Below are 42,113 nucleotides of genomic sequence, written 5' to 3' on the forward strand. Positions count from 1 at the left end.
TCAATCGGGGGGTTTCTTTCCGCCCCCCCCCCACCCTTTCGGGGTCGTTTTGGGGTTGGTTGTTTTTTTTGTTCCCCCACACCCCTTGTTCGCCCCGCGACAGGTCGGCTCCCGGGACGCACGAAACACGAAAGAGGGCCGACCCCGGTGGGGTCGGCCCTCTTCCAGTACTACTGCTTACGCTTCTGCGTCGTCCTCGAGGAGGTTACGCGTGCGGTTCGGGTCCACGGGGATTCCCGGTCCGGTTGTCGTCGAGACCGTGATCTTCTTGACGTAGCGGCCCTTTGCGGAGGACGGCTTCGCACGGAGGATCTCGTCGAGTGCTGCACCGTAGTTCTCCACCAGCTTGGCGTTGTCGAACGATGCCTTGCCGATGACGAAGTGCAGGTTGGCCTGCTTGTCGACGCGGAAGTTGATCTTTCCGCCCTTGATGTCGTTGACGGCCTTGGTCACGTCGTTCGTGACGGTGCCCGTCTTCGGGTTCGGCATGAGGCCACGCGGTCCGAGGACGCGGGCGATGCGGCCGACCTTGGCCATCTGGTCCGGGGTGGCGATCGCGGCGTCGAAGTCCAGGAAGCCGCCCTGGATGCGCTCGATCAGATCCTCTGCGCCGACGACGTCGGCTCCTGCTGCCTCTGCTTCTGCAGCCTTCTCACCAGCGGCGAAAACGATGACCCGAGCGGTCTTGCCGGTGCCGTGGGGAAGGTTGACGGTGCCGCGCACCATCTGGTCGGCCTTACGAGGGTCGACGCCGAGACGAACGGCGACCTCGACGGTGGCGTCGAACTTGCTCGACGCCGTGTCCTTGGCCAACTGTGCTGCCTGAAGCGGCGAGTACAGGTTGTCTGCATTCACCTTTGCGGCCTGCTCGAGGTAGGCCTTGCTGCGCTTTGCCATTTCTTACTGTCCAATCATGAGTTCAGTGTGGTTGACAGGCCTGGCAGGCCCTCCCACGTGACGCTTCGTGTGTGACGAGGCCGAGATCAGCCTTCGACCGTGATGCCCATCGAACGAGCAGTACCGGCGATGATCTTCGCGGCCTGGTCGATGTCGTTGGCGTTGAGGTCTTCTGCCTTGGTCTTGGCGATTTCGCGCACCTGGTCCATGGTCACCTTGGCGACCTTGGTCTTGTGCGGCTCGCCCGAACCCTTGGCGACGCCTGCGGCCTTGAGCAGCAGCTTGGCGGCCGGAGGAGTCTTGAGCTTGAAGTCGAACGTACGGTCTTCGTAGACCGAGATCTCGACCGGCACGACGTTTCCGCGCTGCGACTCGGTCGCTGCGTTGTACGCCTTGCAGAACTCCATGATGTTGACGCCGTGCTGACCCAGTGCGGGGCCGACGGGAGGAGCAGGGTTGGCCTGTCCTGCCTGGATCTGAAGCTTGATGATCCCGGCTAGCTTCTTCTTCTTCGGGGGCATTTCTTTTTCCTTGTATTCGCTCGGGTTTCTTGCGGTAACTACTGCAAGTTCTGTGTGGGCTCGCCCACGCGGCGCCGACTAGATCTTGGCGACCTGCGTGAAGCCCAGTTCGACCGGAGTCTCACGGCCGAAGATGGATACCAGCACCTTGAGCTTCTGCTGCTCGGCATTGACTTCGCTGATGCTGGCCGGGAGTGTCGCGAACGGGCCGTCCATGACGGTGACGGACTCTCCGACCTCGAAGTCGACCTCGATGGCCGGCTTCGACGTGGTCTCGGTGGTGGCGCCTTCGGCTGCAGCAGCCGTGGCCTTCGCGTCCTTCTTCTGCCCGTCCTGCGGCATGAGGAACTTGACGACCTCGTTGATGGTCAGCGGGGACGGACGCGACGTGGCGCCGACGAATCCGGTGACACCGGGGGTGTTGCGGACTGCGCCCCACGACTCGTCGTTGAGTTCCATCCGGACCAGGATGTAGCCGGGCAGAACCTTGCGGTTGACCTGCTTGCGCTGGCCGTTCTTGATCTCGGTGACCTCTTCGATCGGAACCTCGACCTGGAAGATGTAGTCGCCGACGTCGAGGTTCTGCACACGAGTCTCGAGGTTGGTCTTGACCTTGTTCTCGTAGCCCGCGTACGAGTGGATGACGTACCAGTCGCCGGGTGCGCGTCGGAGAGCTGCTTTGAACTCGGCAACCGGATCCTCGACCTCGGCGGGCTCGGCCTCTGCCGTCTCGTCGGCTACCGCGTCGTCACCCGCGGCAGCGGCGACGTCGGCGGCGATGGCCTCGTCGGTCTCGCGGTCCTGAGCGGCCTGCTCCGCTTCGAGGCCCTGTTTGGTCGCCTCGACATCGGCGTCGAATGCGGCCACTTCGGTGGCGTCGTTGTGCGGCGTGCTCACAGCAGGCACCCTTTCTGTCGTTTCATGCATGTCGTACTACTCATCGGACTCGGCCAGCGGATCGGTGTCAACCGAACAGCCACTCGACGCCTTGCGTGAATGCCAGGTCCAGACCGCTGATGTACGCGACCATGAACGCCACGAACACGAGCACGACGCTGGTGTAGGTGACCATTTGCTTGCGGTTCGGCCAGATGACCTTGCGCAGCTCTGCGACGACCTCGCGCAGGAACTGGATCAGACGCTTGAAGATGTTCGGGCGCTTCGCCTCGCGGGACTTCGGCGGGCGGGTGGCAACGGATGCCTTGCCCGACGGCGCGGTGGACTTGCCGTCCGACGACTTGGCGATCGACGACTTGGAGATCGACACGGGCTCGGACGCAGCGCCTGCGGTCCGTGACCGTCGCGCGGTGCGCTTGCCGGAGGGCTTGGCGACAGCGGCGGAGGAAGTGTCGTTCTGGGATACAGAGGCATCCGGCGTCGACGAATCGGGCGTTGACGAATCCCCGGACTCGTCTTCGCGCTTGCCGCGCTCCTCGCTCACCCGTCGTTCCTCTCAGTAGCTGACACCGTCGCTCTCCTCACCGGAAATGCGGTGAGGGAGCCACATGGGCAGGGGCGACAGGACTTGAACCTGCAACCTACGGTTTTGGAGACCGTTGCTCTACCAATTGAGCTACGCCCCTTCGGTCCAACCCGATTGGAGTCGGACCGTTCTGGAATCACACACGACGTACGCGCTACCTCACACCCTCGAAAGAGAGTCTCGGCAGCGCGCAGCGCTGAACAACCCCAGAAATCTCAGTGTACTGCACAGGCTATGGAAGTTTGAAATCAGGCAGGTCAGGCCAGACGGACGGTTGCCGTCGCCCTACCGAAGATCTTCTTGCCCTCGGACTTCGCCGTGATCGCGATGACAGCGGACTTGGATTCGGGGTCGACCGACTTCACCTTGCCGGTGTACTCGACCGACGCGGCCGAATCCGCGGGCACGTACACGGAGCTGGTGAACCGAACGTTGTATTCGGTGACCGCACCCGGGTCGCCGAGCCACGACGTCACGAACCCCGCGCCGAGGCCCATCGTCAACATGCCGTGGGCGATGACGTTGTCCAATCCCGCTAGCTTGACGACCTCGTCGCTCCAGTGGATCGGATTGGGATCACCGGACACGCCGGCGTAGTTGACCAGGTCTCCGCGGGTCAGCTTGACCACGCGCTCGGGCAGCTCGTCGCCGACCGCCACATCCGCAAAACTACGAAGCGCCATGCATGATCACTTCCTTGACTGCGTGGGCGATGTTCTCGTCGACTTCGCCACCGGTTCGGGCGACCAGCGTCGTCCAGGTCGTCTGGACCAGCTCGCCGTTCTGATCGGTCACGATGTTCTTGGTGGTGATGATGTCACTACCGCTCATCTGGCGGAACGATTCCAGGTAGACCTCGCAGGACAACTCGTCACCGACCTGAATGGCCTTGTGGAATTGCAGTCTCTGATCGGTCTGCAGAATCTGACTCGGGTCGTACCCGGTGATGAATTCCTTGAACATCCGCGACTGCGCGATGATTCCGACCAACGAGATGAACGTCAGCGGGGCAAGGAGGCCGTCGTATCCGAGGCCTTTGGCTGCATCCTCGTCGTGATGGGCGGGGTGCCAGTCCTGGACGGCACGGGCGTACTCACGCACCTTCTCACGACCGACCTCGTAGGCGTGGTCCACCTTGTAATGGTGGCCCACCATCGCCGCCGCATGCAGAGCTGGATCTTGCACCAGCTCTGGGTCCTGCACTGACTCGGTCACGCTGAAAGAACCTTTTCTACCCAGGACGCAGATGCGGTTAGGGCACGAAAAGTAAGCCTAACGCGTGGCGTCGACTCCGAACGAGAACCAGCAGCCGATGAGGCTCGCGACTAGCGAGACTCGCGGTGCGCGCGATGCGTGCCGCAGTTCGAGCAGAACTTCTTCAGCTCGAGGCGGTCGGGATCGTTGCGGCGGTTCTTCTTCGTGATGTAGTTACGGTGCTTGCAAACCTCGCAGGCCAAGGTGATCTTGGGCCGCACATCGGTGGAGGAGGCCACTGGATGCCTACTTTCGGGTAAATCTGATCCGGTTAATCAGGACTGTGCATTCTTCTTGTGTAGCGGTGACCGGACTTGAACCGGCGACGCAACGATTATGAGTCGTTTGCTCTACCAACTGAGCTACACCGCCTCAGGTGCTCACCCCTACACCATCTCACTAACAAGGGTGTGGACGCGAACCATCCAATCCAGCGAGCCCCCTAACGGAATCGAACCGTTGACCTTTTCCTTACCATGGAAACGCTCTACCGACTGAGCTAAGGGGGCGTTCGCCTCTCTGCGCGGCAAGCCGTGCGTCGAAGCCTTCAAGAGGTTACACAGTCCGAGCGTCGAGTACCAAATTGCGTGCTCGCCGCGCTTTCTGCGGATCCTCTTACAGTAGAAACCCCAGCGAGAATTTCTCTCGCCGGGGCATCTGTGTGGCAGATGTAGGATTCGAACCTACGTAGGCATAAGCCGACGGATTTACAGTCCGCTCCCATTGGCCGCTCGGGCAATCTGCCGGGTGCTCGATGAGAACTTTCGCTCTCTTCGACGCGGAGAGAAGAATACAACGAACGTCCCCCGGAAACGCAAACCGGGTGGATAGCGCGGGTGCGAACGAGCTAACGTCGTCAGGACGAGCCTCACGGATCGGCCCACAGAAGCCGATCGAAACCGATTCGAGTACAGGAGTTGCACGTGGCTGATTCTTCCTTCGACGTAGTGAGCAAGGTCGACCGTCAAGAGGTCGACAACGCTCTGGGACAGGCTGCGAAGGAGCTCGCGACGCGGTTCGACTTCCGCGGTTCCGGCACCGTGATCGAGTGGTCGGGCAGCGGCGACAACGAGGTGATCGTGATCACCTCCGAAAGCGAAGAGAAGGTGAAAGCCGCTCTCGACGTCTTCAAGGAAAAGCTGATTCGCCGCGATGTGTCGCTGAAAGCGTTGGAGACCAACGATCCGGCAGCGTCGGGCAAGGTCTACAAGGTGACCGGGAAGCTCGTTCAGGGCATCTCGAGCGAGAATGCGAAGAAGCTGACCAAGAAGATCCGCGACGACGGTCCCAAGGGCGTCAAGGCGCAGATCCAGGGCGACGAGCTACGCATCAGCAGCAAGAAGCGGGACGACCTGCAGGCGGTACAACAGCTGCTCAAGTCCGAGGACTTCGGCCTCGCGCTTCAGTTCGTCAACTACCGCTAGCTCTACTCTCCCCTGGCCATTCGTTCGAGGCGATCGATACGGTCCGCCATCGGCGGGTGCGTGGAGAACAGCTTGCCGACCTTGTCTCCGGCCCGGAACGGGCTGGCGATCATCAGGTGGGACTCGGCGGCGAGGCGCGGTTCAGGCGGCAGCGGTGCCGCCTGAACGCCTCGCTCCAGTTTGCGCAGCGCCGACGCCAGAGCAAGCGGATCGCCCGTCAGCTCGGCTCCCGACCGGTCCGCCTGGTACTCGCGAGAACGCGACACCGCCAGCTTGACGACGGTGGCCGCGATGGGCCCTAGCAGCGAGACGAGCAGTAGCGCAAAGGGATTGGCGCCTCCGTTGCCTCGCCCCCCGAACATGGATGCGAACATCGCGAAGTTCGCCAGTCCGGAGATCACCGCTGCCATCGCTCCCGCAACCGAGGAGATCAGGATGTCGCGGTTGTAGACGTGGGACAGTTCGTGCCCGAGAACGGCACGAAGCTCGCGTTCGTCCAGGATCTGAAGAATGCCGGTGGTGCAACACACCGCAGCATTGCGTGGATTGCGACCGGTGGCGAACGCGTTCGGGTTGTTCGTCGGGCTGATGTACAGCGCGGGCATCGGCTGATGCGCCGTCGTCGCCAACTCGCGCACGATGCGGAACATCGCCGGTTGTTCCACCTCGGTGACCGGCTGCGCATGCATCGCTCGCAGTGCGAGCTTGGCACTGTTGAAATAGGCGTAGCCGTTCATACCGATCGCGAGCGCGACCGACACGAACAGAATCGTCGGACTGTTGAACAACGCTCCCACGAAGACGATGAGCGCGGACATACCGACCAACAGGCCGAACGTCTTTGCGTTGTTCGCGAAACCCATTGCAGCGCCTCTTCCCGGAGTTCTCTCGTTACCCACGGGAAGAACGATCAGCGCACCCCACGAAGTTCCCCGTGGGTAGCGCGTCGGAGACGAGTGGGATCTAGCCGACCCGCTCGACGGTGTAGTCCACCAGCCGACCCAGTGCGTCGTTGGCTGCACCCTGCGGGAGCTTCTCGAGCTCGGCGTGTGCTTTCGCGGCGAACTCTCCGAGTGTCGCCTTGGCCCGCACCATTCCCGGTGAGCGCCCCAACAGTTCGAGCGCCTCGTCGACCGACGCGTCGTCGGTCACGGGGCCGTCGAGCAGCACACGCAGTCGATCACCGTCCGCGCCCTCCTCGCGGAGCGCGAACAGAACAGGCAGCGTGTGCACACCTTCGCGAAGGTCGGTGCCCGGTGTCTTGCCGGATTGCTCCGTGGCCGACGAGATGTCGATGATGTCATCGGAGATCTGGAACGCAGTGCCGACAGCGTCACCGAGACGTTCCAGCGACGCGACGTGCTCGGCGTCTCCGCCGGAGAACGTACCGCCGAAGCGGCCACACGCCGCGATCAACGAACCGGTCTTCTCCCAGACGACGCGGAGGTAGTGCGCGACGGGATCCTCGTCCTTCTTCACACCGATGGTCTCGCGCATCTGGCCGGTGACCAACTCGGCGAACGTCTCGGCGATGATGCGGACGGCCTCGGGACCGAGCGTCGACACCAACCGCGACGCGTGGGCGAACAAGTAGTCGCCGGCGAGAATGGCGATGCTGTTGCCCCAGCGCGAGTTCGCGGACTCGGCGCCGCGCCGCATAGTCGCCTCGTCCATGACGTCGTCGTGGTACAGGGTCGCGAGGTGCACCAGTTCGACGACGGTCGCTGCGGTGACGATCGACTCGTCGGTCGGGTTGGGTCCGAGCTGAGCCGTCAGCACGGTGAAGAGCGGACGAAATCTCTTACCGCCGGCCTTCGCCAGGTGCAGCGCGGCCTCGGTGAGAAAATCCTCGCCGTCGGACAATTCGGCGATCATCAGCTTCTCGACGCGTTCCAGCCCCGCGGCGACGGTGTCTGCAAGCTGCGGATCGACGAGGTCGACCCCGGCAACGACCGTAGATCCGGCCGCGTCGAAAGTGCTCACGATTGTTCGTCCTGTCCTCGTCGGGGGCGTCGTTTCGTCTCTACCGTAGTGAACCTGGCGCGGGCGAGCGCCGGAAGGTGCCACACACCACGCGAGAGGGGGCCGAAACCCCGCGGGAGCAGGCCCGTCGGCGCCACTGCTTTACTGGACGGGTGAGCGCTGTGCGAAGCACCGACGTCCTCGTCATCGGCGCGGGCCCTGCCGGGTCGTCCGCCGCGGCATGGGCGGCAAGAGCAGGCCGGGATGTCGTCCTCGCGGACGCGGCGACCTTTCCGCGTGACAAGACGTGCGGCGACGGACTGACACCGCGCGCGATCGCCGAGCTGAATCGTCTGGGACTCGGCGACTGGGTTCGGGGACGAGCGGAGAATCGCGGCCTGCGACTGTCCGGTTTCGGTCAGGAACTTCAGTTGGAATGGCCGGGCGGGTCCTTGCCGACGGTCGGAAGCGCAGTCCCGCGAACCGAACTCGACGACCGAATCCGTGTCGCGGCAGTCGATTCCGGTGCCACGATGATCGAGGGCGCGAAGGCTGTCGACGCAACCACCGACGGCGCGAGAGTCACCTCGGTGACGTTCGCGAACGGTGACGAGATCCGCTGCGAGAAGCTGATCGTCGCCGACGGTGTGCGTTCCACACTCGGCAAGAAACTCGGCCGAACGTGGCATCGCGACACCACGTTCGGGGTCGCTGCCCGCGCGTACATCGACTCCGACAGGTCGGATGATCCGTGGATCAGTTCCCACCTGGAACTGCGTGACGCCGCGGGCACGGTACAGCCCGGCTACGGCTGGATCTTCCCGCTCGGCACCGGTCAGGTGAACATCGGCGTCGGCACATTGGCGACGGCCAAGCGCCCCGGCCCCGGAGCGTTGCGGCCACTGCTGGATCTGTACACCTCGCAGCGTCGGCAGGACTGGTCGTTGACGGGTGACCTTCGCGCAGTGGCGTCGGCTCTGCTTCCCATGGGCGGCGCAGTGTCGAATGTGGCCGGAGTGAACTGGGCAATAATCGGCGACGCCGCCGCGTGCGTGAACCCGCTCAACGGCGAAGGTATCGACTACGGCCTCGAAGGCGGCCGGTTCGTCGCCGACATGCTGAGCGAGAACGACCTCACACTGGCATGGCCGACGCTGCTGCGTGAGCACTACGGACAGGCCTTCTCCATCGCCCGACGCCTCGCCGGGCTCCTGACCGTCCCTCGCTTCCTACCCGCGACGGGACCGATCGGTATGCGCTCGCGTGCGTTGATGACCGTCGCGGTACGCGTCATGGGAAACCTGGTGACGGAGGCAGATTCGGACCTCGTCGCCCGGGCATGGAGAGCGTCGGGCACCGCGTCACTGAAGGTCGACAGCCGGCCGCCCTTCACCTGACGATCAGCGCACGGCGCGGTGCAGTGCGACGATTCCGCCGGTGAGATTGCGCCATTGCACGCCGGACCAGCCCGACTCGGCGATGGTGGTGGCCAACTGCTCCTGCGTCGGCCAGGCGCGGATCGATTCCGCCAGGTAGACGTAGGCGTCCGGGTTCGACGAGACGGCCCGCGCCACGGCAGGAAGCATCTTCATCAGATATTCCATGTACACCGTGCGGAACGGGGTGAACGTCGGCGTCGAGAATTCACAGATCACGAGGCGCCCGCCGGGCTTGGTGACACGCGCGATTTCCCTCAGACCCGCCTGGAAGTCGGAGACGTTCCGCAGCCCGAAGGAGATGGTCGCGGCGTCGAAACTGGCATCGGCGTACGGCAGGTGCATGGCGTCGCCGGCCACCATCGGCACCGGCCGCGCAGCGCCCGCCTGCAGCATCCCCTTCGAGAAATCGGTTGCGACGCACCATGCGCCGCTACGCGCCAGTTCGACCGTGGAGACCCCGGTTCCAGCCGCGAGATCCAGGACCTTCTCCCCCGGCTTCAGGTTCAACGCAGCGCGGGTCAGCTTCCGCCAACTGCGATCCTGACCGAACGACAGAACGGTGTTGGTGATGTCGTACCGACGGGCGACGCCGTCGAACATCGAGGCGACCTCGTGCGGTTCCTTCTCGAGGGTGGCACGTGAACTTGTAGGCACACGATCGAGTTTACCGCCGCCGGGATCAGGCTGTTCTCAGCGACCGCTCGCGCTGCCACCCGAGGACGTCGCCGTAGTGGCCGAGCAACTCGTCGCAGATGGCGGGCCAGGTGCGGTGCAGCACCGACGTGCGGGCGGCCTCACCGAACCGGGCACGCATGACAGGCGAGGCCAACGCCGCCACAGCGCTCGGCAGCAACTCGCAGAATCTGTCGACGGGCAACAGATAGCCGTTGCGGCAGTGCGCCACCAGGTCACGTGGGCCTCCGGCGTCGGGACCGATCACCGGGACCCCGCTGGCGAGTGCTTCCTGGACGGCTTGGCAGAACGTCTCGTGCTCACCGGGGTGCACGAACACGTCGAAGCTCGCGTACGCCTGCGCCAACTCGTCGCCGCCGAGCTGGCCGGTGAAGACCGCCGTCGGCATCAGCTTCTCGAGCGCGCCCCTGTCCGGACCGTCGCCGACGATCACCACCTGCACGTCGTCGGGCAGAGCAGCGAGTCGTTCGACGTGCTTCTCCGGTGCGAGCCGCCCGACGAACCCGACGATCAGCCTGCCGTCGGGCGCCCACTGCGTACGCAGCGCCTCCCGGCGCGACGACGGCGCGAAACGGACGGCGTCGACGCCTCGGGCCCAACGGTGGACCCGCGGTACACCGTGCAGTTCGAGAGCTTCGACGGCCGAGCTCGACGGGGCCAACGTCCGTGCCGCTCCGCGGTGAACCCGACGTGTCCACCGCCACGCCGCACGGGATGTCAGACCGAGGCCGTAGCTTTCGGCAAACCCTGCGACGTCGGTCTGGTAGACCGCCACCGCGGGCACACCGAGACGGCTTGCCGCTGCGAGTCCGCCCGCACCGAGCAGGAACGGAGACGCGAGGTGAACGACATCCGGCGCGAATTCACGGATCGTCGCCGTCAGGCCCGGACCGGGCACGCCGACAGGAAGCGAGCTGATCTTGGGGACCATGACGGCCGGGACGCGATGGACCGGTACGCGATCGTGCTCGATCGAGGCTCGCGGTTTGCCCGCTGGATTGTCCGGAGCGACGACCATGGCGTCGTGGCCGGTGCGTCGGAGATGTTCGAGAACTCGAAGCACCGAATTCGTGACGCCGTTCATGTTGGGTAGGAACGATTCCGCAACGATGGCTACTCGCACGATCCTCAGTGTGGAGCCGGACTCGGACCATCCGGCAGCGCCGACGTTACGAGCGGGCGAAGTTCGCGCTAATGCTGCGCGGCGTCACGCAAGAGTCCCGGCGCGAGACGACGATGGATCCGCGAGAGCGTCGACCAGACGATGCGCCCCCGTACGGTGAGATAGCGCATCTGAGTGGTGAGAACAACTGTCGGTCCGTGCGCAGCCACGACCAACCGGCCGCGCAGGATCGGACCCTCCAGTTCCAGAACGACCTCGCGTTCGCCCGTCACAGAGACTCGACAACCGGCAATTGTCTCAGGATCCACGGTCAGCCGGAATCTGCAGAGTGTCGCGAACACGAACCGCGTACCGGCGTCGGGTCTGTCCCCGAACATCGCGCGCGCCCAGGCTTCGGCGGGAGCAATCGTCGATGTAGCCGCTTCGAATCTGTCTGCGTAGTGCAGCCCTACCAGCCGGTGCGGCGCCACCATCTTTTCGGGCACCTCGCCAACCGCGACAACCCCGGTGACGACTACTCCGCGCATGCGATTCCCCCGTGTCGTTCGACATAGAACTGCGGACGGGTCACGTCGTGCACCGCCTGACCCACGATCCCTCATGATGCGATGAATTGCCCGATACTTTCATCGATTGCCGCAATTCCGTCGATGGGCGGAGTATCGGGCAATACGTTCCACTCGACCGATCAGAAAGCCGACTTCTCCCGCCGCCGGAGAAGGAACAACACTCCACCCGCGACGAGCCAGGTGACGACGACGACCGATGCCGCAGGAATGATCGCAACGCCTGCGTTTCTCCCCGCCACCCTGACCAGATCGGGATCCGCCTTCGCATATTCGACATCGATGCGTTGACCCGCAACGAGATTCGTCGGATACAACACGCCCAGTTGCGGATTGTGGGTGACACCGTCCGGGGTGACGAAGCTGACCGCGGAACGCAACTTACCCGCCGACAGCACTTCCGCCGTCGCGCGTCCCTCGTCCGAGGTGATGGTGCGATCGTTCTGCCACGCCGCGACCACCAACAGGAACGCCAGAACGGAAATCCCGGTAGCGACGATCAGGACGGAGATCCGCGCTCGATGCGTGACTTTCGGGGTGCTCACGCCGATAAACGTTACTGTGCGCCCACCGGCTCGCCTCTTTAGGTAGCGTCTGCTGGCATGTCTCGCGACTTCGAGTTCACGATCGTCTCCGAGTACCCTCCCGCCGACGTCCACGAAGCACTGACCAGTGAAGATCAGTGGCTGGCGCGGTTCGAGAAGGCGAAGAAGACCGACGGATACGAAATGATCCGCCACGAGGACGGCGCTTTCACCGTCGACATCTCCGAGGAGGTCGGCACGTCCGAGCTGCCGGGGTTCGTCAAGAAGGTCATCAAGGGCAAGTTGCTGATCACCCGCACCGACCATTGGGGGCCACTCGACGGCGATGCAGCCGACGGCACCCTCGCGGGCGGCTCGTCGTCGCTGCCCGCGAAGGTCGAGGGCACATTGGCGCTTCGACCCGACGGTGACGGGTCGGTCCTGACGGTGCGCGGCCGCTCGACCGTCAAGATCCCTCTGATCGGCGGCAAGATCGAGTCGCTCATCAACGACATGATCAAGGACATGGTCGACCAGGAAACCCGCGAGACCGTCGAGTGGGCCGAAGCGAGAGACACCGACTAGCCGGACTCCTACAGCCGAGCGCGAATGCCGGCGTGCAATTCACGCAGGCCGGAGCGTTCGGTCGTCACTTCGAGCACCCGGATGCCGGCAGGAGTGGAGCCTGCGGAACGACCATGATCGGAGCCGGCGAGCGCGTCGGCAAGTTCGGTCACGTCGACGCGGGAGTGCGGGATTCGGTAGGCCGCGCAGAGGGCCGCGAGGTCCATGCCGTGCGGGGTTCCGAAGACACGCTCGAATGCACCGGCGTACTGCGGATCGCCCTGTTCGAGCAGTTCGAAGATGCCGCCTCCGTCGTCGTTGGCGACGACGATCGTCAAGTCCTCCGGCCTCGGCTCACCGGTTCCGATGAGCAGGCCCGATGCGTCGTGCAGGAAGGTCAGGTCGCCGAGCAACGCGATGGTGCGTCCGGGGCTCGTCAGTGCCGCGCCGACGGCCGTCGACACGGTGCCGTCGATACCGGCGACGCCGCGGTTGGACCGCACCCGGACTCCCGGTGTCGGGTACGCCACGAGTGCGGCGTCGCGCACCGGGTTGGATGCTCCGAGCAGCAGTTGGTCACCGTCCCGCAACGAGGACATGACCGTCGCGGCGACGTGGAGGCCGGTGGGTTTCGGGTGAGCCGCCAGCTGGTCCCGCACAGCGATGTCGGCGCGCGCGGACAGTTCACCGCAACGCGCGAGCCACCCCTCGCTCGGGCTACCTGTGACCACGGCCCGTGTTCCGGTGGCCAGGACGTTGCCGGAGACATCGGGCCACCGCGGACCCGTCGTGATCGCGAATACGTCGACATCGGGGTTCGCGAGCAGGGCGGAGACCGGGCGATGAAGCGTCGGTCGGCCGGTGATGATCGCCTGCTTCGGTCTCAGCTGCGCCAGCGCGAGCGGATGGAGCGGCAGTCCGTGCAGCGGCGCTGTGGGTTCGGCGACGGTCGGCAACCCCGCCAGTTCCGGTCGCAACGCCGCGCCGTGCCCGGAGACGACGACGGTGTCGATCGACAGATCGATGTCGACGGGTACGTCCAGCGTCGCCTGCTGGGTCGTCGTCCAGGCGGTTCCGTCGGCGCGGCCGGCGGGTGCGGCGGTGGCGTCGGCGAGATCGGGCACGAGGGGCTCGCGCAGTGGGATGTCGAAGTGCACGGGGCCTGCGTTTCCGGACCTGGTTCCGCGCGATGCGGCAAGGACACGGCACACGGCGCTGCGCCACTGACTGTTCTGTGCATCGGTCTCGGCGAGGCCCAGGCTGATGGTGGCGCGGACCTGGCTTCCGAAGAGCCCGAGCTGTTCGACGGTCTGGTTGGCGCCGGTTCCGAGCATTTCGTACGGGCGGTTCGCGCTGAGCACGATCAGCGGCAGGCGGGCGTAGTTGGCTTCGAGGACGGCGGGGCCGAGGTTGGCGACGGCGGTGCCGGACGTCATCACCACCGGTACCGGGGCACCGCTGCCGAGGATCAGACCGATCGCGAGGAACCCTGCGGTGCGTTCGTCGATGCGCATGTGCAAGCGAAGCCGTCCGTCAGCGTCGGCTTGCTGCAGAGCGAACGCGAGCGGCGCGTTCCGTGATCCCGGGCAGAGCACGACGTCGCGAACACCGCCGCGGACGAGTTCGTCGACGACGGCTGTGGCCTGAGCACTGGACGGGTTCACCACTTCAGATTGTCAGATTCTCGCGTCGGCGCCCTAGTCGGCCCGCCTGTGTCGTGTTTGACACGATGAAGGAGTGAGAACTGTCTTCGATCCGTCCGAGATGCCGCCGGGCGGCTTCTATTCCCTGCTCACAGCCTCAGTAGTGCCGCGTCCCATCGCCTGGGTGTCCACAGTGTCGGCCGACGGTGTGGCCAATCTCGCGCCCTACAGCTTCTTTTCGGTGTCCTCGTCGACGCCGCCGGTCGTGCAATTCACATCGGTGGGTCGCAAGGACAGTTTGCGGAACATCGAAGCCACAGGTGAGTTCGTGATCAACGTGGCCACCGAGTCGATGGTCGAGCAGATCAACGCGTCCTCGGCCGGCTACGAACACGGTGTCAGCGAACTCGAAGAGCTCGGCATCGCAAGCGAACCAAGCGAGAAGGTCGCACCTCCTCGCGTCGCCGGTTCACCCATCGCGATCGAGGCATCGCTGCACCGAATCGTCGAGGTCGGCAATTCCTTCGTCGTCATGGGCAGCGTCGTCGCACTCGCCGTCCGCACCGACGCCCTTGCCGACGACGGCTTGCCGTCGTTCGCCGCCGTAGCCCCGGTGAGTCGACTCGGCCGCAACGAATGGGGCCTCCCTCCCGAGGTTCGTCTGTTGGATCGACCCAGGCGTCCCGACACCACGGAGTGAGGCACAGGTCATAGAGTTCAAGTCATGCCCGATGCTCGAAAAGGTCATGCAGTGCTCCCCGAGATCGGCGAAGTCGGTCGTCAGGCCTACGCCTCGCTCAGATCACGGCCGACGCCACGTGCCGAACGCTACGAACTCGGCAGGCAGTTGCGTGACAAAGTCTCCCGCGAGTCGATGGGCGATTGGACGCCGCCCGCGGATCGATACGATCCCATCCGCCAGATCGAGTTCTCCCACGACGGCCGGATCGACTGGCTCATTCCGGTACGTGCCGAACGGATGGTGGAGTCGCCGTACGGGTTCCTGCGCGGCACCGCGATCGTCATGGCCAGAGACGTGGCCCTGCTGCCGTCGACCGGAATCAATCCGGTGATCAGCGGCGACTCGCATCTCGGCAATTTCGGGTTCTACGCATCTCCCGAGCGTGACCTGGTGATCGATCTGAACGATTTCGACGAGGCGCACCCCGGCGGGTGGGAATGGGATCTCCGACGCCTCGTCGCAAGCATCTGGGTGGCCGGCCGGCAGAACGGACGCACCGAAGCCCAGTGCGAGGAGGCCGTCGCCGCATGCGTGCGGGCGTATCGCGTCGAGGTGTCACGCTTGGCCGACGAGCCCCTGATGTCGCGGTCGTTCCAACGGCTCACCGCGGAGAAATTGCAGGCCGACGCCACCGAGGGTTCGCTGCGCAAGGAGATCAAGCGAGCCACGAAGAAGGCTCGTCGGCGCACCAGCGACCGCGTTCTTCCTAGGTTCACCGAGGAACACGAAGGCACCCGCAGGCTGGTCGAGGAGCCCCCGATCACCACCCGCATCTCGGCCCGCGACGAGGATCTCCTGGCCGAGGGGCTGGACGAGTACCTGACGACGCTCTCCCCGCACTGGCGTCGGGTGCTCGGTGGGTACACGCTCATCGACGTCGCGCATCGAGTCGTCGGCGTCGGAAGCGTCGGACTGCGGGCGTACGTGGCACTGCTCGAGGGATCGAGCCCGGACGACGTGGTGTTCCTGCAACTCAAGCAGGCGCGGCGTTCGGTGTTGGCGCCGTACGTGCACGGCAAGGATGCGTGGCACGCGCATCAGGGGCAGCGCGTGGTCGAGTACCAGCAGGATCTACAGACGGTGAGCGATCCGCTGCTGGGGTGGACCACCATCGACGGCAGGCAGTACTACGTGCGGCAGTTCCGGAACATGAAGGGCACGATCGATCTGGGTTCGATCGATGCTCCGGCCCTCGTCGACTACGCGGGAGTGGTCGGTCGACTACTGGCCAAGGGGCATGCGCGTACCAGTGGCGCCTCGATGATCGCCGGTTACGTGGGCAAGTCCGACACGCTCGATATCGCGCTGTGCAGGTTCGCCCGGCTGTACGCCGATCAGACCGAGGCCGATCACGCGTTGCTCGTCGACGCCGTTCGCCGGGGCCGCTTCGCGCTGTGAGTGAAAATGTAGGCCCTTGTCTACCGGGAGCCGAGCCTACCGGGAGCGGAGCCTACTGGGAGCGGAGCCTGCGGAGTGACCCGCCGGTTCCGCTCCACTCGCGTAGGGGTCAGGCGGCGTACTTGGTGACCAGTGCGCCCAGACGCGGGAGTGCCTCGGCGACGTTCTTCTGCGCGGAACCGCGCAGGCTGCCGTAGAACTTCTTCACGACGCTCTTGTCGGTGTCCTCGATGCGCGAGTCCGTCACCGACAGCAGCGCGTTCGACACCTGGTCCGAGTTCGCGACGAGGTAATCGGAGAACGTCCCGGCGGGCGCGGCGTTGTAGGACTGCCAGAACGGCTCGAGCTGATCGACGAAATCGGGCCACAGTGTCTCGACGGCCTTTTCGATGTACGACGGTCCGACCTTCTTGACAGCTCCGTAGCCGCCCTTGACCGCCAGGCCACTGGCGCCCTTCTTGTCCGACACCTCGGCGTCGATCAGCGCCAGGACGTCGGGCAGCAGAACATCGCGCTTCGACTCGTCGAGCAACGATTCCCTGAGTGCAGCAACCACTTCGAATTCCTCCCGGAGGTTCAGTTTCTTCCTTCGAACCGGGGAAGACTACCGCAGGCCGGTGTATGTTCGCCGAACTCGCTCGTGCCACCACTGCACCCGCTCGGGTGCGGCGGCGAGAGCCGTCAATCTCTGCGGATCGGGTTCGACGGGTACGGCTGCGATGGTTCCGTCCACGATGCCGTGACCGTCCGCGACATCGCCGGTGAACAGGCTTCCGGTCCCGAGGCCGCACGCGAACTCCAACCTGGGGATCGCGGCCGCAGCGGCGAGACCCGAGGCCATCCCCACCGCGGAGTCGAGTGCACTCGACACCACCACGGGCACTCCGTACTCCTCGAGTTCACCGGCGAGTTCGAGTAGGGCCCGCATGCCGCCGAGCGGAGCGACCTTGACGACGGCGACGTCCGCTCCGCCTGCGCGGACCACACGGAGCGGGTCCTCGGCGCGCCGGATGCTCTCGTCGGCCGCGACACGCACTCCGGGGAGAAGACGTCGCAGTTCGACGAGCTCGTCGACCGTCGCGCAGGGTTGTTCCACGTACTCGAGGTCGCCGTCCTCCAGCAACGCCGAGATGGCGTTCACCGCCTGTGGGACGGTCCATCCGCCGTTGGCGTCGACCCGGACGTGTGGGACGAGCGCCCGGACGGCTCGAACCCGCGCGACGTCGTCGGCGACGCTCGTCTCGAAGCTGCCCTGTCCTTTCTCGGCGACCTTGACCTTGGCGGTGTCGACGCCGGGGTATCGGGCCAGGATGGCGGGCACCTCGTCGGGGGTGACGGCGGGGACTGTTCCGTTGACACGGACACGTTCGCGATACGGCTGGGGTGGCCCCTCCCACGCTGCTTCGACGGCCGAGCGCAGCCAGTTCGACGATTCGGCGTCGTCGTATTCGACGAAGGGTGCGAACTCGCCCCAGCCGGCAGGTCCGCGGAACAGCATCACCTCGCGGGTGGTGATGCCGCGGAACTTCGTTCGCATCGGGAGAGACAGGACGTGCGAGGACACGAGAAGTTCGTCGAGAGGCGGTGTCACTGCTGGCCCTCGAGGAGCTGAACCATCAGGGCGTCGGAGTCCGCGAGGACGTTTCCGTCGAGATCACGCAGGACGGCACTGATGAACGTCTTTCGACCCTCCACTCGGTCGACACTGCCCTCGACCACCAGTTCGGTGTCGAGTGGGGTGATCTTGCGGTAGTTGATGTGCAGGTACGCGGTTCGGCTGATCGGACGTCCGTACGCGTGCTGGATCAGCCCGAACATGTCGTCGAACAGCAACGGCAGTGTTCCTCCGTGTGCGGCACCGTTCCCACCCAGGTGATAGCGACGGAACACGCCTCGGCTGCGCACACCTTCCGCGTCGAACTTCTCGATGCGCCACGGCAGCATCAGCAGTGATCCGCGGCCCGGAAGATCGATGGCCCGCCCGGCAGGAGATTCACCTTCGGGAACTCGGAACGGTGCAAGCTCGGCGTTCATCGCTTCGACCTGCTCGGCGAGCTTCTCGGTCAGTTCCTGGGTGGGAGCGGTACTGACGGCGAGGTCCTGCAGTGTCCGCAGCGCTTCGACGAGGCGCCCCCACTCGGGGCCGACGTTCGCGGGGGTGAACTTCGGGAATCCGCCGTGGTGGGAGTACTCGTCCTGGCGTGCGTCGTCACTCATCTGTGCACCGTATCGTGCGGTCCGATGCCCTGGCTCTATCGTGACCCAGGTGACCTTCACTCCTTCGCTCTGGCAGCCGGTTCCCGGGTTCGACGACCTCACCGACATCACCTATCACCGCCACGTCACCGACGACACCGTGCGGATCGCGTTCGACCGTCCCGAGGTCCGAAACGCGTTCCGGCCGCACACGGTCGACGAGCTGTACCGCGCGCTGGAACACGCGCGGGTCAGTTCGGACGTCGGCACGGTGCTCCTCACCGGCAACGGACCGAGCTCGAAGGACGGCGGCTGGGCGTTCTGCTCGGGCGGAGATCAACGCATTCGTGGACGTAGCGGCTACCAGTACGCGGAGGGAGACACCGCGGACACGGTCGACAAGGCGCGGGCCGGGCGGTTGCACATCCTCGAGGTCCAGCGGCTGATCCGGTTCATGCCCAAGGTCGTCATCTGTCTGGTCAACGGTTGGGCCGCGGGCGGTGGGCACAGCCTGCACGTCGTCTGCGACCTGACCCTCGCGAGCCGCGAGCACGCACGATTCAAGCAGACCGACGCGGACGTCGGCAGTTTCGACGGCGGTTACGGCAGTGCGTACCTCGCGAAGATGGTGGGACAGAAGTTCGCTCGCGAGATATTCTTCCTCGGCGACACGTACACAGCCGAGGAGATGCATCGAATGGGCGCAGTCAACCGCGTCGTCGATCACGACGAGCTCGAGAACGTGGCCATCGAGTGGGCCGCGAAGATCAACGCCAAGTCGCCGCAGGCTCAGCGGATGTTGAAATACGCGTTCAATCTTCAGGACGACGGATTGGTCGGCCAGCAACTCTTCGCCGGTGAGGCGACGCGTCTGGCGTACATGACCGACGAGGCCGTCGAGGGCCGCGATTCGTTCCTGCAGAAGCGGGACCCCGACTGGTCGCCGTTCCCCCGGTACTTCTGAAGGTTCATGTCCGTTTCCCGAGATCCCCTCACGCATCGACGCCGCGCACCGGACAGTGCGTGGTCGTCGGTGACGTCGTGGTTCCTGCAGAAGCACGACTACGAATGGATGCGCGAGTTCCAGAACTCACGCCCGTCGGGAAAGATCGTTCGGATCATCGTCGCCCTGTCGATGATCAACATCAGTGCGATGTCGTTCACGTCGCTGTTCGCGATCGGCGGTCCGACGGGCACCGCGGCGACTGCGCTGACGTTGACGCTGTGCATTGTCAACCTGATCATCGCTGCACTGTGGGTGCTTCGGCCGTTTCCTGGGCGCCTCGGCGTGGTGTCGTTCGCGATCTACTCCGACCTGGGCGTCGCCGCTGCACTGTCGGTGTTGGATCTACGCAACGCGCTCCTCGGCTGTGTCCTCTACGCCGTCATCGGTGCATTCGTCACGTTCTTCCTCAGCCCCCGCTGGGTGGTGGCGCACCTGATGTTCGCCTCCGGAATCGCCATCGGCTTCGCAGTGGCGATCTACGTGCGCGGCGACATGGACACGATCACCTTGCTCGTTCAGACCGACGTGGTGCTGCTCGGCATCATGAGTGTTCCCGTCACCTCGCACATCTTCCTGACGACACTGTCCGCCGACGCGCGCAGTTCCGCACTCGATCCGCTGACCGGCCTGCTCAACCGCCGGGGTCTCGACGCCGCACTCGAGGACTTGTGGCCGAGGGGACGCCGCGAAGGTCAGTGTGCTGCGGTGATCGTCGTCGACATCGACAACTTCAAGTCGGTCAACGACATCCACGGCCACGACGAGGGTGACGCGGTGATTTGCCGCGTCGCCGAGCGCCTCACCACACACGTGTCGCGGTACGGAGTGCTGGGACGGACGGGCGGTGAAGAGTATCTGGCTGCCGTGGTGACGTCGAGACTGCACATCGACGCGCTCATCCACGGAATCCGACGTGCCCTGCACGGTGAGGGCGATTTCGTCCCGGTCACCGTCAGCGTCGGCGCCGCGATTCTGTACGCCGAGTCCCACCTGTGGACGACGGGCTCCGACACGGTGAACACTGCGTCGAGAGTGGCCGACTCGATGATGTACGAGGCCAAGGCGTCCGGAGGCAACCGAGTGGTCACCACGCTCATCTGAGCCTGCCCAGATCGACACCGGGCCCAGATCGACACCGGGCCCTGATTGAAACCTGACGAACCGGCAATACGACGATCATGACGACCGACCGCCAGACACCCTCTCCCGAACACCGACGACCGGACGGACTGTCCGACGACACGGTCGCTGCCGTCGGCAAGGTTTCCGAGGCACTCGAGACTATCGAGCGCGCCCGCGGCCACCTGTACTCGTTCCACCAGCTGATGGGACACGCGGACCTGCAGCTCGGCGAGGCAGTCGACGCGCTGCGAGAGGCCGGGAACGCGTCGGCAGCCGACCGACTGTCGGAGGAGATGATCGGTCGCAACGCGATCGACGGGAGGTGGTCGTTCCAGATCGTCGAGGAGTTCGACGATCTCTACTGGTCGGCGTTTCGGCAGCACGAGAAGCAGACGAGGGACGAACTGCAGGAGGGCAAGCGACACGTCTTCGAAGCGGAAATGAAGGAGTCGCGGCGCACACACGACAAACGGGGCCACGAAGCAACACCCTGATGGCCGCATGCTGCAGGCAGGCTGTGGTATCGGTGAGGCTGTGGTATCGATGGGGCTGTGGTATCGATGAGTCGTGGAGATACTCAGCGGCCGAACGATCCTGCGTCCAGTCGACTACGAGAAAACTCTCGCGTTCTACCGAGACGGCCTTGGGCTCGCAGTGCATCGCGAGTACGGAGCGGGGACGGTGTTCTTCGCCGGGCAGTCGCTGATCGAGGTCGCGGCTCACGGTAGTTCCGGTTCCGCGCAGATGTTCGACGGGGCACTGTGGTTACAGGTCCGCGACATCGAGGCTGCCGCCGACGAGCTGCGCGGTCGCGGCGTCCCGATCGAGCGCGACGCGAAGCAGGAGTCGTGGGGTTTGATCGAACTGTGGCTGCGTGATCCGGACGGAGTGCCGATCGTTCTGGTGGAGATACCCGCGGACCATCCCCTTCGGCGGGACACGCGCGGCTGACGCCCGCGAGAGCGCGAGTTCTCAGGAACGCGTCGCGGCGACGACTCTGCGCACTGCTGCGGCGGATTGGGGGCGTGACCACAGAAACCCTTGCGCCAGCGTGCACCCCAGCTCCAGGGCGACGTCCGCCTGCGCCCTGGTCTCGACCCCTTCGATGATCATGGTCAGGCCGAGATCGAGGGCGACGGTGGACAACGCACGCAGCAGCGCCCGTCCTCGTTCGGTGTCGATGTACTTCGTCAGGTGACCGTCGATCTTGATTCCGTCGGGCTCGAACGTGACGAGGCGTTCCAGAGAAGACCAGCCGGAGCCGAAATCGTCGAGGAGAACCTTGAAACCGAGCGCGTGGACGTCGTCGATGTGTCTGCGGATGAGCGGCCCGTCGCTGACGGACGACGTCTCGGTCAATTCCAGTGAGAGAGAACTCGGGGCGACGGAGGACATCGCCACTGCACTCTGCAGCTGGGCGACGGCGTCGGGATGCGCGAGGTGGCGACCGGAAAGGTTGACGCTCAGCCTCAGGTCCGGCCGGGTTTCGTGCCATGCTTCCGCTTCCTTGACGGCAAGGCGCAGCACTTCGAGGTCGATGTCGATGATCAGTTCGCTCGACTCGGCGAACGGCACGAAGTCCGCAGGCGAGACGAGACCCTTCCTCGGGTGATGCCAGCGCGCGAGCGCCTCGAACCCGATGATCTCCTCGGTCCGCAGGTCCACGACCGACTGGAACCACGGCACGATCTGGCCTGCGTAGAGCGCACCCGCCAGGTCGTGATCGTTGTCGAGTTTCGCGGCCGTGGAGCCGACTCGGCGGTGCAGGTCGAGTTGTTCTTCCAGGACGGACCCGTACTGCTCCAGCTCCTGCAGCTGACCGTCGCTCAGCTCACGGGGCATCCTGTCGAGCAGACACAGGGTCCCGATGACCAATCCCTCGCGACCCCGAAGCGGAACCGACGCGTACGACGCGACCCCGTTCTGATCGAGAATGTTGCGTTGCCGCACCGTGGCGTCGACGCGATTGCGGGTGAACACGGCGGCCTTCTCGCTGCGGACGACATCGTCGCAGAGGGTGTCCGAACGTTCGACCGCCGACACGGGAGGCCCGCCGATGTTGACCAGCGTGTACTGAGTCGTTTCGTCGAGAACGTTGAGCTGGGCGATGGCAAAACCGACACTGCGCGCGGCAAGCTCCACCGTCGAACGCAACGCCGGTGTCGTCGCTTCCAGGTCGAGGTACCGGCGGGCGGAGTCGCTCTGCCGACGGGCTTGCGGCCTGCGGGCAGCCGAGGACGGATCGTGCTCCATCGTCGTCTCCTGTCCCACAGTTCCGGCCTCCGCTGTTCCGGCCGCACGTCAGCTTAGCGCCGGAATCCGGTCATGCCGCCCGAACCATGCCGATCACACCGACGGAATTCGGGTGTGGAGCAGTCTGCGCCGCACCACGGCGGCGGCAAGACGCATTCCGTCCGGTGTCGGAGCTGGATCGTCGCCGTAGACGAGTACGCCGAGCGCCGCCAGATCCTGAAGCACGTCGTCTCCGAGGGGGAGGTCTCGATCGGCAGCGTCGGGGCCTCCGACGTGCGACCACCCTTCGGCATCCAACAGCTCGGTCACGAGAGGAGTCGGGTCGTCCGAGCAACTGCCGCGCGCGACATCGGCCAGGACGACCTCGGCCGCGATCGATTCCGGGTGATATTCGGCGCCGACGAGCCGTTCGACGAGCGTCGACCACAACCGATCGGCGCTCATCTCCTTGGCTCGTGCCGTCGGCAGCAAGCGGCCGTGACGTTTGCGGACCAGACCCAACCGGAGCAGGAGCCGTCGGACACGGAGCACGGGTTCGGTGCCTCGTTCGTCGCCGACGGGAAACGGCCATTCTCGTGGCGTCCACAGCGTGCCGAGGGCGTGTTCGACAACTGGCGGGGGCAGATACCCCTTGTCGGTCAACGTGATTCCGTCGCCGACGATGGCGAGCATGCCTTCGAGTCGCCGGACGCAACCGTATGCGGGTGAGATCGCGTCGTGCAGCGCGGTGTTCAGGTCGCGGTAGAGCTCCACGCGCGGGGGGCTGTACCGAGTCCACAGCTCGATCCGATGGTCGAGCAGTTGCTCGAGCAGTACACCTCCTGCGCGCTCGGATCGAAGTATCGAGTCGGTGATGCGCCGACGTTTCGCGGCGACAGCAGATTCCCGCAGCGGCCGACCGTCGATACAGGAGGATTGGAATTCGCCTGCGACGGAAGCGACTTCCAGGGTCTCACCGATCAGGTCGACCATGGCGCGTTCGGCACCCTCGGGATTGTCCTGCCAGGTGACGAGGTCACTGTCCTCGGGCGCGACGCCCGAGGCGTTCACGGCGCGGTCGAAGCGTTCCTGACGACTGGCCTCGTCGGTCGTCGTCAACAGTTCGCGTGTTCGGTCGCTCCGCGCGATGTCCGCGTACCGGGCGTGCCCCAGCCGGTCCAGAAGTTCCGCGAGTGCTTCCGCGACGTCCCATGCGCGATCCGGCTCCCCCACCGACTCGCCGAGGTAGGACCACAGAAATGTCTGCACCGAAATCTGCGTGGGCCCGCTGGGAGGCGAGACGGCGCGCAGCCCTTCCCATCCCAGCGCCGCATCCGCTGCCGACGCAGGGTCGACCGAGTCCAGATACGACAGGGCTGCGGCCACGGCGTCGTCGATCTGCATGCCGTCCACTGTCCCACAATCGCGCGGTCCGACCCGACCACGGAGCCGAGTGACGCACGCCTCTCGCGAATCGGGCAATTAGTGCAAAAAAGTGAACGGAAGATGAACCCCAGGCGTCGTCGAAGAACCCAAGAAGAACACTGTGGGCAAAATTATCCGAACGGGCACTCGGTGCCCCACACTTTCAAGACGTGAGCGCAGAATTCCTCGTACTTCTCGTGGTGGTCGTGACGGCACTGGCCTTCGACTTCACCAATGGTTTCCACGACACCGCCAACGCCATGGCGACGTCCATCGCGACCGGGGCACTCGCGCCCAAGGTTGCCGTGACCCTGTCCGCCGTTCTGAACCTCGTCGGCGCCTTCTTGTCCGTCGAGGTGGCTGCCACCGTCGCCAAGGGCATCGTCAACCTCGGCGACACCGGCGGGCAGTCCCTCCTGACCATCATCTTCGCCGGCCTCGTCGGCGGCATCCTGTGGAACCTCGCAACGTGGCTGCTCGGAATCCCGTCGAGTAGTTCGCACGCTCTCTTCGGCGGCCTCATCGGCGCCACCATTGCAGGCCTCGGCACCTCCGGTGTCGTCTGGGACGGCGTGTGGAGCAAGATCGTCATTCCGGCACTGCTTGCTCCTGTGGTCGCAGGCTTGGTGGCGACAGTCGGAACCTGGGGCATCTACCGCATCACCAACGCCGTCCCCGAGAAGTCCAAGGAACGTGGTTTCCGATGGGGCCAAATCGGTTCCGCCTCCCTCGTCTCACTCGCTCACGGCACCAACGATGCGCAGAAGACGATGGGTGTGATCTTCCTGGCGCTCGTTGCCTATGGCACCGTGACCCCCGATACGGAGATGCCGCTGTGGGTCAAGGTCAGCTGCGCTCTGGCGATCGCGCTCGGAACCTACCTCGGCGGCTGGCGCGTCATCCGTACGCTCGGCAAGGGACTCGTCGAAATCGCGTCTCCGCAGGGAATGGCCGCGGAGTCGTCCTCGGCAGCCATCATCCTGACCTCCAGCCACCTCGGCCTCCCCTTGTCGACGACGCAGGTCGCCACCGGATCGATTCTCGGCTCCGGCCTCGGCAAGCCGGGTGCAGCCGTACGCTGGGGAGTCGCCGGACGAATGGCCGTCGCCTGGGTGATCACCCTCCCCTCGGCCGGAATCGTCGGAGCGATCTGCTGGTTCCTGGCCGACGTCATCGGCGGACTGCCCGGCATCCTGGTCGTCTTCGCGATCCTCGTCGCCGCGTCCGCGCTCATGTACATCCGCTCGCGTCGCCAGCCGATCGACCCTGACAACGTCAACGACGAGTGGGACGGCGGCCTCATCCCGGCCGACGAAAAGTCCCCCACCACGGTCTGAGAGAGACAACACCATGGAAACCCTCATGCACACGCTCGATTCTCTGTGGCAGGTCGTGCTGGTCGGACTACTGCTCGGAGCAGGACTTCCCGCCATCTTCGCGTTCGGTCTCAGGGCGCTGTCGGTCGGTGAGGCACGCGATGACGGCAGCACCGTCGCCACCGCGCGGCCGGCGGTCGCCACCGCTGCTGCCGCACTCTGCTTCGTCGTCGTCGTGGTCGCGATCATCGCAGGAATTCTCTTCATCATGAAGGCGTTCCTCGACAGCACATTCGGCATCTCGGTCTTCTGAATCGGAAGGGACAATCCATGAGCGACACCACGTTTCCCGCGTCCGTTCTCGAATGGCTGCGCGCAGGCTACCCGGAGGGCATTCCGCCCAAGGATCGCTTCCCGCTCGTTGCACTGCTTCGCAAGGCAGAACTCACCGACGCACAGGTTCACGAAGTGGTACTGAGTCTCGTCTCTCCCATCGGAGGCGCACTCGAGGACGGGGCAATCACCAACGCGGAAATCACCGAGTACGTTCGCGAACTTGTCGAACACGAGCCGACGAGCGACGACATCGCGCGTGTATCGGCTCGCCTCGCTGCAGGTGGATGGCCACTCGCAGACCCTTCGTCGATAACCTGAATCACCGTGCCATCGTTCCTCGGTTCGATACTCGAGTGGCTTCGAGTCGGATATCCCGAAGGCGTGCCCGACGCGGATTACGTGCCGCTGCTTGCTCTTCTGAACAGAAGATTGTCCGACGACGAGGTGCAGTCCGTTGTGGATGCGCTCATCGCGAACGGCCAGGTTCCCGCCGACGCAGCGGGTATCGCTGTCGTCATCACGAAGGTCACCAACGAGATGCCTCGCGAGGAGGACATCTCGAGGGTTCGGTCGAAACTGGCTGCGGGTGGGTGGCCATCGGCGGATCCGTTCACGATCTAGAATTTCGCCTGTGAGCGTGCTCGAAGAACTGAAGATCCCCACCGGCGTCGCCGCGGCAGACATCCTGCCGCGGCTCGTCGACGTTCTGGGCGGCTCGGCGCCGGCGGTCCTCCCGGTTCCTGCTTCGGATCCACGGGAGACACGCAGGCTGCGCGACGCTCTGGCTCCCGGAAACGAGATCGAGGATGCCGCAGCGCTTGTCGTCGCCACCTCGGGTACGACGGGCACGCCGAAGGGAGCGATGCTGTCGGCGTCGGCGCTCCGGGCGAGCGGTGAGGCCACGGCGGTTCGGCTCGGTGGGCACGGATCGTGGCTCCTGGCGCTGCCTGCGCATCACATTGCTGGGCTCCAGGTCCTGATGCGCAGTGTGCTGGCGGGCACCGATCCGGTGATTCTGGATGTCGCAGGTGGTTTCGACACCTCGTTGCTGCCCGACGCGATCGGGCGGATGCGCGGTCCTCGGTACACCTCGCTGGTGCCGACGCAGCTGGTCAAGATTCTCGACGATGCGGCGGCGACCGAGGCGGTGGCATCGCTCGACGCAGTACTGCTCGGCGGTGCGGCAACACCGATTCCGTTGCGCGAGCGCGCTGTTGCCGCGGGCATTCGGTTGATCCGGACGTACGGGATGAGCGAAACCGCAGGAGGGTGCGTCTACGACGGAGTTCCCTTGGACGGCGCTCTGCTCCGTATCGACTCGGGGCGAGTGGTGCTGGGCGGGAGCACGATCGCTCTGGGGTATCGAGGTATGCCGGACCATCCGGCGTTCGCCGAGCCCGGTTGGTTCCGAACCGACGACGCCGGGGCGGTCTCCGGCGGTGTGTTGTCCATCTCCGGGCGGCTCGACGAGGCGATCTCCACCGGTGGACTCACCGTCGTACCTCAGGTGGTCGAGGCGGCTCTCGCGACGCATCCGCTGGTACGCGAGTGCGCAGTTCTCGGATTGCCGGACGAGCGACTCGGCCAGAAGGTCGTGGTGGCAGTAGTAGCTCATGAACCACTGACACTTCTTGATCTGCGCCGGCACGTTGCCCCGACTCTGGATCCCACCGCCGCACCGCGGGAGCTGTACCTCGTGGATGCCCTCCCCACCCGCGGACCGGGCAAACTCGACCGCGCTCGCCTGCGCGAGATACTGGCCGCATCGAGCCCGAGCCGGTGAAGTCGACCGCCCGGCGCACGGTGTGCAAGCATTTCCGGTCATGAGCACACTGGTTTGCTTCCACGCCCACCCCGACGACGAGGTTTTCACCACCGGTGGCGTCATGCGTCTCGCGGCGAACGCCGGCCACCGCGTCGTTCTGGTGACGGCGACGGACGGAGCACTGGGCGAGTTCCCGGACGGCATTCTGTCCGACGGCGAGTCGCTCGCGGAACGCAGGCGGACCGAGTTGCAGAAGTCCGCCGATGCGCTCGGTGTCAGCCGAATCGTGCTGCTCCACTACGCGGATTCCGGAATGGCGGGCACTCCGCAGAACGATCTGGGTACGGCGTTCTGCAACGCCGACCTCGACGAGGCGGCAGGCAAGCTCGCGGCGGTGCTGGAGGAGGAACGGGCGGATGTGTTGACCATCTACGACCCGCACGGCGGTTACGGGCACCCCGATCACATCAAGGTGCACGTCGTCGGGCTCCGGGCGGGCGAGTTGGCCGGCACGACGCACATCTACGAGACGACCACCAACCGCGATCACATGAAGCGGCTGATGGAGGCCAACCCCAACTGGTCGGACGACAGCACCCCGCCGGACGTGGAGAGTTTCGGTCTACCGGAGTCGGAGATCACGACCGTCGTCGACGTCAGCTCGGTGATGGACGCCAAGCGACTCGCGATGGAAGCGCACGAGACGCAGGTCGGCGATTTCGGTCCGTTCCTGCAGATGCCGCCCGAGATACTGGCGAGCGTGTTCGGACGCGAGTGGTTCCGACGCGTCGGCGGTGGCCCGGGGTTGACGGAGACGGCACTTCCGCTCTGACCGTGCGCACGGTGCAAGCGTCGTGCATGCACCGTGCAAGCGGCTGGGTTCACGCTGGTCGACATGAACCCAGCCATCGAGGCAGACGGCCTCGTCAAATTGTTCGGCGCACACCGCGCCGTCGACGGTGTGTCCCTCACCGTCCCCACCGGCTCCGTGTACGGAGTCCTCGGCCCCAACGGGGCAGGCAAGACCACCACTGTCCGGATGCTCGCGACTCTCCTGCGTCCCGACGGCGGTTCGGCGCGCATCTTCGGCCACGACGTCACCCGTGAATCCACGGCCGTCCGGTCCCTCGTCGGGGTGACCGGGCAGTACGCGTCCGTCGACGAGGATCTCTCGGCGACGGAGAATCTGATCGTCTTCGCGCGGCTGCTCGGGCGTAGCCGTAGGGACAGCCGTCTGAAGGCAGCCGAACTGCTGGAGGAATTCGGTCTGACCGAGGCCGCGACCAAGCCGCTGAAGAACTTCTCCGGCGGTATGCGTCGACGCCTCGACTTGGCGGCGAGCCTCATCTCCTCCCCTCCACTGCTGTTTCTCGACGAACCGACCACCGGGCTCGATCCCCGCACCCGCGCCCAGATGTGGGACACGATCCGACGTCTCGTCGCGCAGGGCTCGACGGTCCTGCTCACCACGCAGTACCTCGACGAGGCCGATCAGTTGTGCGACCGCATCGCGGTCATCGACCACGGCAAGGTCATCGCCGACGGCACAGCGGACGAACTGAAGTCCTCCATCGGATCGTCGTCGTTGCAGTTGACGTTGCGTGAGCCGACGCGGTTCGCCGAGGCGCGGTCCATCGTCGCGCAGCACTTGGGAGTCGAGGTTCAGATCACCCCGGAATCGGGTCGTCTGACCGCACCCATGGCCGACTCGTCGCAGACACCGGACATTCTGATTCGTCTGCGCGACAACGGTATCGACGTCGACGAGATCACCGTCACCAAACCCAGCCTGGACGAGGTCTTCATGACCATCACCGGCCGCGACGAGAACGAGGCAGCATGACCACGACAATCGACCGACCAGCAGTGGTGCAACCGGACCTGAATCCGACGCGTCACATCTCGCTACGCCAGTCCTTCGCGAATTCGTTCACGATGGCGTACCGAGGACTGCTCAAGTTCAAGCACAACCCGGAGCAACTGTTCGACGTGGTGTTTCAACCCGTCATCTTCACGTTGATGTTCAGTTACATCTTCGGCGGCGCGATCAGCGGCGACGTGTCCAGCTACCTCCCGTTGATCATTCCCGGCATCCTCGCGCAAACGGTCATCACCACGTCCGTCGTCACCGGGACGCAGTTGCGTGAAGACATGGACAAGGGCGTGTTCGACCGTTTCAAATCGCTTCCCATCGCGCGCATCTCGCCGTTGGCCGGTGCGTTGACCGCCGATGTGGTGCGGTACTTCATCGCCACCGTCATCACGTTCGCGACGGGTTTCGCGATGGGTTACCGGCCGGAAGGCGGTGCACTGGGCCTCGTCGCCGCGGGGGCTCTCGTGATCTTCTGCGCCTGGGCCATCAGCTGGATCTTCGCCCTGATGGGTGTCCTGATGAACAAGGCGTCGTCGGTGCAGGGCATCTCGATGCTCATCCTGTTCCCGCTGACGTTCCTGTCCAACGCATTCGTCCCCGTGGACACGATGCCGGGCTGGCTGCAGGCGTTCGTCAAGGTCAACCCCGTCTCGCACCTGGTCACCGCGGTGCGTGACCTGGCGAACAACGGCACCGTCGGCATGGACCTGGTGTGGTCGCTCGTCGGCGCGGCGGCTGTCGTCGTGATCGTCGCCCCGCTGACGGTCAAGGCTTACATGCGCAAGGCGTGAGACTCAGAGCCGGAGCAGTTCGCACACTTCCGCGAGCGCTCCGGCTCTGCTCGTCGACTCGGTTCGTGTCAGTTCGGCATCGACGACGTCCGCGCCGAGCGTGGCTCGGGCTGCGTCCAGGTGCCGATCGATCCGCATGGACGGGTAGTCCTGCCTCGCTCGAAGCTTGCGGGACAGGGCGATCAGCGAGACACCGCCACCGGCGTCGCGCCCGGATTGCACCAGGTACGAGCCGAGCGCACAGGCCACCGCACCCAGCTGCGGCAGATCCTGAAAACCCACCGACCCCGACCTCAGCGAGGCGGCAGCACCCAGATCGGCTGCCTGGGAGTCGATCTCAGCGGTGGCGCCGTGCAAGGCGTGGGCGGCGACGGACGCGCTGGCGAGCATCGTGATGTACGGGTCGCCGCGTCGTTCCTGCTCGAACCGTGCACTGTCGATCGCCCGCCGGTACAGCAACAGCCCGCTGGCGATCTTCCCCTCTGCAAGATCGGCTTCCGCCCGCGTCGCGCCGAGAGATACTGCCCGCTGATCCGCGTACTCGGCATCCGAGGACAACGCCGAGCCGGATCCGGAACCCAACGCAGTGATGGACAAGAGCACGGCACGGCCCTCGTCGACACGTCCGGCCGCGATCATCGACGCACCGGCGAATCCCCGGGTCTGGACCGATTCGTCGTAGGCGTGCATGTCCCACAACAGATCCGCGGCGAGCGTGTAGTTCTCGATCGCGTCGTCCGCAGCACCGGCCTGGCCGTGGATGCTGCCGAGAGTCTGCGCCGACGACGCGACACTCCACATGTCTCCGCGTTCGGCAGCCAGCAGTTTGGCCTCCTCGGCGTCGGATGCTGCCTCGTGGAGGTGGCCGTAGTTCTCGTGCAGCGACGCTCTGATCATGAAGGCTGCGTTGCGCACTGCCGGATCCGCCGACCGCGTTCCGTGCGCGAGCATCCGAGCGAGCCCACGTCCGTCGGCACGTCCGAGCAGCGTCGTGGCCACGAACCTCAGGCTCGTGTCGATACCTTTCCTGGACGCGATAATTCGACGCAGGCGCACGCGCATTCGAGCCGACGCGCGAACGTCTGCGTTGTACCCGACGTGCGCGAGCAACACCAGGTGGGCGAGCACGATCGAATTGTCGTCGACATCGCGCACGCCGTCACCGTCGAACGGGGCCTCCGCCATCCGCGGCGCCCAGTTCAACACCTCGGTGTGCGCGCCGCGCATGGACCACGAGCACGCCAGTATCGCGAAGACCGAGTACGCTGCGGCCCAACGCTTCTCCTGCAGCGAGATGCGTAGCACGTCGACGATGTTGTCGTGCTCGGCCTCGATGGAAGCAGCCGCCACTATCTGCCTCGACGCCCGGAAGTCGACCTCGGCGACGCCGGCAACGTGCACACCCCACTCGATCAGCCGGTCGGTCACGAGTGCCGAATCGGTGTCCGACAGATGCTCCTCGCCGAACTCCCGCACGGTCTCGAGCATGTGGTACCGAACCCGACCCTCCCGGTCCTCGACCGTCAGCAACGACTGCCCGACGAGCCCGTCCACCGCGTCGGCGACATCTATCTCGCCGAACCCGGCGACGCGAGCCGCAGCGTCGGCCGTGAAGCCCGCCGGGAAACGGCACAACCGGCTGAGCACCGCACGGTGCGCGGGGAGCAGCAGGTCCCAACTCCAGTCGATCACCGCGCGCAACGTGCGATGCCGCTCGGGCCTCGTCCGATCACTGCTGCGCAGCAACGAGAATCGGTGCGTCAGACCGGCGCCGATGTCCGCGACACTCATGGTGCGGACCCGAGCCGCGGCGAGTTCGATCGCGAGCGGCAAACCGTCGAGCGACCGGCACAGGCTCGCGACGTCACCCCGGTCGAACGTCACGCCGGGGCGCACGGCCCGAGCACGCGCGACGAACAACTGCGTCGCGGCCGAGTCGTTCCCGTCCGTCTCGAGTGCAGGCAGCTGGTACGTCGCTTCCGCGGTGATCGCCAACGGTGATCGCGACGTCGTCAGGACGGTGACGTACTCACTGGCGGCAACCAACTCGTCGACGACCTGCGCGACGTCATCGATGACGTGCTCACAGTTGTCCAGGACCAACAGACCTGGTGTGACGGACAGCGCGTCACGCAGACGTTCACCCGCGGTCTGCACCCGCGTAATCGGAAAACCGGTCATCTTGAGGTCGGATTCGCTCAGACCGAGGGTGCCGGTGATCGCCGACGCGACGTCCTCCCCTCGCCTCAGGGACGCCAGTTCGACGAAGGCGACCGGCATGCTCGCGGCGGCACGCCGACCCAGTTCGTGTGCGATGCGCGTCTTACCCGCGCCGCCGGGCCCGACGATGGTCGTCACGCGCGCCTCTCGCATCGTCGCTTCGATGGCGTCGATGTCCGCACCGCGGCCGATCAGGGCGTTCGGCGACGCTCTGAGCCCGACCGTGGCCGGTGTTCTCGGTACAGGAGCCTGCAGGAGTTCTGCGTTCAACTCCACCAGCGCCGGCGACGGATCCGCACCCAGGGTGTCCACGAGGAGGCGACGAACACGAGCGAACACGGCCAGGGCCTCGTTGGTCCGATCGAGCGCGCGAAGGCAGCGCATCAACTCCGCGGCGACCCCCTCGTCCAGTGGATCGTTCTCGTGCGACGCGGTCAGAAGCGGCAGCGCGGCCCGGTGGTCGCCTCTCCCCACGTGGGCCGCGATCTCGACCGAGGTGAGGTCCACGGCGAGAGCGTCGGACCGTCGGCGCAGATCGTCGACGAGCGGGAGATCGCCGAGGTCGGCGCCCGGCTCACCGCGCCACAACTCGCGGGCGTCGGCGACGGATGCCAGCGCCTCCGTGTGGTCACCGCGTTCGACGTGGCGTCGGGCAACCGACAACAGCGATGTCGCCTGCGTCAGATCGACGCTGTCGACGCCGAGAACGAGCGCATATCCGCTGGGGCCCACATCGAGCGCCCCGGCGGGAAGCAGCGACCGGAGCCGCGAGATCTGGGTGTGCAGGGCGTTCTTCGGCGAGCGGGGTGGCTCACCCGGCCAGACGTCCTCGACCAGCGCAGCAACGGACCGTCGGCGACCAGGTTCGAGTGCGAGCGCCATTAGCAGAGCCCTCGCCCGGGCGCCCGGCACCGGCACCAGCGCACCGTCGACCCGTGTCACGACAGCACCGAGCAACCCCACCTCGACGTCGGGACGTGGGGTCGGCCTGATGTCGGCCGCGCGCTGGTCGACGGGTTCCGTGTGCACTGCGGGCCATCGTAGTCACCGGGCGACTTCACCTGTATTTTCACCTTCGAGTCGGTTATCGGTCGGTAAACAAACCGATTGACGGTATGGTGTGACGGGTCGGGGAACGGAACGCTCACTGGACGGGAGGCCACGAGCAACGATGGGTTCGTCAGTCGGCATGTCCATGGGTGCAAGCGGCATCCGCGCGGTCCGGACGTCGGACGGGCATTCGTTCACCGTCGAGACGTTTCCGTCGGCTCGGTCCGTCCCGGATGCCGAGGACGTCGCACACGCAATTCGCGCCATCGTCGACCGCCCGGATGCACCGACGTCACTCGGTGTCGCCTTTCCGGACCCGGATTACAGTTCTGCCCTCAAGACCGCGCTGGTCGAGGAGTACGTCTCCGAGGTACACATCATCTCGGAGATCTCCGGCACCATCGAGCAGCTGCGGGCCGACCCGGAGTTCCGTTATCGCACGGTCGCGTTGTACGACCTGGGCGCAACCGGCCTGGAAATGACCATCGCGGACATCGACAGCGGGACGATCTACGCGGCCACCCGATCGAACGAGCTCAGCGGTTCGTCCATCGACTGGACCGTTCGTGAACACCTGCTGACGCTCGACATCCTCGCGGAACCTCGCAACCACGAGGAAGAGGCCTCCCTGCTGGAATTCAGCCGGGAGATCAAGGAAGCACTCTCCACTCACGAGGCGACGCAGACGTCCGACGGTCAGTTCCGATTGATGGATCGGCGCATGTTCGATCTCCAGATCATCCGGCCGGCGGAGCGCACGGCCATCGCGCTGCGTGACTTGGCCGAGATGTCGGAGATCCCACCCGAGGTCGTCGTGGCCATCGGCGGTGGCGCACACATTCCGCTCATCCGGGACGTCCTGAGTCGGTACCTTCGCATTCCCGTCGTGGTGCCCGACGCCCCGGAGCTCATGGCCGCCGAGGGCGCTGCGCTGTACGCGACGAGGGTGGACGGTGCCAGACCGCCCGCGCCGACGGTCGCGAAACGCAGTGCTCGCACGTTGTTGACGCCGCTGCTCAGGTTCGGCTTGCCGTCGATCGTCGCCATCGGCTTTCTGTCCTGGATGGTGTGGCCCGACGACGGCACCGACCGCACTGTCGCGGGTACCCCGGTGACCACCATCGCCGACACCGCGTCGACGACGAAGGTGACCGCGTCCGACGAGCCGGCATCCGCAGCCGACAGGTCCGCACTACCGGCCGCGCCGACTGTCACAGCGACGACCACCGCGGCGCCGCAACCGGACCCCGAAGCACCTGCGCCGCACTCGGGTAACGGCGGTGCTAGCTACGACGGTGGTAGCTACGGCGGCGGTAATTACGGTGGCGGTTACGTGGTTCCTCCGCCGCCTCCCCCGCCACCGCCTGCCCCGTTCGGGCTTCCGCGTATCGAACTGCCTCAGATCCAGCTACCCCCGATTCCGCGCCTGCCGTTCCCGTGATCGGCGTGCTCGGTACCTCACCGACACGCGCATGGAGTCGATAGGCAAGGATCAAGCCATGGCCACCACAGCACAATGGATCGAGGGCGCACGCCCGCGGACCCTCCCGAACGCCATCGCACCGGTTCTCGTGGGAACGGGTGCGGCGGCATCGATCGACGGGGTCGTGTGGTGGAAAGCAGTGCTGGCGCTCGTCGTGTCTCTCGCGTTGATCATCGGCGTCAACTTCGCCAACGACTACTCCGACGGCATCCGTGGGACCGACGACGAGCGCGTCGGGCCGTTGCGTCTCGTGGGATCGGGTGTCGCGTCGCCGAGGGCCGTGAAGTCCGCTGCCATCGGATGCTTCGCCGTCGGCGCCGTCGCCGGGCTCGTCCTCGCGGTGACGTCCGCGTGGTGGCTGGTGGTCATCGGCGTCGTCTGCATCGCCGGCGCGTGGTTCTACACCGGCGGCAGCAAACCGTACGGCTACAGCGGGTTCGGCGAGATCGCGGTGTTCGTGTTCTTCGGTCTGGTGGCGGTGTTGGGAACTCAATTCGTTCAGGCCGGCCGAATCGATTGGGCCGGTGTTGTCTCGGCTGTGGCCGTCGGCTCGTTCTCGAGCGCAGTTCTGGTGGCCAACAACCTGCGCGACATCGACACCGACCCGGATTCCGGCAAGAACACGCTCGCGGTCCGGTTGGGAGACACCCGGACTCGCCTACTGCACCTGGGGTTGGTGGTCGTACCGTTCGCGGTCACCGTAGCGCTCGTCGCGCGCACTCCGTGGGCTCTGATCGCCCTGATCGCACTGCCACTCGCTGCCCGGGCGAACAAACCGGTCCGGTCCGGAGAAACGGGCCTCGCTCTGATCCCCGCGCTGCGTGACTCCGGCCTGGCGATGCTGGTGTGGGGACTCACGACCGGCATCGCACTCGCCGTCTCCTAGCCTGCCGGCCCGCTGTCTCCTGGTCTTGCGAGGCTCAGCGCTTCTCGGGAACGAACGCCCCGAGCAAGAAGTTGACGATCGAGATGATCAACGCGCCCCAGAACGCTGCGCCGAATCCGCTGATGAGCAGACCGTAATCGGTGGCGGTGGAGATCCACGCGCTGAGCATCAGCATGAGGGCATTGATGACCAGGGTGAACAACCCGAGCGTGAGAATCAGTAGCGGTAGCGACAGCAGCTTGACCACTGGCTTGATGAATGCGTTCACGATCGTGAACACCGCGGCGATGCCTGCGAGGACCACCAGATCCCACCCGGTGCCGCGCCCGGAGCTGGCGAGATCGATGCCGTCGACCCACTGCGCCGCGAGCCAGATCGCAATTGCATTGATGACGAGCCGTACCAGGAATGTCATGCCCACACCCTATGCGAGCACACACTCACGCCTCAGTACTTGAATCCGGTCACGAGGCAAGGCGAGCGCGCAATCCGTCCGGGTCGCCGAGAATTCCGTTCCGCTCGAGGTCTCCGGCTCTGATCAGCCCGAGTAGCACGTGTGTGCAGCGAATTTCGGAGTCCTTGGCGGCAAGCGCCTCCTTCAGGGACAGTTTCAGCGCCTTCTTCGAAGCCGACGTGAACGCCAGGTGCCCCGTCCGTCGCCCGAGCCATCCTCGTTTCTCACTCCGCGGTCGATCGAGAGCACCTGCGCCGAACGACGCTTCCAGGCTTGCCCGCACTGCATCCAGATCGATACCGATCGAACCGAGCGCTTCTGCATCGCTCGCACCGAGGGCACCGCCGTCGGGTAACGACGACCGCACCGAATCGCGGGTGTATCCCTCGTCTTCGAGGACAGCTGCGAGATCGTTGTCGGCCGAGGAGAGCACGCCCAGGAACACGTGCACGGGTTCGATCCGCGTCGCGTGCAGCTCACGCGCCTCCGTCTGCGCAGCGAGGACTGCCATCCTCGCCTCGTCGGTGAATTTCTCGAACATCGCCGTTCTCCCTACGTGTCGTGCGTCAGATGTTGTTGTGCTTCTTGTGCACTGCTTGTTTGCTCACTTCGAGCGAGTCGGCGATCGCCTGCCACGACCAGCCTTGTCTGCGTGCGTTCGTGACCTGAATTGCTTCGAGCCGTTCGAGTAGTCGCCGTAGGGCCAGCACCGCCCGAAGCCCTTCCTCCGGATCGGGGCTACCCGCCGCAGCCGCCAAGGTTGTTGCTTCCGTCATGTTGTCAACTTTAGTTGACAAACATCCAATGTCAACCCTGGTTGACGACGATGGCGCTCCCCTAGGGTGGAAACATGACCGCGAACTTGACCCGAACCGAGACCAGACGCCGCGCACGCCACATCACCGGCGTGTCGTATCGGGTCGAGCTGGATCTGCGAGGAGCACTCGAATCCGGCGCGGACACCTTCGGCACCCGCACGACCCTCGAGTTCGATGCCACTACAGAAGCGACGTGGCTGGACTTCATCGGTCCCGAAGTCCGTTCCGTGACCGTCGACGGCACACCTGCACCCGTCGACTACGACGGTTCACGCATCGGACTCATCGGCCTCGGTGGCCACCATGTAGTCGTCGTCGACGCAGTGGGTCGATACAGCCGTTCCGGCGAGGGTCTGCACCGATTCGTGGACCCGGCCGACGACGAGGTCTACCTCTACACGCAGTACGAGCCCGCCGATGCCAGGCGAGTCTTCGCGAACTTCGAGCAACCGGACATCAAGGCGCCCTTCGTGTTCGAGGTACAGGCCCCCGAGAACTGGGAAGTGCTGTCGAACCGCACCGGGACCAGGTCCGGTGCCACCGTCACGTTCGAGCCCACGTTGCCGATCTCCACGTACATCACAGCCGTCGCCGCCGGACCGTATCACCGAGTCGACTCTTCCTGGCAGCGCGGAGAACTCACCGTACCGTTGGCTGCACTGTGCCGCGCGTCCCTCGCCGAACACTTCGACCCGGACGACATCTTCGAGATCACGAAGCAGGGCCTCGACTTCTATCACGATGCGTTCGACTTCCCGTATCCGTTCGGCAAGTACGACCAGATCTTCGTTCCGGAGTACAACCTGGGCGCAATGGAGAATCCGGGCCTCGTCACCTTCACCGAATCCTATGTGTTCCGTTCTGCAGCAACCGAAGCGCAGTACGAGCAGCGCGCCAACACAATCCTGCACGAGATGGCACACATGTGGTTCGGCGACCTGGTGACCATGGAGTGGTGGGACGATCTGTGGTTGAAGGAATCGTTCGCCGACTTCATGGGCGCCTTCACCTCGGCTCGCGCGACTCGATTCTCCGACGCCTGGGTCAGCTTCGCCAACCGTCGGAAGGCCTGGGCCTACCTTCAGGACCAGCTGCCGACGACGCACCCCATCGTCGCCGATATTCCGGACCTCGAAGCAGCGAAGCTCAACTTCGACGGCATCACGTACGCCAAGGGCGCCAGCGTCCTGAAACAACTCGCCGCATACGTCGGCGAGGACGCGTTCTTCGAGGCCTCGCGACGATACTTCGCAGAATTCGCCTACGGAAACACCACTCTCGCAGACCTTCTGACGCATGCGTCGGCGGCGTCGGGACGAAATCTCGACGACTGGGCGTCAGCCTGGCTCCGGACGACCGGCGTGTCGACGCTGTCCTACACCGGATCCGCCGTCGAACAGACCGATCCACGTCCGCACCGCCTCGCGATAGGACTGTACGACGAGGACTCCGACGGACACCTCGTGCGGACCGGCCGTCACGAGATCGACATCACCGACACAACCACACCGGTCGATCTACCCAGCGCTGCACTGACTTTGCTGAACGACGACGATCTCACCTACGCGAAGATCCGATTCGACGACCGCTCGTTGGAGACGATCAGAACATCGCTCGGGCGCCTGGTCGATCCCCTGGCGCGTGGGTTGGTGTGGTCGGCACTGTGGAATGCGACGCGTGACGCCGAGCTGGACCCCGAGATCTACCTCGACATCGCGTCGAGATTCGCGGGATCGGAGCCGAAGGTAGGCATCGCGGGCGCGGTGGCGGCGAACAGTCAGTACGCCGTCGATCACTATCTGCCCGAATCCGGCTCTGCCGCGGCGGACTGGCTCGCAACGTGCTGGAGCAGGCTCGAAACCGCGGACCCGGGCAGTGACGCACAGATCGTCTGGTTCCGAGCGGTGGCGTCGGCGTCGCAGCGGTCGGACGTTCGGGCCGGGCAGATCGAGCGCGTCGTCGACGGCACCCTGCCGATCGAGGGAATCGATCTCGATTCCGAGCAGCGATGGCTGTTGCTGCGTTCGCTCAGCGCCCTCGGCCGTACCACCGTGGCGCGCCTCGATGCCGAGCTGGACACGGACACGACGTCCTCCGGCCGAAATTCCTACCGTGCCGCCGTCGCCGCGCAGCCGACGCCCGACGCCAAGGCACGGGCCTGGGCCGACGTGATCGACTCCGACGAACTGTCCAACGACGCCGTCGACGCCACACTTGCCGGTTTTCGTGCCGGTGGCCGTGAGCTGTTGTCCGCGTTCGACGATCGCTACTTCGACGTCATAGCCGACCTGTGGTCGACCCGCAGCATCGAGATCGCCCGACGGCTCGTCGTCGGTCTGTTCCCGCAGCAGGAGTCGACCGACGCCGCCGACGCGTGGCTCGCGGGCCACGAGTGGGCACCGGCGGCGTTGCGCAGGCTCGTCATCGAACAGCGTGATCACTTGGCCCGGAGTATTCGCGTGCGTCGGGCGTTCAACGGGTAGGTTTCCGCCAGACCGACACGTGCTTGACGCTGTCCGAAGTGAAATCCGATCGATCCCAATCGGCCCACCGACTCTCGAGCCTCATCCCGGCTATCCGGGCCATGAGGTCGAGCTCGGCGGGCCAGACGTAGCGAAAGGGAATGCGGCGGAAAGACCCTGAGCCATCACCGGACACCGTCACATGAGTCGAGGTGAACTGTTGCGTGCCGACGTCGTACCGATCGAACCCGACATACCCACCGCCGTCGACCGCATCGTTCACCGCGAACGGGACCGTGTCTTGACCGGGCGGTAGTCGGCGCAGGTCCGGCACCCCGACTTCGACGAGGAACCGTCCACCCGGACGTAGGTGGGATGCGGCGTTCTCGAACACGGCCACCTGCCCGTCCTGAGTTGTCACATTGCCGATCGTGTTGAACACCAGACACACCAGGGCGAACTCACCGTCGACCCGTGTCGAGGTCATGTCGCCGATGTGCACCTCGACCGACTCGCCACCGGGTTTGGTTGCGATTCTCGACGCCATGGCACCGCTCAGCTCGATGCCGCTCACCCGTAGCCCGCGCAACGCCAGCGGCGCGGCAACCCGTCCGGTCCCGACGGCGAACTCCAGGACCGGACCATCCGCCAGCTGCGCCAGCAGCTCCACTGCCGGATCGACTGCCGCGGAATCGTTCTCGCCTCCCGGATCGTCGTATCGCGCGGCCACGCTCTCCGGAAACCACCCGTCCTTCGGATCATCGGTGGACTCGTCGTTCACTGCCATAGTCGCCGGACGCTACACCCGTGGTGCGGTGCGTTTCCAATGCTTTCGAGGCGAGCCCCAGGTCGAACTGGCTTTCTGCAGTTCGTGTCGGACCCTCTCGGTACATTCGAAAGCATGTTCGATACGGGGGTTTCGGCGGGGTACGACGGTACCGGGGTCGGTACGGCGGGGTCGAGTACTGCGTGCGTGGCCGGGTTGACGGGTTATGCCGCGGTGTGCCGGGTGCGGGAGAACATCGCCCGCGCCAGGACGGTGGAGGCGGTGTGCGAGATCGCCGACATCCGCCTCGCCGACGCCGACGGCACCGGTGGGGATCCGGCGACTGTTCTGGCGCAGGTGGTCACGGAGGTGGCGGTGTCGCTGGGTCTGTCGCAGAGCGCCGCGCGGCCGTTGTTGAGCGTCGGGCAGGAGTTGTCGCGGATGCCGCTCACGGCGCTGCGGTTCGTGTTCGGCGGCGTCGACTGGCCGCGGGTGCAGGTGTTGACTGCCGTGTTGGGGAAGGCATCCGATGCCACGATCGCGGCTCTGGAATTCGAGGCTGTCGCTGCGGCGGAACGGTTGACTCCGCGGTCACTGCGACTGTGGTTGTGGCGACTGTGGTTCTCCCACGACCGCGACGAAGCAGCGGCCGCGCAGGAGAGCACGGTGCGCAGTAACCGGGGGATGCGGGTGCGCCGCGACTGCGGCGGGGCGTCGGTGCTCGAAGCGATCGTCACCGACCTCGAAGGCGCCGAAGTCGAAGCATTGGTGACCGAGATCGCCGCGACGGTCTGCCGAGAGGACCCGAGGTCGGCGACAGCGTTGCGGGTCGATGGGTTGATGGCGTTGATCCACGGCGAACACGCCCTCGAATGCCAGTGCGGGCGCGGTGAACGATGCCCGCACGACGGTGCCGCAGACCGGCCCGATCCCCGGCGGGGACCGTTGGTGCAGATCCTCCTCGACGCCGAAACTCTGCTCGGATTGCGTCAGAACCCGGCCGTACTGGCCGACGGAACCCCACTCGATCCGGAACTGGCTCGGCTCATCGCCACCGACGCCCACTGGCAAGGCCTGCTCACCGAACTCCACGACGTCCTCACCGCCCGAGCACCACACCCCCAACAGTCCAGCCACACCGAAACAGAGACAGAAGCAGAGGACGCGGAGAACACCGAGGCCGTAAATGACGCCGAGTCTGCCGGTGGCACAGTCACTCCCGATAAGCCTGGCGCTGCCACCGGCGCTGCGACTTCCGCTGCCACTGGAGGGGCCGCGAACCACGACCACGACCATAAGGACGAGCACAAGGACGAGCACAAGGACGACAGCGGTGACAGTATCGATCCGGACTCTCTACCCGAGGATCCCTCGAAAAACAGAGCAGGCGATGCCGGCAGTACAGGTGGCAAGGGTGGTTCGATCCAGCGCACTCCAGGAACAGTGCTCTCCTCCCTACGGATTCGGGTACCGCGCCTGATCCACCGCGGCCGGATCCGCCGAGCAGGAACCGTACCCACACCCACCAGCGCCACCGGCCTGCCCAGCGCCACCGGTTTACTCAGTGGTACCGGTCTGCTCAGCGACACCCTTCGCGCGCAGATCACCGCGGCACTACTGGCAGCGATCACCGCCGACCCCACCCTCGCTGCAGGACCCCATCCCGACGGCCACGGCGG

45 protein-coding genes and 4 tRNA genes are annotated in these 42,113 nt (G+C 65.4%); 21 read left to right on the top strand and 28 right to left on the bottom strand.

Annotated features, from left to right (window positions below; translation table 11 throughout):
* Nucleotides 1–177 precede the first annotated feature (177 nt).
* The 11 genes from rplA to ACFULT_RS26725 form a co-directional block, all read right to left on the bottom strand.
* Entirely contained in the window at nt 178–897 is a 720-nt protein-coding gene (rplA, locus tag ACFULT_RS26675; protein WP_019666430.1) for a 50S ribosomal protein L1, read from the bottom strand.
* Nucleotides 898–983: 86 nt separating this feature from the next.
* Nucleotides 984–1,418 carry a 50S ribosomal protein L11 gene (gene rplK / locus ACFULT_RS26680; RefSeq protein WP_019666431.1) on the bottom strand — a complete coding sequence of 145 codons (435 nt, stop codon included), beginning with the start codon at nt 1,416–1,418 and terminating at the stop codon, nt 984–986.
* A gap of 78 nt (nt 1,419–1,496) precedes the next feature.
* A complete protein-coding gene (gene nusG / locus ACFULT_RS26685; RefSeq protein WP_037105600.1) occupies nt 1,497–2,315 on the bottom strand; it encodes a transcription termination/antitermination protein NusG in 819 nt (272 codons plus the stop codon).
* 67 nt (nt 2,316–2,382) lie between these two features.
* Nucleotides 2,383–2,859, bottom strand: a complete 477-nt coding sequence (secE, locus tag ACFULT_RS26690; protein ID WP_378483040.1) for a preprotein translocase subunit SecE — start codon at nt 2,857–2,859, stop codon at nt 2,383–2,385.
* A 69-nt stretch (nt 2,860–2,928) separates the two neighbouring features.
* Nucleotides 2,929–3,001 (bottom strand) — tRNA-Trp (locus ACFULT_RS26695).
* A 157-nt stretch (nt 3,002–3,158) separates the two neighbouring features.
* A complete protein-coding gene (gene hadB, locus ACFULT_RS26700; RefSeq protein WP_026348024.1) occupies nt 3,159–3,584 on the bottom strand; it encodes a (3R)-hydroxyacyl-ACP dehydratase subunit HadB in 426 nt (141 codons plus the stop codon).
* Nucleotides 3,571–4,056 carry a (3R)-hydroxyacyl-ACP dehydratase subunit HadA gene (hadA, locus tag ACFULT_RS26705; protein WP_196248810.1) on the bottom strand — a complete coding sequence of 162 codons (486 nt, stop codon included), beginning with the start codon at nt 4,054–4,056 and terminating at the stop codon, nt 3,571–3,573. The genes hadB and hadA overlap by 14 nt, the downstream gene beginning before the upstream one ends.
* A gap of 170 nt (nt 4,057–4,226) precedes the next feature.
* Entirely contained in the window at nt 4,227–4,394 is a 168-nt protein-coding gene (rpmG, locus tag ACFULT_RS26710; protein WP_019666436.1) for a 50S ribosomal protein L33, read from the bottom strand.
* Between the two features lie 60 nt (nt 4,395–4,454).
* A tRNA-Met gene (locus tag ACFULT_RS26715) sits at nt 4,455–4,527 on the bottom strand.
* A 64-nt stretch (nt 4,528–4,591) separates the two neighbouring features.
* Nucleotides 4,592–4,664 (bottom strand) — tRNA-Thr (locus ACFULT_RS26720).
* A gap of 153 nt (nt 4,665–4,817) precedes the next feature.
* Nucleotides 4,818–4,900, bottom strand: a tRNA-Tyr gene (locus ACFULT_RS26725).
* 178 nt (nt 4,901–5,078) lie between these two features.
* Between ACFULT_RS26725 and ACFULT_RS26730 the strand changes: the two genes are divergently transcribed.
* On the top strand, nt 5,079–5,579 hold the full coding sequence (locus ACFULT_RS26730) for a YajQ family cyclic di-GMP-binding protein (protein ID WP_378483041.1): 501 nt from the start codon (nt 5,079–5,081) through the stop codon (nt 5,577–5,579).
* 2 nt (nt 5,580–5,581) lie between these two features.
* Here the strand turns inward: ACFULT_RS26730 and htpX are convergent, their stop codons facing one another.
* Together htpX and ACFULT_RS26740 are read right to left on the bottom strand one after the other, a co-directional pair.
* The gene (htpX, locus tag ACFULT_RS26735) at nt 5,582–6,442 is read right to left on the bottom strand and encodes a zinc metalloprotease HtpX (protein ID WP_094720810.1); all 861 of its coding nucleotides are present in this window, start codon (nt 6,440–6,442) and stop codon (nt 5,582–5,584) included.
* A gap of 100 nt (nt 6,443–6,542) precedes the next feature.
* Complete coding sequence (locus ACFULT_RS26740) at nt 6,543–7,562, bottom strand: polyprenyl synthetase family protein (protein WP_378483042.1); 1,020 nt, start codon at nt 7,560–7,562, stop codon at nt 6,543–6,545.
* A 77-nt stretch (nt 7,563–7,639) separates the two neighbouring features.
* Here ACFULT_RS26740 and ACFULT_RS26745 point away from each other — a divergent pair, with 77 nt between their 5' ends.
* Nucleotides 7,640–8,938: a geranylgeranyl reductase family protein gene (locus ACFULT_RS26745; RefSeq protein WP_378483043.1), complete on the top strand. Its 1,299-nt coding sequence runs from the start codon at nt 7,640–7,642 to the stop codon at nt 8,936–8,938.
* Nucleotides 8,939–8,941: 3 nt separating this feature from the next.
* Here the strand turns inward: ACFULT_RS26745 and ACFULT_RS26750 are convergent, their stop codons facing one another.
* From ACFULT_RS26750 to ACFULT_RS26765, 4 genes are all read right to left on the bottom strand, one after another.
* Nucleotides 8,942–9,580 carry a demethylmenaquinone methyltransferase gene (locus ACFULT_RS26750; RefSeq protein ID WP_230595925.1) on the bottom strand — a complete coding sequence of 213 codons (639 nt, stop codon included), beginning with the start codon at nt 9,578–9,580 and terminating at the stop codon, nt 8,942–8,944.
* 79 nt (nt 9,581–9,659) lie between these two features.
* Complete coding sequence (locus ACFULT_RS26755) at nt 9,660–10,796, bottom strand: glycosyltransferase family 1 protein (RefSeq protein WP_176460033.1); 1,137 nt, start codon at nt 10,794–10,796, stop codon at nt 9,660–9,662.
* 68 nt (nt 10,797–10,864) lie between these two features.
* Entirely contained in the window at nt 10,865–11,323 is a 459-nt protein-coding gene (locus tag ACFULT_RS26760) for a hypothetical protein (protein ID WP_378483044.1), read from the bottom strand.
* Between the two features lie 161 nt (nt 11,324–11,484).
* On the bottom strand, nt 11,485–11,907 hold the full coding sequence (locus tag ACFULT_RS26765) for a DUF3592 domain-containing protein (RefSeq protein WP_094720807.1): 423 nt from the start codon (nt 11,905–11,907) through the stop codon (nt 11,485–11,487).
* A gap of 57 nt (nt 11,908–11,964) precedes the next feature.
* Between ACFULT_RS26765 and ACFULT_RS26770 the strand changes: the two genes are divergently transcribed.
* On the top strand, nt 11,965–12,471 hold the full coding sequence (locus tag ACFULT_RS26770) for a DUF2505 domain-containing protein (RefSeq protein ID WP_037105574.1): 507 nt from the start codon (nt 11,965–11,967) through the stop codon (nt 12,469–12,471).
* An 8-nt stretch (nt 12,472–12,479) separates the two neighbouring features.
* Here ACFULT_RS26770 and menD read toward each other — a convergent pair whose 3' ends face one another.
* A complete protein-coding gene (gene menD / locus ACFULT_RS26775; protein WP_378483045.1) occupies nt 12,480–14,114 on the bottom strand; it encodes a 2-succinyl-5-enolpyruvyl-6-hydroxy-3-cyclohexene-1-carboxylic-acid synthase in 1,635 nt (544 codons plus the stop codon).
* 73 nt (nt 14,115–14,187) lie between these two features.
* Here menD and ACFULT_RS26780 point away from each other — a divergent pair, with 73 nt between their 5' ends.
* Nucleotides 14,188–14,793, top strand: coding sequence for a flavin reductase family protein (locus tag ACFULT_RS26780; RefSeq protein ID WP_378483046.1), 606 nt, complete (start codon nt 14,188–14,190; stop codon nt 14,791–14,793).
* A gap of 24 nt (nt 14,794–14,817) precedes the next feature.
* Nucleotides 14,818–16,233, top strand: a complete 1,416-nt coding sequence (locus ACFULT_RS26785; protein WP_378483047.1) for a DUF2252 domain-containing protein — start codon at nt 14,818–14,820, stop codon at nt 16,231–16,233.
* 109 nt (nt 16,234–16,342) lie between these two features.
* Here ACFULT_RS26785 and ACFULT_RS26790 read toward each other — a convergent pair whose 3' ends face one another.
* The 3 genes from ACFULT_RS26790 to ACFULT_RS26800 are packed head-to-tail and all read right to left on the bottom strand — an operon-like array spanning nt 16,343 to nt 18,450.
* On the bottom strand, nt 16,343–16,789 hold the full coding sequence (locus ACFULT_RS26790) for a DUF6918 family protein (RefSeq protein ID WP_037105567.1): 447 nt from the start codon (nt 16,787–16,789) through the stop codon (nt 16,343–16,345).
* A 48-nt stretch (nt 16,790–16,837) separates the two neighbouring features.
* Nucleotides 16,838–17,824: an o-succinylbenzoate synthase gene (locus tag ACFULT_RS26795; protein ID WP_378483048.1), complete on the bottom strand. Its 987-nt coding sequence runs from the start codon at nt 17,822–17,824 to the stop codon at nt 16,838–16,840.
* Nucleotides 17,821–18,450, bottom strand: a complete 630-nt coding sequence (locus ACFULT_RS26800) for a PaaI family thioesterase (RefSeq protein ID WP_037105562.1) — start codon at nt 18,448–18,450, stop codon at nt 17,821–17,823. The genes ACFULT_RS26795 and ACFULT_RS26800 overlap by 4 nt, the downstream gene beginning before the upstream one ends.
* A gap of 49 nt (nt 18,451–18,499) precedes the next feature.
* Between ACFULT_RS26800 and ACFULT_RS26805 the strand changes: the two genes are divergently transcribed.
* The 4 genes from ACFULT_RS26805 to ACFULT_RS26820 all read left to right on the top strand — a co-directional run bounded on the left by ACFULT_RS26805 (nt 18,500) and on the right by ACFULT_RS26820 (nt 21,508).
* Nucleotides 18,500–19,393 (top strand): 1,4-dihydroxy-2-naphthoyl-CoA synthase, encoded by an 894-nt coding sequence (locus ACFULT_RS26805; protein WP_378483049.1) that lies wholly within the window; start codon nt 18,500–18,502, stop codon nt 19,391–19,393.
* A gap of 6 nt (nt 19,394–19,399) precedes the next feature.
* The gene (locus tag ACFULT_RS26810; protein WP_378483050.1) at nt 19,400–20,536 is read left to right on the top strand and encodes a GGDEF domain-containing protein; all 1,137 of its coding nucleotides are present in this window, start codon (nt 19,400–19,402) and stop codon (nt 20,534–20,536) included.
* A 77-nt stretch (nt 20,537–20,613) separates the two neighbouring features.
* The gene (locus ACFULT_RS26815) at nt 20,614–21,051 is read left to right on the top strand and encodes a hypothetical protein (RefSeq protein WP_037105557.1); all 438 of its coding nucleotides are present in this window, start codon (nt 20,614–20,616) and stop codon (nt 21,049–21,051) included.
* A gap of 73 nt (nt 21,052–21,124) precedes the next feature.
* Nucleotides 21,125–21,508 (top strand): VOC family protein, encoded by a 384-nt coding sequence (locus ACFULT_RS26820; RefSeq protein ID WP_094720803.1) that lies wholly within the window; start codon nt 21,125–21,127, stop codon nt 21,506–21,508.
* A gap of 21 nt (nt 21,509–21,529) precedes the next feature.
* Here the strand turns inward: ACFULT_RS26820 and ACFULT_RS26825 are convergent, their stop codons facing one another.
* Nucleotides 21,530–22,810 (bottom strand): EAL domain-containing protein, encoded by a 1,281-nt coding sequence (locus tag ACFULT_RS26825; RefSeq protein ID WP_378483051.1) that lies wholly within the window; start codon nt 22,808–22,810, stop codon nt 21,530–21,532.
* Nucleotides 22,811–22,903: 93 nt separating this feature from the next.
* A complete protein-coding gene (locus ACFULT_RS26830) occupies nt 22,904–24,193 on the bottom strand; it encodes a hypothetical protein (RefSeq protein WP_378483052.1) in 1,290 nt (429 codons plus the stop codon).
* Nucleotides 24,194–24,384: 191 nt separating this feature from the next.
* Between ACFULT_RS26830 and ACFULT_RS26835 the strand changes: the two genes are divergently transcribed.
* From ACFULT_RS26835 to ACFULT_RS26870, 8 genes are all read left to right on the top strand, one after another.
* Entirely contained in the window at nt 24,385–25,551 is a 1,167-nt protein-coding gene (locus tag ACFULT_RS26835) for an inorganic phosphate transporter (RefSeq protein WP_037106302.1), read from the top strand.
* A 13-nt stretch (nt 25,552–25,564) separates the two neighbouring features.
* Complete coding sequence (locus tag ACFULT_RS26840; protein ID WP_037105547.1) at nt 25,565–25,843, top strand: hypothetical protein; 279 nt, start codon at nt 25,565–25,567, stop codon at nt 25,841–25,843.
* A 17-nt stretch (nt 25,844–25,860) separates the two neighbouring features.
* Complete coding sequence (locus ACFULT_RS26845; RefSeq protein WP_037105545.1) at nt 25,861–26,184, top strand: DUF3349 domain-containing protein; 324 nt, start codon at nt 25,861–25,863, stop codon at nt 26,182–26,184.
* The gene (locus ACFULT_RS26850; protein WP_378483061.1) at nt 26,185–26,487 is read left to right on the top strand and encodes a DUF3349 domain-containing protein; all 303 of its coding nucleotides are present in this window, start codon (nt 26,185–26,187) and stop codon (nt 26,485–26,487) included.
* Between the two features lie 10 nt (nt 26,488–26,497).
* A complete protein-coding gene (gene menE / locus ACFULT_RS26855) occupies nt 26,498–27,649 on the top strand; it encodes an o-succinylbenzoate--CoA ligase (RefSeq protein WP_378483053.1) in 1,152 nt (383 codons plus the stop codon).
* Between the two features lie 40 nt (nt 27,650–27,689).
* On the top strand, nt 27,690–28,463 hold the full coding sequence (locus ACFULT_RS26860) for a PIG-L family deacetylase (RefSeq protein WP_037105535.1): 774 nt from the start codon (nt 27,690–27,692) through the stop codon (nt 28,461–28,463).
* A 63-nt stretch (nt 28,464–28,526) separates the two neighbouring features.
* A complete protein-coding gene (locus ACFULT_RS26865) occupies nt 28,527–29,474 on the top strand; it encodes an ATP-binding cassette domain-containing protein (RefSeq protein ID WP_094720800.1) in 948 nt (315 codons plus the stop codon).
* Nucleotides 29,471–30,295 (top strand): ABC transporter permease, encoded by an 825-nt coding sequence (locus ACFULT_RS26870; protein ID WP_037105531.1) that lies wholly within the window; start codon nt 29,471–29,473, stop codon nt 30,293–30,295. The genes ACFULT_RS26865 and ACFULT_RS26870 overlap by 4 nt, the downstream gene beginning before the upstream one ends.
* Before the next feature lie 3 nt (nt 30,296–30,298).
* On the opposite strand, the gene ACFULT_RS26875 is transcribed toward ACFULT_RS26870, so the two are convergent.
* Nucleotides 30,299–33,544 carry an ATP-binding protein gene (locus ACFULT_RS26875; RefSeq protein WP_378483054.1) on the bottom strand — a complete coding sequence of 1,082 codons (3,246 nt, stop codon included), beginning with the start codon at nt 33,542–33,544 and terminating at the stop codon, nt 30,299–30,301.
* Between the two features lie 142 nt (nt 33,545–33,686).
* Between ACFULT_RS26875 and ACFULT_RS26880 the strand changes: the two genes are divergently transcribed.
* Together ACFULT_RS26880 and ACFULT_RS26885 are read left to right on the top strand one after the other, a co-directional pair.
* Nucleotides 33,687–35,006 (top strand): hypothetical protein, encoded by a 1,320-nt coding sequence (locus ACFULT_RS26880; protein ID WP_378483055.1) that lies wholly within the window; start codon nt 33,687–33,689, stop codon nt 35,004–35,006.
* Between the two features lie 58 nt (nt 35,007–35,064).
* Nucleotides 35,065–35,934 carry a 1,4-dihydroxy-2-naphthoate polyprenyltransferase gene (locus ACFULT_RS26885; protein WP_037110589.1) on the top strand — a complete coding sequence of 290 codons (870 nt, stop codon included), beginning with the start codon at nt 35,065–35,067 and terminating at the stop codon, nt 35,932–35,934.
* Nucleotides 35,935–35,968: 34 nt separating this feature from the next.
* Here ACFULT_RS26885 and ACFULT_RS26890 read toward each other — a convergent pair whose 3' ends face one another.
* The 3 genes from ACFULT_RS26890 to ACFULT_RS26900 are packed head-to-tail and all read right to left on the bottom strand — an operon-like array spanning nt 35,969 to nt 37,164.
* Nucleotides 35,969–36,349 (bottom strand): phage holin family protein, encoded by a 381-nt coding sequence (locus tag ACFULT_RS26890; protein WP_026348034.1) that lies wholly within the window; start codon nt 36,347–36,349, stop codon nt 35,969–35,971.
* Between the two features lie 49 nt (nt 36,350–36,398).
* Nucleotides 36,399–36,929 carry a Clp protease N-terminal domain-containing protein gene (locus ACFULT_RS26895; RefSeq protein ID WP_378483056.1) on the bottom strand — a complete coding sequence of 177 codons (531 nt, stop codon included), beginning with the start codon at nt 36,927–36,929 and terminating at the stop codon, nt 36,399–36,401.
* A 25-nt stretch (nt 36,930–36,954) separates the two neighbouring features.
* Nucleotides 36,955–37,164 carry a helix-turn-helix domain-containing protein gene (locus ACFULT_RS26900; RefSeq protein ID WP_378483057.1) on the bottom strand — a complete coding sequence of 70 codons (210 nt, stop codon included), beginning with the start codon at nt 37,162–37,164 and terminating at the stop codon, nt 36,955–36,957.
* Nucleotides 37,165–37,238: 74 nt separating this feature from the next.
* On the opposite strand from ACFULT_RS26900, the gene pepN reads away from it, so the two are divergent.
* The gene (gene pepN / locus ACFULT_RS26905; protein ID WP_378483058.1) at nt 37,239–39,689 is read left to right on the top strand and encodes an aminopeptidase N; all 2,451 of its coding nucleotides are present in this window, start codon (nt 37,239–37,241) and stop codon (nt 39,687–39,689) included.
* Here pepN and ACFULT_RS26910 read toward each other — a convergent pair.
* Nucleotides 39,679–40,455, bottom strand: coding sequence for a class I SAM-dependent DNA methyltransferase (locus tag ACFULT_RS26910; RefSeq protein ID WP_378483059.1), 777 nt, complete (start codon nt 40,453–40,455; stop codon nt 39,679–39,681). The two genes, pepN and ACFULT_RS26910, sit on opposite strands and share 11 nt — an antisense overlap.
* Before the next feature lie 114 nt (nt 40,456–40,569).
* Here ACFULT_RS26910 and ACFULT_RS26915 point away from each other — a divergent pair.
* The coding region (locus ACFULT_RS26915; protein ID WP_378483060.1) for an HNH endonuclease at nt 40,570–42,113 on the top strand (1,544 nt) is incomplete at its 3' end.

Source organism: Rhodococcus sp. NPDC057297, from assembly GCF_042667435.1.
Taxonomy (GTDB): domain Bacteria; phylum Actinomycetota; class Actinomycetes; order Mycobacteriales; family Mycobacteriaceae; genus Rhodococcoides.

Bases quoted from the DNA above. Each gene is read 5' to 3' on its own strand.
- ACFULT_RS26825 (WP_378483051.1), bottom strand. From the start codon at position 22,810: ATGGAGCACGATCCGTCCTCGGCTGCCCGCAGGCCGCAAGCCCGTCGG.
- ACFULT_RS26910 (WP_378483059.1), bottom strand. From the start codon at position 40,455: ATGGCAGTGAACGACGAGTCCACCGATGATCCGAAGGACGGGTGGTTT.
- ACFULT_RS26800 (WP_037105562.1), bottom strand. From the start codon at position 18,450: ATGAGTGACGACGCACGCCAGGACGAGTACTCCCACCACGGCGGATTC.
- ACFULT_RS26815 (WP_037105557.1), top strand. From the start codon at position 20,614: ATGACGACCGACCGCCAGACACCCTCTCCCGAACACCGACGACCGGAC.
- pepN (WP_378483058.1), top strand. From the start codon at position 37,239: ATGACCGCGAACTTGACCCGAACCGAGACCAGACGCCGCGCACGCCAC.
- ACFULT_RS26890 (WP_026348034.1), bottom strand. From the start codon at position 36,349: ATGACATTCCTGGTACGGCTCGTCATCAATGCAATTGCGATCTGGCTC.
- hadB (WP_026348024.1), bottom strand. From the start codon at position 3,584: ATGGCGCTTCGTAGTTTTGCGGATGTGGCGGTCGGCGACGAGCTGCCC.
- ACFULT_RS26770 (WP_037105574.1), top strand. From the start codon at position 11,965: ATGTCTCGCGACTTCGAGTTCACGATCGTCTCCGAGTACCCTCCCGCC.
- ACFULT_RS26900 (WP_378483057.1), bottom strand. From the start codon at position 37,164: ATGACGGAAGCAACAACCTTGGCGGCTGCGGCGGGTAGCCCCGATCCG.
- ACFULT_RS26750 (WP_230595925.1), bottom strand. From the start codon at position 9,580: ATGTTCGACGGCGTCGCCCGTCGGTACGACATCACCAACACCGTTCTG.
- ACFULT_RS26830 (WP_378483052.1), bottom strand. From the start codon at position 24,193: ATGCAGATCGACGACGCCGTGGCCGCAGCCCTGTCGTATCTGGACTCG.
- ACFULT_RS26870 (WP_037105531.1), top strand. From the start codon at position 29,471: ATGACCACGACAATCGACCGACCAGCAGTGGTGCAACCGGACCTGAAT.
- ACFULT_RS26860 (WP_037105535.1), top strand. From the start codon at position 27,690: ATGAGCACACTGGTTTGCTTCCACGCCCACCCCGACGACGAGGTTTTC.
- htpX (WP_094720810.1), bottom strand. From the start codon at position 6,442: ATGGGTTTCGCGAACAACGCAAAGACGTTCGGCCTGTTGGTCGGTATG.
- rplK (WP_019666431.1), bottom strand. From the start codon at position 1,418: ATGCCCCCGAAGAAGAAGAAGCTAGCCGGGATCATCAAGCTTCAGATC.
- ACFULT_RS26895 (WP_378483056.1), bottom strand. From the start codon at position 36,929: ATGTTCGAGAAATTCACCGACGAGGCGAGGATGGCAGTCCTCGCTGCG.
- ACFULT_RS26865 (WP_094720800.1), top strand. From the start codon at position 28,527: ATGAACCCAGCCATCGAGGCAGACGGCCTCGTCAAATTGTTCGGCGCA.
- ACFULT_RS26845 (WP_037105545.1), top strand. From the start codon at position 25,861: ATGAGCGACACCACGTTTCCCGCGTCCGTTCTCGAATGGCTGCGCGCA.
- hadA (WP_196248810.1), bottom strand. From the start codon at position 4,056: ATGGTGGGCCACCATTACAAGGTGGACCACGCCTACGAGGTCGGTCGT.
- ACFULT_RS26885 (WP_037110589.1), top strand. From the start codon at position 35,065: ATGGCCACCACAGCACAATGGATCGAGGGCGCACGCCCGCGGACCCTC.
- ACFULT_RS26785 (WP_378483047.1), top strand. From the start codon at position 14,818: ATGCCCGATGCTCGAAAAGGTCATGCAGTGCTCCCCGAGATCGGCGAA.
- ACFULT_RS26880 (WP_378483055.1), top strand. From the start codon at position 33,687: ATGGGTTCGTCAGTCGGCATGTCCATGGGTGCAAGCGGCATCCGCGCG.
- ACFULT_RS26810 (WP_378483050.1), top strand. From the start codon at position 19,400: ATGTCCGTTTCCCGAGATCCCCTCACGCATCGACGCCGCGCACCGGAC.
- ACFULT_RS26840 (WP_037105547.1), top strand. From the start codon at position 25,565: ATGGAAACCCTCATGCACACGCTCGATTCTCTGTGGCAGGTCGTGCTG.
- ACFULT_RS26760 (WP_378483044.1), bottom strand. From the start codon at position 11,323: ATGCGCGGAGTAGTCGTCACCGGGGTTGTCGCGGTTGGCGAGGTGCCC.
- rplA (WP_019666430.1), bottom strand. From the start codon at position 897: ATGGCAAAGCGCAGCAAGGCCTACCTCGAGCAGGCCGCAAAGGTGAAT.